This is a genomic window from Pseudomonas sp. W2-17, assembly GCF_041060445.1.
Taxonomy (GTDB): domain Bacteria; phylum Pseudomonadota; class Gammaproteobacteria; order Pseudomonadales; family Pseudomonadaceae; genus Aquipseudomonas.
In genome coordinates this window covers 56656-114326 of record NZ_JAUFNS010000015.1, presented here as the reverse complement: position 1 = coordinate 114326, position 57671 = coordinate 56656, and the positions used below count along the sequence as shown (strand labels likewise).

Below are 57671 nucleotides of genomic sequence, written 5' to 3'. Positions count from 1 at the left end.
GGCGTCCAGCACCACCACGCTGGCACCCTTGAGTGCCAAGGCCCGCGCCGCTGAAAGGCCGGTGAATCCACCGCCGATCACGGCCACGTCGACCTGCCCGGGCAAGCCGCCGGGTTGGGCACCGGTGAAGGCCGGTGCGGTGTCGAGCCAATAGGATTCACTGCCCATCTTTAACCCCTTATTGCTAAAACGGCGGCGCTGAAACGGCGTGGAGACGGCGTTTGAGTTACAGGCCCACGAGCGCCGGCAGTCCGCCGATGTCGGTGATCTGCTGGTACTCGAAGTACGCATTCGCCGGGACTTCATGGCCGCGGGCAACGAAGGCCTTGTGCTTGATTTTCATGTCGTGGGCCGGCATCAGGTCGTAACGGAAGCTCGAAGACACATGCAAGATTTCTTCCGGGCCACAGCCAAGGTTGTCGAGCATGAACTCGAACGCGGCCAGACGTGGCTTGTAGGCCTGGGCCTGTTCGGCGGTGAAGACTTTGTGGAACGGCGCGCCGAGCTTGTCGACGTTGGACATGATCTGGCTGTCGCTGGCGTTGGAGAAGATCACCAGGGGAATCTTGTCGGCGATCTTCGACAGACCGGCCGGCACGTCGGCGTGGGGGCCCCAGGTCGGCACGGCGTCGTAATACAGCTGGCCTTCATCGCGGTACTCGACGCCCCAGCGTTTGCAGGTCCGGGCCAGGGCGGTCTTGAGGATCACGTCGTACGGCTGCCAGTCGCCCATGACTTGATCGAGGCGATAGGCCGAAAAGTCTTTGACGAACTGGTCCATCTGTTCAGGCTTGACGCGGTCAGCAAACAGCTCGCGGGTCATGGTGCCCATGTGGAAGTTGGTGAGCGTGCCGTAGCAGTCGAACGTAATGAATTTGGGACGAAGAAAGCTCATTGAGTGCGGTCCTGAAGTCAGTTGAGTGTGGCAAGCGTTCGCTGCCCTGGCGGCGCGTCGGCCTCGTTGCAGCACAGCTTCATTACATCACTGTGAAATCAGCATATGCCGTCTAAAACGACCCGTGCTCAATACAAACCACCGTTTTGGTGGCTGGGCTCAGCAGAGTTTGCGGTGCGCGCCAGCCTTGGGCAGGTCCTGTGTTTGTGCGCTTTTAGGGGGCTTTTGAAGGCGTTCGGGCGGGGAAAGGCCCAAGAATGGGCGTCGGGGCGGCAGATAATGTGGCGTGGCACGCGCGGGGTTAACCGATTCTGCGGTGAGGGCAGATTCTGCTTTCGACCCCCCCCCTGGATGACGGCTGACTGACCCGGGCTCAGTCACTGCGGTCCAGCCATTCTGTGTCGGCGTGCAGGACATCGGGCGGGCGCAACGGCCTGTTCGCCAAATGATAGAATCCCGCGCCCCGCACCGCATCCGTAAGGTGCACGGGCACGGCGAATGCTCGACCCTGAATGACCCGCCCGGCGGGATGGTGCGCTATGTTTGTAAACCTTGAAGTCCGCAGCTACGACAGGGAAAACCCCAACCACCAGCACGACCACACTCAGTTGGTACTGCCGATCCGCGGGCGAATGGAAATCAACGTGGACGGTCGTGAAGGGGCTATCGATCAGTCATTGGCAGCCGTGGTGATGCCCGGCTCGGCGCACTCCCAGTTCACCCACGTTGACAGCCGGTTTCTGATCCTGGACTGCGCCGCGACTACGCTGGAGGCCCTGCACATCGCGCCGCTGGCCAAGCGTGTGTACGTGCCGGTTTCCCCCGCCACCCGGCGGCTGATCGAGTTCGCCGAGCTGATCGGCAATGAGCAACTGGCCTTGAGCGCTTCACAGCTCGGCCCGCTGCTGCTGTCCTCCCTGTTGTCGGACACCGTCGGATCGCCGTCGCCCATGGCTCAATTGATGGGCCGTCTGCGAGCCACGCCCGGGTGCGCAACTCGGTATGGCTGACTGGAAATCACTGTTCTGGCTGAGCCTGATCGGCAACCTCCTCTACTACTCGCTGGTGGGCACCGGTGTGCAATGGGTCGGCATCGCCACCACATCCCTGATTGTCGGACTGATCCCGGTCATCGTGACGCTGGCAGGCCGTCATGACGCCAACGCCGTCCCGTTGCGCAAGCTGATTCCTTCGCTGTGTTACGCGGTCGGTGGCGTCGTACTGATCAGTTGGCACGCCCTGTTCAAAGGCGACAGGCCGGATGCATTGACCAACGTTGGCGGGATTTTGTGTGCGGTGGGCGCACTGGTGACCTGGAGCTGGTACGCCGTGAGCAACGCTCGGCGACTGGTTCAAGTCATCGAGGTTTCGTCCCATGACTGGGCGCTCCTGACTGGGGTGATGACCGGCGCGCAGTCCCTGCTGTTGGCAGTGCCTGTCCTTGGGTTTCAGGCCGGTACGTACAGCGCCGCGGACTGGCTGCATGTTTTGGGGGTGGCCGGGGGCGTCGCCTTGCTGTCCTCGGTGGTGGGTGGCGCGTGCTGGAATCAGGCGAGCAGGCTGCTGCCGCTGGCGCTCAGTGGGCAAGTGCTGGTGATCGAGACATTGGCGGCGCTGGTGTTCGGCTTTATATGGGAGCACCGACTCCCTGACAACTTTGAGTGGGCGGCTATTGTGCTGCTGGTGACCGGCGTTGTCTGGTGCCTGAATTGTCACCGTGCCCCGCGCCGTGAGGCGAATGCGTCGGTGGGTGCATGAACGGTGCCCATCCGGCAAAAGTCTGTCCACCGCCCGCTGCAACTGCTTGAAAAAAGCGCTCGGTGCGGTGTTATTCAGCATTAATGTCCCGTGGCATTTGCTGCCGCCCTCGCCCCGGATTTAAGTACGAAGTTGGGTCTGGTTCCCCGGCGCGCAACGAATCTGCCGAATATTCCGAGGCCTCTTGTCAGCCCTCACATCAGGTGGGATACAGGCGTGCAGTGCCACTTGAATAACGCATAACGGAGCCTCGCCATGTCCGCCCTGCCGCACCCTTCTTATACCTATCGCCCCATGACCGTGGCCGACCTGACCGCTGCCCATGATTTGTCGGTGCAACTGAAATGGCCCCATCGCCTGGACGACTGGGCGATGCTGCATCGGGTCAGCGACGGCTTCGTGGTCATGGACGGCAGCCGCCTGATCGGTAGCGCGTTTGTCTGCCCTCAAGGTGATTTCGCGACCATCGGCCTGGTGATCGTCAGCAACGATTATCAGGGCCAGGGCATCGGCCGCCGCTTGATGGAGATGGCCCTCGCCGCGTGCGAACCGCGCACGCCGATTCTTAACGCCACCGTCGCCGGCAAGCCGTTGTATGCCAGCCAGGGTTTTGTCGAGTTCGGTCGGGTGCAGCAGCATCAGGGGCAGGCCATTGTGCCGGCGCTTGTGGCGTTGGCTGACGGTGAAACCTGCCGCGCCCTCACCGCCGACGATCACGCCGCCCTGCTCGATCTCGCCAAAGCCGCCAGCGGCCTGGATCGCCGCGAAGTGCTGCGCGACCTGCAGGTGGAGCACGCCGTGGGCATCGAGCGTGGCGGTCAGCTGCGCGGTTTCGCCCTGCTTAGGCCGTTCGGGCGCGGGCGCTGCATCGGGCCGGTGGTGGCGGAGAACATCCATCAGGCCCAGCACCTGATCGCCGTCTTGCTGGCCCAGGTGCCGGACACTTTTGTGCGCATCGACATCCCCGTGGCCTGCGGCCTCAGCGACTGGCTGGAAACGGCGGGCCTGAAGCACGTCGACACGGTGGTGCAAATGGCGCGGGGCACGCCGCCCCAGGCCAGTCAGGGCATGCAACCTTTTGCGCTGATCACCCAAGCGATCGGCTGACTTTTCAACGGAGCGTTAACCATGTCATCTCCCGGTATTTTGCTGTTGGCGCGCGCTGATGGCAGCGGCGTTGCGACGTCTTTCAACTCGGCGCCATTGGGCGCCCTTGATCCCTTTGCCGAAGCGCGACAGGTGGCGTGGCGCGGCGACGACGGGGTGTCGGCCGGGCTGGTGCGGTTCACCGGCGACACGTTGATCGAGGACTTTCCCTACAGCGAGACGCTGGTGGTGCACGCCGGCCATGTGGTGTTGAGCAGCGCGGAGCAGACCCTGGAGTTGGGCGTCGGTGACAGTGCGGTGATTGGCCGTGGCAGTCGGGTCGCGGTGCATGCCAGCAGTGGCAGTGAATGGGCGTTTTGTGCGGTGGATGTGGAGGGTGCGCCTGCGCGTCCCGGTTTGACGCTGTTGCCGGCGCATACGTGGCTGGAGCCGTCTGCGACGCTGGAGCCGCCGATTTTGATCGGGCCTGCGCCGCAGTGTCGGGCGTTGAGTCTGTTCGAGGATGAGGTGACGGCGTTGAAAGTGGGGATCTGGGATTCGACGCCGTATCAGCGCCATGGTCGTGCCCATCGGTTGCATGAGTTGATGCATGTGTTGGAGGGGAGCGTAACGCTGGCCGATGATGAGGGCGGTGAGGTGACGGTTAATCCGGGGGATACGGTTTTTGTGGTGAAGGGGGCGTTTTGTGCGTGGACGAGTATGGTTTACGTCCGCAAGGTCTATGCGGTGCAGTGAGTTCGGCGTCTCTCTTTAGATCAAGATCAGGATCAGGATCAAGGGCGTCTGCCTGGGGGCAGACTGTTTCGCCTTCGGCGAGTTACTTGGAAAAGCACCCCAAGTAACCAAGGGTGCCTGCTCCTAGTTGGGTTCCTCCTTCGTCGGAATACCCTCACTCCGACGACGCTCCGTGGGCCCGCGCCGAACGGACATCCCTGTCCTGACGGCGCTCTCGCCGCATCCATGCGGCTCGGCCCACTCCGCGTCGTCTGCGTTCGGCCTGCACCCAAGTCGCGTTCTGCGGTGTCTGGGCTATATGTGTTTGAAGATCAAAAGCTTCCGGCTGAAACAGGTCCTACGGGGTGTACGCAGTACTTTTTTGTGGGACCGGCTTTAGCCGGGAAGAGGCCAGTCTGGGCACTGGCAGGTTTGCTGATCAGACACACTACCTGTGGGAGCGAGCTTGCTCGCGAAGCTCTTGCTGTTGCTGTTGCTGTTGCTGTTGCTGTTGCTGTTGTCAGATCTTTCCCCACGCTCCGCGTGGGAATGCATCTCCTGACGCTCCGCGTCACCGGTCTCACTGGCTCCACGCGGTGCTTTTAGTGGGACCGGCTTCAGCCGGGAAGAGGCCAGTCTGGGCGCCAACAATTTAGCGCCGTAACGCCTGTCTCGCTATCAAACGCCCCCACTCACACCTTCAACGCATCCTCCAGAAACGCCACCAACGCCTGCACCCTCGGGCTGCGCAGTTTGCGTGAGGGTACGAGGAGGTTGACGGGGGCGCTGTCGAAGTTCCATTCGGCGAGGACGCGCACGAGGTTGCCGGCGGCGATGGCGTCGCTGACGTCCCATTGCGAGCGCAGCACCAGGCCCAGGCCTTGTTCGGCCCAGCGGCGGGCGACGCTGCCGTCGTTGGTCAGCAGGGCCGGTTCGACGCGCAGGGTTTTGCGGGCAGAGCCTTTGCGCAGGTGCCAGAGGGTCACGTCTTCGTCGTTTTCGCGGATGCAGATGCAGCGGTGGGCGCTGAGTTGGTCCGGCGACGTCGGCTCACCGTGTTCGTGCAGGTAGGCCGGGCTTGCGCACAGCCAGCGCTCGTTGGGCGAGAGTTGCCGCGCGGTCCAAAGGCTGTCGTTGAGGTGGCCGATGTGGATCACGGCGTCGCTGTCGTGGCGATCCGGCCAGGGGGTTTCGCGCAGATCCAGGTGCAGGCACAGCTGCGGATGCAGCCGAATGAAACGCGCCAGCAGCGGTGCCAGTCGCTGGCGTCCGAAGCCGAACGGCGCCGCCAGTCGCAGGGTGCCGACCAGTCTTTCGTCCTTTTGCCGGAAAGATTCGGGCAGCGCTTCGAGCTGTTCGAGCAACAGCGCGCTTTCCCGGGAGAAGCGTTCGCCATCGGCCGTCAGGCTCAGGCGGCGGGCGTCGCGGTTGGCCAGCGTCAGGCCCAGCAGGGTCTCCAGTTTACGCAGGCGCATGGACAGCGCCGGCGGCGAAACATTGAGCGCTCTGGCCGCCGCGCTCAGGGATTCGGCACGGCTCAGGGCGACCGCCAGGCGCAGGTCTTCGATGGAAATCATTCACTTTTACTTAATGATTGATGAGGCTGGATTGAACCACACCTTAACGACAGCTGAGTAGAGTGCAGCCTGTCCCTCGCCACCCGAGTTCCGTCATGTCTACGCCGATCGCCTCTCTCGACACCCCCGCCGCGCTGGTGGACGTCCCGCGCATGCAGCGCAACATCCAGCGCATGCAGCAACGCATGGACAGCCTCGGCGTGCGTTTGCGCCCCCACATCAAGACCAGCAAATGCCTGCAGGTGATTCACGCGCAGATCGCGGCCGGCGCCAGCGGTGTGACGGTCTCGACGCTGAAAGAAGCCGAGCACTGTTTCAATCAGGGCATCATCGACGTGTTGTACGCGGTCGCCATCGCGCCCGGCAAACTGGCCCAGGCAATGGCGCTGCGGCGCGCCGGTTGCAACCTGAGCGTGCTCACCGACAGCGTCCAGGGTGCAGAGGCCATCGTCGCCTTCGCGCGCGAGCACAATGAGCCCTTCCCCGTCTGGATTGAGGTCGACTGTGACGGTCATCGGTCCGGTCTCGCCGCTGAAGACCCCGCGCTGATCGACGTGGCACGCATCCTCATCGACGGCGGCGTGCAGCTGCGCGGCGTGATGACCCACGCCGGTTCCAGCTACGAACTCGACAACCCTGAAGCCCTGCAGGCCCTCGCCGAACAGGAGCGCGCCCTCTGCGTTCGCGCCGCTCAACGCATCCGTGACGCCGGGATGGCCTGCCCGGACGTCAGCATCGGCTCCACGCCCACCGCCCTCTCGGCCCTGAATCTGGATGGCGTGACGGAAGTGCGTGCTGGCGTTTATGTGTTCTTCGATCTGGTCATGCACAACATCGGCGTCTGCCAGGCCGACGAGTTGGCCCTGAGCGTGCTGACCACGGTGATCGGCCATCAGCAGGAAAAGGGCTGGATCATCACCGACGCCGGCTGGATGGCCATGAGTCGTGATCGCGGCACCCAGCGTCAGCGCCACGATTTCGGCTACGGCCAGGTGTGCAGCGAAACGGGAGAGTGGATTGAGGGGGCGTTGCTCACCGGCGCCAATCAGGAGCACGGGATTATCACGTTGGGCAACACCGACAGCGCCGGCCTTGCCACACGTTTCCCCATCGGCAGCCGCCTGCGCATCCTGCCCAACCACGCCTGCGCCACCGGCGCGCAGTTCCCGGATTATCACGCCCTCGACGCCGATGGCGCGGTGCACACCTGGAGTCGTCTGCATGGCTGGTGACATCGAGATCATTCACACGCCCCACGCAGCGGTGCCGGGCGGACACTATTCCCAAGCAGTGGCCTACGGCGGCGTGTTGTACGTGTCCGGGCAATTGCCAGTACGCGCCAATGGCGAGCACAGCGCCGATCAACCGTTCGAGGTGCAGGCGTCGATTGCCCTCGACAACCTCATGGCGATCCTTACGCAAGCGGGTTTAAGCCCAGTCGACTTGCTGAAAGTCACGGTCTACGTCGTGGGCATTGAACACTGGCCGGCCTTTGACCGAATCTATGGGCGCTGCTTGGGCGAGCATCGACCCGCCCGCGCCGTGGTGCCGGTCCCGGTCTTGCATCACGGTTACCTGATCGAGATCGAAGCGATAGCCCGTGACCTGCAACCCCGTGGCCTCCCAGCCCGTAACCTGCAAGAGGAGCCTTCATGAACCCGCAAAAAAGCGATGTGCTGGTGATCGGCGGCGGCGTCATGGGCGCCTCTTCGACGTTTTTTCTGCAACGGCGCGGTCGCTCGGTGACCCTGCTGGAACGCGATCAGATCGGTCAGTACGCCAGCGGCGTGAACTTCGGCAATGTGCGGCGGCAAGGGCGGTATCTGGGTCAGCTGGAACTGGCGAATCGCTCATTCGGATTGTGGAAGCGCCTGCCGGAGCTGATCGACGACGACCTGGAATTCATCCCCAGCGGGCACATGCGCGTGTGCTATCGCGAGGACGAAATCGCCGAGCTGGAGGCCTATGCCGCCGCCCCGGAAGCCGAGCAACTGGACCTGAGAATCTATCGCGGCGCCGAGTTGCACGAGCGGTTTCCCTTCCTCGGCCCAGAGGTCAAGGGCGGCTCCTACGCCCCTCACGACGGTCACGCCAACCCGCGTCTCGCAGCGCCGGCCTTTGCCCGCGCGGCCCGACGCCTCGGCGCCCGAATCGAAGAACGCACCGAAGTCGCCGACGTGCAAAAGGTCGGCGGCGTGTTCCATGTCACCACCACCGATGGGCAATTGTTCGTCGCCGAGCAACTGTTGATCACCGCCGGCGCGTGGGCGACCAGGCTGTCTCAACAGTTCGATGAACCCGTGCCCCTGGAGCCCAACGGCCCGCAGATGTCGGTGACCGAGCCGGTGCCTTACGCGTTGCCCACGGTGATCGGCGTGTTCACCAAAATCAAGGAAGAGGTGATCTACTTTCGGCAGATCCCGCGCGGGAACATCATCATCGGCGGCGGCGCCCGCTGCGCGCCGGACATGGTCAACCGTCGGGCGTTTTTCAAGCCTGAAAGCCTGATCAACCAGATGCGCCAGATGAAGCGGCTGGTACCCGGCGCGGAGAAACTCAACATCATCCGCACCTGGAGCGGCATCGAAAGCTACACGCCAGACTCGCTGCCGGTGATGGGCCGCAGCGGCATGGTTGACGGGCTGTTTTACGCTTTCGGCTTCTGCGGCCATGGCTTTCAGCTCGGCCCTGGCGTTGGCGACGTGATGGCCGAATTGATCAGCACCGGCAGCACCAGCACGTCCATCAGCCCCTTCGACATTCGTCGGTTCACCCAGCCATCGCTGGTGCCGCAACTGGCAACAAGTCTTCTCAGCACAGGAAAACTCATATGAGTGACGCTTACGTTTATCGCATGGCGACGGCAGCCGACATGCCCGCCGCCCACGCGCTCTCCGTGCAGTTGAAGTGGCCCCATCGCGAGGCCGACTGGGCGATGGTGCAGCGCACATCCGAGGGCTTTGTTGCTGAGCATGAAGGGCAATTGGTGGGCGTGGCGTTTGCCTGCCATCAGGGGGCTTATTCGTCCATCGGGCTGGTGATCGTCAGTGATCAGCACCAGAGCAAAGGCATTGGCCGCCAGTTGATGAACCTGTGCCTGGACGCCGCCGCGCCGCGCACGCCGATTCTCAATGCCACTGAATCAGGGGCGCCGCTGTACGTGAGCATGGGTTTCGTCGAATACGCGCGGATTCAGCAGCATCAGGGCGTGCCGCAGGTGCCGCCTGTGTTTGTGACTGCAGGCGCGGTCTGTCGCGAAGTGACCCAGGACGAATACCCGCAGGTGATCGAACTGGCCAATGCAGGCAGCGGACTGGATCGCACGGCGGTTCTCAATGATCTGCTGCCGACGGCGGAGTGTGTGGTGGGCGTCGAGGTGCACGGGCAACTAACGGGCTGCGCCCTGCTCCGTCGTTTTGGCCGCGGACATCTCATCGGACCGGTGGTTGCCCAGAATCTGGAGCAGGCGCAACAGATGATCACGCACTTGCTGAGCCTGATCCCCGGCACGTTTGTGCGCTTCGATATTCTGGCGGATTGCGGGCTGGTGGACTGGCTGGAGGGCCTGGGGCTGCCATGCGTTGATCGCGCGCCCCGCATGGTGCTGGGCGAACCGCCGCAGTCGCGGGATGGGATTGCCCAGTTTGCGATGGTGACCCAGGCGATTGGTTGAACGTTGCCAGGCGCGCCGCCATTTGTAGGATCGGCTTCAGCCGGGAAGGCGTCATGCGTCACACCGCAAAGTTGATGGCGCTCACACGGGCCTCTTCCCGGCTGAAGCCGGTCCCACTGAAATCAAAAGCGCGTACACACCTCACTGACGCAGCGCGCTGCCTTTAGTGGGACTGGCTTTAGCCGGGAAAGCGTCAGGCGCCACACCACAAAATTTTGGGTGCTAATGGGTGCCTCTTCCCGGCTGAAGCCGGTCCCACTGAAATCAAAAGCGCGTACACACCTCACTGACGCAGCACGCTGCCCTTAGTGGGACCGGCTTTAGCCGGGAAGGCGTCAGCGGCAACCCTGGCGGATTCAGCAGATTCTCCCTTGCAGGCGGCAACAACGGCATCTTTTGCCTGGGCCGGTTTGTTAGCGTATCGAGACGTCAGGACTCGCTGTTCGCAGCACTTATCACCGCTCCAGGGAGCTAGCTGGATGACCTCACACTCTTCAAATACCCACGGCATCGAGCTGCAAAACGCCGGGCATTTTTACATCAACGGCGAGTGGACGCCTCCCGCCGTTCCGACCCTCCTGCCCGTGGTCAATCCGGCCACTGAAGAGGTGGTGGCCGAGGTCGCGCGAGGTTCTGCCGAGGACGTTGATCGGGCCGTCGCAGCAGCGCGCGCTGCCTTCCCTGGCTGGTCAGCAACGCCGGTCGAAGAACGCGCAGCGATCCTGGGAAACATCCACGCACTGATCCTTGAGCGCACAGAGCCCCTCGCCCAAGTCCTCTCACTGGAGATGGGCGCCGCCATCAGTTTCTCCAGATCCATGCAGGTGCCACTGGCCGCCGAACACGTGCGGGTCGCCCGGGATCTGCTCTCCACCTACCGCTTCCAGACGGTCGAAGGCACCACCGCGATCGAGCGGGAAGCCATCGGCGTCTGCGGCCTGATCACGCCGTGGAACTGGCCGCTGTACCAGATCACCGCCAAAGTCGCGCCGGCCCTCGCCGCCGGTTGCACCGTGGTCCTGAAACCCAGCGAGCTGTCGCCGTTGAGCGCCCTGCTGTTCGCCCAACTGGTCCACGACGCCGGCCTGCCGCCCGGTGTATTTAATCTGGTCAACGGCAGCGGCCCGGACGTCGGCGCCGCCATCGCCGCCCACCCTGACATCGACATGATCTCCATCACCGGCTCCAACCGCGCCGGCGCCCTCGTCGCGCAAGCGGCGGCCGTGACGGTTAAACGCGTGACCCAGGAACTGGGCGGCAAGTCGCCTAACGTGATGCTGCCCGACGCCGATTTCGCCAAAGCCGTGCCGCTGGGGGTGCTGTCGGCCTTCCGCAACGTCGGCCAGTCGTGCAGCGCGCCGACCCGGATGATCGTGCCCCGCGCCCGCCTCGCTGAAGTCGAAGCGCTGGCCGCCGAAACAGCCAACGCGTTGATCATCGGTGACCCGCAATCCCCCGATACCCAGCTCGGCCCGATCGCCAACGAAGCCCAGTTCAGCCGCGTCCAGGCCATGATCCAGGCTGGCATCAGCGAAGGTGCGAAATTGCTGTGCGGCGGGCCGGGCCGTGTAACAGGGTTTGAAAAAGGTTATTACACCAAGCCAACGGTGTTCTCCGAAGTCGACTCAGCGATGCGCATCGCTCAGGAAGAAATCTTCGGCCCGGTGCTGTGCATCCTCGCCTACGACACCATCGACGAAGCCGTGGCCATCGCCAATGACACGGTCTATGGCCTCGGCGCCCACGTGCAGGCGCAGGACCTCGAACTCGGACGCGCCGTCGCCTCGCGCATCCGCGCCGGCCAAGTGCACCTCAACCATCCGGCGTGGAACCCCATGGCCCCTTTCGGCGGCTACAAGCGCTCGGGCAATGGTCGGGAGTACGGCGTGATGGGATTTGAAGAATATCTGGAGACCAAGGCAATTATCGGCTTCAACGCCTGACCCAGTCGGATCGCTCAACGCTTCTGAAAGCCCCCGAATCAGCGTCCACAAAAAAGGGCTGTCCGCACGAAACGGACAGCCCTTTTCAACATCCGCCCGACTTACGCCAGGCTTTTGCTCACCACTTCATACACGTCCGGCGACAGCGGGCCGGAGGCGAGAATGCGCTCCAGTTCCGCTTTCATCAGCGCTTGCCGCGCGCTGTCGTATTTGCGCCAGCGGGTCAACGGCGCCAGTTGGCGGGAGGCGATCTGCGGGTTGAAGCCGTTCAGTTCAATGACCAGATCGGCCAGGAAGCGATAGCCCGATCCGTCCGCCGCATGGAAGTTGATCAGGTTCTGCCCGGCAAAGGCGCCGATGAGGGCACGCACCTTGTTCGGGTTTTTCATTGTGAACGCCGGGTGCTGCATCAGCGCTTTCACTCGCTCCAGCCCGCCCGGCAAGGTGCTGCCGGCCTGCACGCTGAACCACTGATCCATGACCAGCGCGTTGTCCTTGAAGATTTCCGCGAACACTTCCAGCGCCTTGGCCTTCTCGGCCTCGAACGGCGAGTTCACCAGCACGGCCAGCGCGGTCAGGCGCTCGGTCATGTTGTCGGCGGTGTCGAACTGGTCGATGGCGGCGGCCAGGACTTCCGGCTTGCCGGTCAACATCAGGTACGACAGCGCGATGTTCTGCAGCGCGCGGCGAGCGAAGTGCTCGGACTCAGCCACATACGGCGTCTGCTTGGACAGCTCGCGGTTGGTCTGGTAACGCTGCCACAGCGCCTCGCTCAGCTTATCGGCCAGTTGCTGACGGGCAAACTCCCGCGCGGCGTGGATCGCATCGACGTCCGCCACTTCGCTGATTTCGATGAGGTACGCCTCACCCGGCAGCGGGAGCATTTCCGCGACCATGGCCTGATCCAGACTGTCGTCCGTCAGCACCGTGTGCAGCGCGGTGATCAGACGTTGATCCATGACCAGCGGCTCGCCCTTCTGGTGCTGGGCGATCAGGTCCTGCAGCACCTGAACCGACAGTTGCTGACCCGCGTCCCAGCGGTTGAAACCGTCGCTGTCGTGCTGCATCAGGAACATCAGCTGATCGCGGTTGTACGGGAAGCTCAGTTTCACCGGCGCCGAGAACCCGCGCAGCAACGAAGGCAGTGGCTGCTCGGCGATGTCGATGAAGGTGAAGGTCTGCTCGGCCTCCGTCACCGACAGCACGCGGGAGGTATTCACCGCCGGTGCCTCGCCGTTCAGGCGCAGCGGCAGTTCCTGACCCTGGGCGTCCAGCAGGCCCATGGCGACCGGAATCACGAACGGCAGCTTCTGATCGCCCGGCTGGCCCGGTGTGGTCGGCGTGCTCTGACGGAAGGTCAGGCTGTAGGTCTTCGCGGCAGCGTCGTAGGACTCGCTGACCGCCAGACGCGGCGTGCCGGCCTGGGAATACCAGCGCTTGAACTGAGTGAAGTCGACACCGTTGGCGTCTTCCATGGCCTTGACGAAGTCGTCGCAGGTCACGGCCTGGCCGTCGTGGCGCTCGAAGAACAGGTCGCTGCCCTTGCGAAATCCTTCCACGCCCAACAGCGTGTGGATCATGCCGACCACTTCCGCGCCCTTCTCGTACACGGTCAGGGTGTAGAAGTTGGAAATCTCGATGAAGCTGTCGGGGCGCACGGCGTGGGCCATGGGGCCGGCGTCTTCGGCGAACTGGTGGGTGCGCAGGTAGGCGACGTCCTGGATGCGCTTGACCGTGGCCGAGTTCATGTCCGCCGAGAAGCCGGAATCACGGAACACCGTGAAGCCTTCTTTCAGCGACAGCTGGAACCAGTCGCGGCAGGTGACGCGGTTGCCGGTCCAGTTGTGGAAGTATTCGTGGGCGACGATGGCTTCCACGCGCTGGTGGGCGGCATCGGTGGCGGTTTCGGCGCGGGCCAGCACGGCGCTGGAGTTGAAGATGTTGAGGCCCTTGTTCTCCATGGCACCCATGTTGAAATCGTTGACGGCGACGATCATGAAGATGTCCAGATCGTATTCGCGGCCGTAGACCTCTTCGTCCCAGCGCATGGACTTCTTCAGGCTGTCCATGGCGTGCTGGCATTTGTCGACGTTTTCCGGCTCGACGAAGATGCGCAGCGTGACCTTGCGCTGGCTCATGGTGGTGAAAGTGTCTTCGATGCACCACAAGTCACCGGCCACCAGCGCGAACAGATAGGCCGGCTTCTTGAACGGGTCTTCCCAGGTTGCCCAGTGACGCTGGGTGTCATCGGAGGGGCCGGCGGCGATCAGGTTGCCGTTGGACAGCAGGATCGGGAAGGCCTGCTTGTTGGCGCTGACCGTCGTGGTGAATTTGCTCATCACGTCCGGGCGGTCGAGGTAATAGGTGATCTTGCGGAAGCCCTCGGCCTCGCACTGGGTGCAGAACATGCCGCTGGATTTGTACAGGCCTTCCAGGGCGGTGTTGGTTTCCGGGTGGATCTTCACGGTGGTGTCGAGGGTGAAGGTCTCGGACGTCGGCTGCACGGTCAGGCTGTCGGCCGTCAGCCGGTAGCCGCTCTGTGCAAGGTCGCCCTCGGACAGGTCAACGTCCGCCAGCTTCACCGACAGCAGCTCAAGCTGCTGGCCGTCGAGTTCCAGCGGTGGCAAGGCCGCGCCCTGGGCAAGCGCGGCACGCTCCGGGTTGCGGCGCATCACCAACTGCGCGTGGACCAGCGAGTGGTCGTCGAACAATTCGAACGTCAGGTGGGTCTCGTCAATGAGGTACTCAGGCGCCTGATAATCCTTCAGGTAAATCATTTTCGGCTGGTCGGTGCGCATGCGGTTGTCCCTTCTTCTGCTAATACGGGCTACTGATGCACGGCGAGTTGATACGCCGTGTATTTGCGAATATTGATCACGCCGGTGTCGAAGATCAGGTACTGCCCTTTGACGCCCAGCAGAGTGCCTTCGGCGATCGGATCCTTGTCCAGATTGAAGCTGACGATCTTGGTCGGATAGGCCTCTACCGGGTATCTGATCTCGATGGGCTCGACATCGTTCATCACCTGAATGGCCTGCAGGCCAAAGCGCATCTGCAAGGCCACCAGGCCTTCGGCGCAGGACTCAAACAGTTGCTGACGAATCGCCGCCAGATCAACCGCCGGTGCGTCGCCCTTGAGCAGCGCGCGCCAGTTGGTGCGGTCCGCCACCTGGCTGCGGAACAGGTCCTCCACGAAACCGGACTGCTGCCGGGTGGCACAGCGCACGATCGGCAACGCCTGACTGGCGCCCTGATCCAGCCAGCGGGTGGGCAGCTGAGTGGCGCGAGTGATGCCGACTTTGACGCCCGACGAGTTGGCCAAGTAGACCACGTGATCGGTCATGCAGAACTGCTCGCCCCACGCCGGATCGCGGCAGGTGCCATGTTCGTGGTGACAGCGCTCGGGGCTCATGATGCACAGGTCGCACTGCGCCAGCTTGAGCATGCACGGGTAGCAATAACCCTGGCTGTAGCTGGTCTTGGTGCGCTTGCCGCAGTGGCTGCAATGAATCGCACCGAGGAATTCCAGGCGCACGGTCTTGCCGATCAGCGGGTTGACGGGGATCTGCGAGTCACCCAGCCGAAACGCGTATTCCACCCGCGAGGCCTCAAGCCGAGCGGACATTTTGTTGACGGAGCCTCTGCCGATTTCAATCAATGAATGGAGTCCGATTTGAACAGGATATTGGGCACCGGCGCCGACTTCGAGGCGCACTCTTGCGGGCCCATGTAACCGATGCGCTGTTCCTCGGGGACGTTGCGCACTTCCCAGGCAATCAGCGCCTGCAGCGACAGCTCACGTTGCTCCTGAGTCAGCTTGCGGCCGTCGGACCATTTGCCGATTTCCACCGCCAGCTTCAGGCTTTCGTAGACGTCCGGGGTGATGTTTTCGATCATTTCGACAAAAGAGGACATTGGGTTCTCCCAGAATTAAGCGGGCGATTTTAGTGCTTGCGGCGGACCAGTGCACCGCCCACAAGACCTGTAGCACAACCGATGATCAGTCCGCCGACGTGGGCGCCGTTGGCGATTTCGCCAAACCCGAGCACACCGACGACGCCGGACAGGCAGACCACCAGCCAGATCAGCATCATCCCCAGAACACCGCGTGGTAAACGATACATGGGGTTGGGGGCGAGCAATTGAAAGATCCAGCAATGGCCCAGCAAGCCATAAAGTACCCCGGACAGGCCGCCGAACAGGCTCGGGCCGCTCCAGACATACTGGACGTAATTTGAAAACGCACTGAACGCCAGGGTCAGCCCGAGCAATTGCCAGCCGCCCTGGCGCATTTCGATGCGCCGCCCCAGTTCCCAGAACCACAGCGCGTTCATCACCAGGTGCAGCAGGCCGAAGTGAATCAGCATCGGCGTGATGACCCGCCACCACTGCCCTGCCCCCAAGGACGTTCCCACCGGCAGGAAGCGGATGTACTCGCCGTTGATGCGGAAGTCATTGAAGGTCAGCCAGCTCAAGGCCTCGACGTTGTCGCCAAGCAAGGTCACGCCCGCCACGATCAGGCACAGCAGCAAGATCACGCTGGTCACCGGACTGCTGCGCACTTGCACCAGCGGACTTGGCCTGCTCACGGCCACGACTTCGCGGCCCGGTGGCAACTGCGCGGTAGGGTCGCCTTCAGGGTATTGCTGGTACAGCTGGCGGATGTCATCGGCCAGTTGCGGCGCATCGGGCACCCACAGCACTTGCTCGCCGGCCTCCTCGCTGACCCGATGGGGCACGTTGAGGCGCCGCAGCAGTTCGACAAAACCACTCAGGTCGGTTTGAAGCGGCAGGCGTAAGACAGCAACCGGACTCATTGACCTATCTCCGGTCGGGTGACGTCGACCCAGACGAACTTGTCCGGGTCGATCTGGGTTTCCTGATCCAGCCGGTACGCGACCAGCTTGCCGTAGAGCACGGCGCTGTAATCCAGGCACGCCAGATTGGGACGGATCGGCGCGGGAATACCGCTGCGCCAGTAATGGCCGACGAACAACAGAGGTTCATTGGCGCCGTACCGCAGCAGCGCATTCTTCTCGCTGGGGGACAGCGGTCGCCGCGCCACCGGCTCCGGCAGCGCATCAGGCTGAAACACCACGTCGCCGTAGGTCTGCGGGTCGTCTTCCCAGAACTTGGTGCGGAATGAGCCGCGGGTCAGGCCGTCGCCGCCGGTCAGGGTCATGCCGTGGGGCAGGCGCATGTCGGTGCCGCGCAGCAGGCGATCAAACACCGCACTGGCAAAACTGCCCGGCTCGGCCGAGGCCTGCACGAAGGCCTGATCGATGCGGCCGTCACCGTAAAAGCTGCGCAACGGCTCGATCAGGCTGGCATCCCAGCAGGCGTGCACGACACGAAAGCGCTCGGCGTCGATGAACAGCGGCAACTGATAAAACCATTTGAGAAAGTCATTCCAGTCACCGGGGTGCTGCTCGAACTGCGCCAGGGTTTCGCCCAACAGGCGGGCATGGCGCGGCGTGTGTTCGCGCACCCACTCATGGCCGCTGTCGGGCGGCGCCGGCGTGCTCCAGCCCAGGGCGTTGAATTCATGGTTGCCCATGATGCAGAACGCCTGCCCGGCCTCGACCATGTCACGGACGATATGCAACGCCTCGCGAATGCGCGGGCCGCGGTCGATGATGTCGCCGAGGAACACGGCGATGCGTTCAGGGTGGCGCCAGACGCCGGCCTGAAAGCGGTAACCAAGGGTGTCGAGCAAGTGCTCAAGGGTCTGGGCACAACCATGCACGTCACCGATCAGATCGTAGCCACGCGCGGGATCGAGCATCAGTCGCTCCCGCCGCCAAGCCGACTGCCCCAACCGAGTTTGGTCCGGCAGACTTCGTAGTAGTTGTGGTCGAGCGGGTGAATGAGGCGCAGCTTCTGCGGCTTCTTTTTCACGGTCACGGTGTCACCCGGCGCGCAGGTGAAGTGGTTCTGGCCATCGCAGGAAACCTGTGGGTAGATCGTCATGTCCTTTGAGACAACGATTTTCAGCTCACTGTTTCCATCGACGACAATCGGCCTGCCGGACAGCGTGTGCGGGTACATCGGCACTATGACGATGGCGTCGAGTTTGGGGTGCATGATCGGGCCGCCCGCCGACAGCGCGTAGGCCGTCGAGCCGGTGGGCGTCGCAACGATCAGGCCGTCGGCCTTCTGGCTGCAGACGAACTGGCCGTCGATGTAGATTTCGAACTCGATCATCCGCGTGGATTTGCCGGGGTGCAGCACGACGTCATTGAGCGCGTCGCCCTGGCCGATCGCCTCGCCGTGACGTCGCACTTCGGCCTGCAGCAGGAAACGGTTTTCCACCAGATAGTGGCCGTCAAGCACTTCGGCGACCTTGACTTCCAGCTCGTCGGGGCGGATGTCGGTCAGGAAGCCCAGGCTGCCACGGTTGATGCCCAGCACCGGCACGTTGTGCCTGGCCAGCGCACGGGCGGCGCCGAGCAGACTGCCGTCGCCGCCGACCACGATGACCATGTCGCAGACTTCACCGAGCATCTTGCGCGTGGAGGTCTGCAGACCATGCCCAGGAAGCACCTCAGCGATGGCGTCTTCGAGGATCACATGCAGGTGCCGCGATATCAGGAATTTCTTGAGTCGGCGAACGGTCTCCACCACCTGGGTACTGCCCAGGCGACCAATGATGCCGATATTTCGAAATTGCTCCATGGGGCTCCCGCAGGCTTGATGCGTGTAAAGAACGCGATTATGGGCGAAGGGGTCGGGTGCGGCAAATGGGCTCTCTGCGCGCAACCTTCGAGCAGCGCCGTTCCAAGTGTGCGAAATGTACGGGTTGCATCCGAAGGCGACGACGGAGCGGTGGCCGCGAGCGCCACTCACCCGCTATTCTGCCTGGATGAATAACCCGTTCCCGAGCCTGAGCGCCCTGCCCCGTCGGCTGCGTACGCCCACCGTGCGTGATCTGGCGTGGGTGATCCTGTCGCCTCCGCTGCTGGCGGAAACCCGGTGGCCCCAGCGTCACCCGCTCAGCGGCAGCGACTGGGAGCAGCAACCCGGAGCGCTTGAAGCTTTTTTAACGCAGCTGGACCAAGACGACAGCGCACTCAGCGACTGGCTGGCGAGAAGCTCGACGCGCCGGCTCGGGCTGTATTACGAGCGGCTTTGGCAATTCGCAATCCACCACGCGCCCGGCGTCGAGCTGCTCGCGGCGAATCTGCCGATTCAGGGCGAAGGGCGCACGCTGGGCGAGTTGGACCTGCTGCTGCGGGATAAAGACGGCGTTCACCACATCGAGCTGGCGATCAAGCTCTACCTTGGGCAGCAGGATCAGGACGGCGACGATCCGGCGCACTGGCTGGGTCCCGGCTCCGTTGACCGGCTGGATGTGAAGCTCGCCCACCTCAATCAGCATCAACTGCCCATGTCGGCGCGCCCGGAAAGCGCAGCGATCCTCGCCGAACGCGGTGTGAACACTTTCGGCGCGTCGCTCTGGCTGGGGGGTTATCTGTTTTATCCGTGGTCCCTTTATCTCGGGCAAAGGACCGACGCCCCACCACAAGGGGCGCACCCTGAGCATCTGCGCGGAAAGTGGCTGCATCAGAAGGATTGGCCGGATTATGCGCAACACAGCCCGGAGGGCCGCTGGCAATTGTTGCCACGTCCAGCCTGGCTGGCACCCACCCGCTGCGACGAGGCATGGACAGCCGGCGAGTTTCAAGACTGGCTGGACGCCCTCGAACCGCTGGCGCCGGCGCAACTGCTGGTGCGCCTGACCCGCCATGCCGACGGCCACTGGGAAGAGGCCGAGCGGCTGTTTCTGGTGACGGACCTGTGGCCGAACCTGCCGGACCCGCGCCGCGTTACAGGCTCAGTCGCAGCACCAGCGCCGCCAGAGTGATCAACAGCACCGGCACGGTCAGCACGATGCCGACGCGGAAGTAATAGCCCCAGCCGATGGTCACGCCCTTCTTCGCCAGCACATGCAGCCACAACAAGGTAGCAAGACTGCCGATCGGGGTGATTTTCGGGCCGAGGTCGCTACCGATCACGTTGGCGTAAATCATCGCTTCCTGCAGCACGCCGTGGGCGTGGCTTGCATCAATGGACAACAGGCCGATCAGCACCGTCGGCAGGTTGTTCATCACCGACGACAGCAGCGCCGTCAGCACGCCCGTGCCCATCGCCGCGCCCCACAAACCGTGTTCGGCGAAACGATCGAGCCAGGTCGCGAGGTAATCGGTCAGGCCCTGATTGCGCAGGCCGTACACCACCAAATACATGCCCAGGGAGAAAATCACGATCTGCCACGGCGCGTCCTTCAATACCTTGCTCGTCGAGATGCGGTGGCCCTTGGCAGCGATGCCCAGCAGGATCGCGGCGCACACGGCGGAGATCGCACTGATCGGAATCCCCAGCGGTTCCAGGGCAAAGCAGCCCACCAGCAGAATTCCCAACACCCACCAACCGGTCTTGAACGTCGCGCGATCCTTGATCGCGGAGGACGGCTCGGCCAGTTGCGTGGCGTCGAAGGTTTTCGGGATGTCACGGCGAAAGAACAGCATCAGCATTGCCAGCGTGGCAGCGACGCTGACCAGATTGACCGGCACCATCACCGAGGCGTAGCGGTTGAAACCGATGCCGAAATAGTCGGCAGACACGATGTTGACCAGGTTCGAGACCACCAGCGGCAGGCTCGCGGTGTCGGCAATGAACCCTGCCGCCATGACGAAAGCCAGGGTGGTCGCCGGCGAAAAGCGCAGCGCCAGCAGCATCGACATGACAATGGGGGTGAGGATCAGCGCCGCGCCGTCGTTGGCGAACAGCGCCGACACCAGCGCGCCGAGCAACACGATAAACGCGAACAGCCGCCGGCCCTTGCCGTTGCCCCAGCGCGCCACGTGCAGCGCGGCCCAGTTGAAAAACCCGGCCTCGTCGAGCAGCAGGCTGATGATGATCAGCGCAATGAACGTCCCGGTCGCGTTCCAGATGATGTGCCAGACCTGAGGGATGTCACTCAGGTGCACCACCCCGAAAAGCAGCGCGAGCACTGCGCCAAAGGTTGCACTCCAGCCGACACCAAGGCCTTTGGGTTGCCAGATCACCAAGGTAATGGTGACCAGAAAAATCGCGACGGCTATCAACATCTTTTTGAGGTTCTCGGAAGCAGGATGGCGAGGATGCCCAACAGCGGCAGGTAGGAGCACAGCGTGTAGACATAGACGATGCCGTGAAGATCCGCGAGGTGACCCAATAATGCAGCGCCGATGCCGCCGAAGCCGAACATCAGCCCAAAGAAGATGCCAGCGATCATGCCGACATTGCCCGGCACCAGTTCCTGGGCGTAGACGACGATGGCGGAAAACGCCGAGGCCAGGATGAAACCGATTATCACACTGAGCACGCTGGTCCAGAACAGGTCGGCGTACGGCAGCGCGATGGTGAACGGCGCCACGCCCAGAATCGAGAACCAGATCACCGCCTTGCGGCCGATGCGATCGCCGATCGGCCCGCCAAAGAACGTGCCCGCCGCCACCGCAGCCAGAAACATGAACAAATGCAGCTGCGAGCTGGCCACGGACAGCTGGAATTTGTCGATCAGGTAGAAGGTGAAGTAGCTGGTGAAGCTGGCCATGTAGAAGTACTTGGAGAACACCAGCATTGCCAGCACCACCAGCGCGCTGGTCACCCGACGCTTCGACAGTCCGTGGGTCGCCGCTTGCCCGGCCTTGATCTTGAACAGCGCCAGGTGCGCCTTGTACCAGCGGCTGATGGCGTACAGCAGGCCCACGGAAAACAGCGCCACCAGCCCGAACCAGGCGATGTGGCCCTGACCGAACGGGATGATGATCGCCGCCGCCAGCAGCGGCCCGATGGCCGATCCGCTGTTGCCGCCTACCTGAAAGGTCGATTGCGCCAGACCAAAGCGCCCGCCTGAGGCCAGCCGGGCGATGCGCGAGGCTTCGGGGTGGAAGGTCGACGAGCCGATGCCGATCAACCCTGCGGCGAGCAGGATCAGAGGGAAGCTGCCGACGGTCGCGAGCAGCATCACGCCGCCCAGAATGCACAACGAGCCGACCGGCAGCACCAAGGGGTTGGGATGGCGATCGGTGTAGTAACCGACCCAGGGCTGCAACAACGACGCCGTGACCTGGAACGTCAAGGTGATCAAACCGACCTGGGTGAAGCTCAGGCCGTACGAGGCCTTCAGCATCGGGTAGATCGAAGGCAGGATCGACTGGATCAGGTCATTGAGCAGGTGCGCCAACGCGACCGCACCAATGATGCGCATGACCAAGGGGCTTGACTGCGCTGATTGCGGGGCGGGAACGGGTTGGGTATCGGTCGCGGGCACGGTTGCAGGGCGGGTAACGGCCATCGGGTCCATCCATCGAACGTTGACGCGCCGTCGGACTCGTTACAGAACATGTCAGCGGCACAAGGGGTCGCCAATGTGCCATTTTTTGGGGCGCCGCTGCCATGTTTTGTTGCTGACTTGTGAGATGGGTTGCGTGGAGCACGAACGGCAATCACACCGCCGTCTGCAATCTCCCCCGTCCCGTCAACGAGCCTTCGACCTCATGCAGCGACACCCTGGACGTCTCCGGCAGGGCCAGCCCGCCCGCCAGCGCCAGCAGCGCGATCACGATCAGGTAAAACGCCGGCGCCAGGTTGCTGCCCGTCGCGCCTATCAACCAGGTTGCCATCAGCGGCGCCGTTCCGCCAAAAATTGTGTACGCCATGTTGTAGGTGATCGCCGAAGCGGTGTAGCGGGTGCGTGTCGGAAAGGTCTCCGACAACAGCGCCGCCGTCACCACGCCGCACAGGACCGCGCCAATGGCCAGCAACATCACGCCGACGATCGACGCCACAAACGAACCGGAACTGGCCATCAAAAACGACGGATACACCACCACAATCAGCAGGACACAGGTGCTGAGCACTGTCTTGCGTCGCCCGACCTTGTCGGAAAATGCCCCGGCCACCGGACAGATCGCCGCAGCGAACAACAGCGCAATCAACGACACCAATAGCGCGGTGGCACGACTCAACCCGCCCGCCACCTGCAAGTACGTCGCGAAGTACGTGGTGAACATGTAGAACGAGAGCGCCGTCAGCGACACGAACGCGCCGAGGCAGCAAATCGCCGCGCCGTGGTTGCGCAGGGTTTCCTTGAGCGGCGAATGAGCGACAGCATGCTCCTGCTTGACCGCCTGAAACGCCGGGGTTTCGTCCAGTTTCCAGCGTAGGTACAGCCCGACCAGCCCCAACGGCGCCGCGATCAGAAACGGCAGCCGCCAGCCCCAACTGCCCATGGCTTCGGTGCTCAGCGAGGCTTCCAGCGCGTAGGCAATGATCGCCGCCGCCGCGAACGCCGAAAAAGTCGATACCGGCACGAAGCTGCCGTACCACGCCCGCTGCGTGCGTGGCGCGTGCTCCATCAAGTAAGCGCACGCCCCTGCGTACTCGCCGCCGGCAGAAAAGCCCTGGGCGCAGCGGATGAGGGTGAGCAAGACAGGCGCCATCACGCCAATTGCCGCGTAGGTCGGCAACAGACCGATGATGGTCGTTGCCCCGGCCATCAACAGAATGGTGAACGCCAGCGTGCGTTTGCGGCCGATGCGGTCACCCAGCATGCCGAAGAACACCCCGCCGAGGGGCCGAAACGCGAAGGCCACAGCGAACACCGCGAAAGTTTTCAATAACGCTGCGCTGGCATCGCCGCTGGGGAAGAACTGCTGAGCGATGGTCGTGGCCAGAAAGCCGTACACCGCGAAGTCGAACCATTCGACGAAATTGCCGATGGCGGCCGCCACGATGACTTTTCTCAGAGTGGCAGGATCGACCTGCTCAAGGACGGGAGTGGTCATGCATACCTCGGCGCGCGTGGGAAAGATCCGATTATCGGCACAGCGCCCTGCCCGCCTGACTCCAGAAATGCCGCCGACGTACTCAGGACCGACCTGTCGGGTGGTGTGGGCCGCAGGATTCGTGCCAGTACGCGAATGCGTGCCTGGGCGTCAGCGATGTGCTTGTTCAGAATCGAAAGTTCGTTTGCCCTGTAATCCCCCCGTGTGGAGGAAAATCAGCCGCGTACCCTTGGCGACTCGGCCCGAGATCACTTCGTCGTGCAGCGCCAGCAATGCCTTGCCCGTGTACAACGGCTCGAGGGAGATACCGGCTTCGGCTTCGTGACGGGCGATGAAGTCGAGCAACGCGGGATCGGTCTTGGCGAAGCCGCCGCGGCTGGCGTCGAGCAGGCGGTAACCCTGAGGTTTACAGCGGGCAGGCAAAGTGGCGTCAAGTGCCTTGTAATCACGTTCGGCCAGGGTCGCTGGTTTCGACAACGACGCAGTTCCTGTGGGAGCGAGCGTGCTCGCGAAGGCCTCAAGAATGCCCTCCACATTGCCCTCAACCCCATGATCGTCGGGCACCGCCGTCGCGCCGATCACCCCATGCTGCCCTGCTTCCGCCAGCACCAGTCCCGCCAAGGTTGTGCCGGTGCCGCACGCCAGCCACCAGCCGTCGTAATCCCCCCACCCCAGATCGCCGAGTTGGCTGCGCGCCTGTTCAACGATTTCAGCGCAGCCCACCGCGCCGTCGAGCCCGCCGCCGCCTTCAGGCACCGGATAAAGATGCGGATAACGCTCGCGCCACGGCACCCAGAAATCCGCGTCATGCCGCGCGCGATACCCGGCGTAACCCAGCCAGTGCAGCTCCATGCCGAACGCCTGCAGATCCAGCACCGTCGGCGTTTCGACTCTATGCCCGCGCACCAGCCCGACCGTGGCAAAACCAAAGCGCTTGCCCGCCGCGGCCAGCGCATGCAGGTGATTGGAATGCGCGCCGCCCAGGCTGATAACACCCCGCGCTCCGGCTTGCTCGGCGCCCGCCAGATGGTGCTTGAGTTTGAACCATTTATTGCCGCTGATCAGGGGGTCGACAAGGTCCAGACGCAGGATCGCCGCCTCCACGCCGGCTGCCTGGAGCCAGTCGAAACGGAGGGGTTGCAGCGGTGCACGAGGGAGTGGTGATGAGGGAGCAAACATGAAATCGGTCGGGCAATGGACGGTGCGCGAGTCTAGCACTCGTCGCGCTGGCGTCTCGATTTGGGGGGCTGTGTAGGGGAATTCTTGATCTTCATTAGGAAGCGTCCGGTTCGTGTTTTGCCTATGGAATGACGCTTTGAAAAGCCTCATCTTCGCCCGCTTCAGCCCTCTCTCATGGACGAGTTGATCCGGTTTTCTGCAGACCGGTCAGGGGCGCTTTCTCCTGCCAGGGACGCTCATTCATGATCACCGTATTGCCGCCTTTCTTCGATCACAGTCGCCATAAGCTTGTCATTCATCGCCTGCCTGTCGCGCTCGACGTTTTAGCCTTTGAAGGTGAAGAACAGTTGAGTCAGCCGTTTCGTTACCGGGTGGAATTCACCTCCGTCGAGCGGGACATTGGGGCTGAGCGGGTGCTGGGACAGGACGCGCAGTTCAGTTTGCATGCAGCTGCACATACGTTGCCTGTTGCGATCCGTGGGTTGCCGGTGCCTTCGGTTAAACCGCTGCGCACGTTGCATGGGGTCATCACCGGCTTCAAGCGGCTGTCCGGTTCTGCTGACGAGGCGCGTTATGAAGTGACGCTGGAACCGCGCCTTGCCTTGCTGGGTCGAGGGCGGCAGTTTCGGATTTATCAGCATCAGTCGGTGCCGCAGATTGTCGAGAGCATCTTGCGCACGCGGCATGATTTTGAGGGGCAGGATTTTCTGTTCACGCTGGTGCGGGAGTACCCGACGCGCGAGCAGGTGATGCGGTACGGCGAGAGTGATCTGGCGTTTATTTCGCGGCTGTTGGCTGAGGTGGGGATTTGGTACCGCTTTAGCAATAACGAGCGATTGGGTATCGCGGTCGTTGAGTTTCATGATGATCAGCGTCATTACGTTCGTCCGCGAGTGAGTTTGCCGCTAAGGCCTCAGTCGGGGTTGGGCAGCAGCGGTGCGGATGGGGTCTGGGGTTTGCAGTCCAGTCATAGGGTGGTGGAGAAAAGCGTTCACTTTCGTGCCTACCACCATAGAGATGCCAGTGCCTGGCTGGATGGGGATGTTGATCAGACCCGCGGCGACTCGACGACCTATGGCGAGGCTTATCACTATGCCGAGCCGTACAAGGCCTTGGGCGACAAGCTGGATCAGGACGAGGATCTGCTCGGGGAAAGCGGGTTTTTCTATGCCCGGTTGCGGCATGAGCGGTATCTGAATGATCAGACGCGGCTGAGTGGGGTTAGCAGCAGCGCTTCGTTGGAATTGGCGCAGGTGCTGGCGATTTCCGGCGGAGCGCCCCTGGCGTTTGAGCCGGGAGTAGTCGTTACAGGATTGAAGCTGCGTGCGTCGCGGGATCGAAGTTTCGAGCTGAATTTCGAGGCGATTCCGTATTCAGAAAGTGTGTGTTTTCGGCCGCCTTTGCTAGTCAAGCCACAGATAGCCGGCACTGTTCCGGCCCGTGTCACCAGCTCGCTGGCCAACGATCCCTACAGCCACATCGACAGCGAAGGCCGCTACAAAGTCAGCTTTTTGTTTGACCGCGACAGCTGGAAGCTGGGTGAGGAAAGCCTTTGGCTCAGGCTGGCCCGGCCTTATGCCGGGGATACCCACGGCCTGCACTTGCCGCTGATCTGCGGCACCGAAGTGGCGATCGCGTTTGAGCAAGGCGATCCGGACCGACCGTATATCGCCCATGCGCTTCATGACAGTCGCCATCCCGATCACGTCACCCTCACTCGCAGTGACTACAAGCGCAACGTCCTGCGCACGCCGGCCAATAACAAGTTGCGCATGGAGGACGATCGCGGCAAAGAACACATCAAACTCAGCACCGAACACAGCGGCAAGAGCCAGCTAAACCTTGGGCATCTGGTCGACAACGAGAAGGATAAGCGCGGCGAAGGCTTTGAGTTGCGCACGGACGGCTGGGGAGCCATGCGTGCGGGGAATGGACTGCTTATCAGTGCGGATGAACAGACGAAGGCACAGGGTAAGCAGCTCGACATGAGCGCGGCGGTCGGTCGATTGCAGAATGCCGGTGAACAGCTGGAAAAACTCTCGGCAGATGCTGCCATCAGTCACGCCGATGCCGCTGACGTGCAGGCGCAACTCGGTCTGCTCAAACAAGATCTGGACGCACTCAAATCCTCGGTCTTGCTGCTCAGCGCCCCGGATGGTATTGCGCTGACCAGCGGCAAGCACTTGCAACTCGCCGCCCAAGACAACCTGATGCTCAACGCGGGCGGCCACGCCGACATCAGCGTGGTCAAGAAACTCTTTATGGGTATCGGCCAGGGCCTGAGCCTGTTCGTCCGCAAGGTCGGCCTGAAGCTAATCTCCAACGAAGGCCCGGTGAGCATCCAGGCACAGAACGATCGTCTGGAATTGCTCGCTCGCCAGGGTATAAACATCACCAGCACCGAAGACGAGATCCACATCACCGCCAAGAAGCGAATCGTCCTCAATGCCGGCGGCAGCTACGTCGCCATCGAGCAATGCAGTATTGAATCCGGCACCGCCGGCGACTACCTGATCAAGGCCGCGCACTTCGACTTCAGACCGAAAGCCGCGCAGGAGGTTGAACTGCCTGCTTTGCCGCCGTTGCTGGATATACCGCCGGAACTGCACGAGTTCTGGCCCAGCTTCAGCGGCGGCAACATTCACTACGAGCGGAGCATGATCAAAAATGCCGCGCCGGTTGAACAGCCCGAGCCACTTGAGGAGGAAGAAGAGGAAGAGGAAATCGCTGAAGGGATCACTCTGCGCATCGGGTTGTTCTTTGACGGGACCGGGAATAATCAGAGCAATGCGGCGGCGACGGAGCGGTGCCGACAATCGGATCTGGACAGTTTCAGCCGTGAGGAGCTGGAGAGCATTGCCGCAACGTGCAAGCAATATGGGTTTGGAGAGTTTGACGGGAGTGCGTTTAACCGCGCGCCGAACAACAGTTACGGAAATGCGCCGAGTAACGTGGCGCATTTGTATGACTTGTATCCGGATAACAGCACTACTCCGCTCAAGGTAGACCAAACGATCGCCTACATCTCCGCTTACATAGAAGGCATCGGCACACGTAGTGGCGGCAAAGATGACAGGTTGATTGGTCAAGGCCTCGGGCAGGGTGAAACTGGGGTGGTGTCGCGGGTAGATCAGGCACCTGACTCAATCAGGGAACGCCTGCGTGAATTAGTGACCAAAAACCCTAGTGTAGCGATAAGCAAAGTCGAATTTGACATCTTTGGTTTCAGCCGTGGAGCTGCTGCTGCCAGACATTGCGCAAACGAAGCCCTTAAGCCCGGACGCGGGATATTCAGCGAGATGCTCGCAAGTGGGAGGGGCGGTCTGCTGAAAAGCTTTGATCCCTCCAAGGATGTCTGCATCAACTTAATTGGCCTGTTCGATACCGTTGCAGCCATCTCAGATCCTCTACATGGTGACTTCAGTCCTGGCAACGACCTTAATCGTGGCGTTAATCTCTACCTACCACCCGACTGCGCGCGGCAGGTCATTCACCTTCAAGCACTCGACGAGTATCGAGCGGACTTTTCTCTTAACAACGTGCACCACACGCACCTCCAGATAGGCTTGCCGGGCGCTCACTCCGATGTCGGCGGGGGCTATCTCCCACGAGCACGAGAAAAGTTGTGGATGACGCAGCCCTGCAAGGCCAGCGTTCCGGCCGGTCAAAGGGTTGAATCCCACTCCGTCTGGGCCCGTGCAGAGGCGGACGCCAAGGCATTGCGCGAATCAGGCGTGGCGCGCGACGGCTACGTTGCCGTGAAAGCCTGGCCTGCAGCAACCAACCCTCGCGGCAGAGCTGCGTCGGTCACCGAGGACTACTGGGTAACCGTGCTGCTCGACCGCCCGGTGCATGGCGAACTGAGCCTGATTGCATTGCGTGTCATGCGTGAGCTGGGGATACGTCATGGCGTTCCATTCAAGGGTCTGGAGGAGCGGCCTGAACTCGCAGTGCCAGACGAGCTAATGCCTATCGCCAAGCAAATCTTGCAGCAGGTAATGATGGACCGGCTCGTACGCCTTGAACCTGCTCAACAAGCATTGCTACGAGCGCGTTACATCCACATATCCGCGCACTGGACCCCTGAAGGTCCCTTCTTACTCAGCAAACCGGCACCGCTGAATCGTAGGAAGGTGCATCTCAATCGTCCGCAAGAAGGTTATCCCGAATGAGGCACTTGGCGTATGCAGTGGTATTGCTGATCAGCCTGAGTGCCTGTGCAGCTAACTCTTCATTTCCAGCGAGGCCCAAGCTGCCGTATCCGGCGTGGTATGTAGGGTTGGCGGCGCCCCAAAATATGGAGGTGTGGGTGGAGACGGTTGATGTGCTGGATCAGCGCGGCCTTGCATTTTTTCGCGTGCACGGTGGCGTCGCAAGCTACACGGGTCAGCCGGATGGCTGGCACAAAGGAGGAGGCAAGTCCAAACCCATCAATAACGTCGACTTGCCAGATCAAATTTTTCTGCGCTGGCAATCCTTAGTTGAACCACAAGCCTACAAAGTTTTGATCAAAATACCCCAGTGGGTACGCTATGAAATGATCAAGCCACAGCGGGAGTTTTGTAGCTGGGATCAGGAAGTCGTCACTCTATATCGGAACACCATAAGCCTGGGCATGGCGCCCGGAGGCATCGTGAAGGTCTGGGTCGGAGCAGGGTGTTTAGAGCATAAGGAAGTCGGCCGCTACCAAGCTGAAGTCGAGCCGCTCGGTCCCTACCGTGGCGCAAGCAAAGGCAAGTACATCCCGCTTGAACCGGAGAACAAAGCCTACGTAGACCAGCACGGAATTCCCTATGGCAGTTGGTAACTCGGCCATGAGTGCTAACAAGGGGCATCACGGCACGCGACGGCTAGCGCATTTGCGGCTTTGTTCAAGGCTTCCATTTGCAGACTGGGTTTCCCGAATGAGGCGTCTGGTCTTTGCGGGCGGATTCCTGATTAGCCTGAGTGCCTGTGCAACGGGAGGCTCAGTACCCCCTCCCGTCAAGCTGCCATATCCAGCATGGTACATAGGCTTTGCCGCGCCCAAGCACATGGAAGTGTGGGTGGAAAGCGTCGATGTGCTGGACAAGCGTGGACTCGCGTTTTTCCGGGTACACGGTGGCGTCGCAAGTTATACCGGGAACGTCGAGGGCTGGCACCGAGGGGGCTCAGGAGGGAAACCTATAAATAACGTCGATCTGCCCGACCAGATCTTCCTGCGCTGGCAGTCACTGGTGGAGTCACAGGCTTACAAGGTCAGAATACAAATACCGCAGTGGGTACGAAACGAGATGATTCGTCCAGAACGAGCGTTTTGCTTGGTCCCAAATGATTGGAAGGACGACTACCGGAATGTGATTTCCTTAGGCATGGCCCCCGGAGGGGTCGTGAAAGTCTGGGTCGGTGGTCCATGCGTGGGTTTCAAAGAAGTCGGCCGCTACCAAGCTAAAGTCGAACCGCTCGGCCCCTATCGTGGCGCAAGCAAAGGCAAGTACATCCCGCTCGAACCGGAGAATAAAGCTTACATAGAACAGCACGGAATCCCCTACGGCAGCTGGTAACCGCCCCCAACCGCCAGAGGCCCCACAGGCCCTGGCGGCACTCGACCCAACCCCGTCAAATCCACCCGCAACATCACCCGCCTGAAACCACCCCCCTTACAACCCCGCCGCCAACCGCGACCCCTGATCAATCGCCCGTTTTGCATCCAGTTCAGTCGCCACATCCGCCCCGCCAATCAGGTGCACGCTCTGCCCCGCCGCCTGTAACCCGTCGTACAGTTCACGCAGCGGATCCTGCCCGGCGCAGATCACCACATTATCGACCGGCAGCAGCTTCTCCTCACCTTCCGCCCCGATCCGAATGTGCAGACCCGCATCGTCAATCTTCAAATATTCCACGCTGTTGAGCATCTGCACCTGTTTGTTCTTAAGCCCGGTGCGATGAATCCAGCCTGTGGTTTTGCCGAGGCCGTCGCCGACTTTCGTGGCCTTGCGCTGCAGCAGAAACACCTGACGCGCCGGTGCATGGGGATGGGGCTTGATCCCGGCCACGCCGCCCCGCGCTTGCAGCTGAGTGTCGATGCCCCACTCGTCCCAGAACGCGTCGCGATCCAGGCTGGTGTAGACGCCCTGGTGCACAAGGTATTCCGACACGTCAAAGCCGATGCCCCCCGCGCCAATCACGGCGACGGACTTGCCCACCGGCTTGCGGCCGAGGATCACGTCGAGGTAACTCAGCACCTTGGGGTTATCAACGCCGGGGATGGCGGGCGTTCGTGGCGCGATACCGGTGGCCAGAATCACTTCCTCATAGCCTTTGCCGAGCAGGTCATCAACCGTGACGCGGGTGTTCAGGCGCAGGTCGACGCCGGTGGTTTGCAGCTTGCGGCCGAAGTAGCGCAGGGTCTCGAAGAACTCTTCCTTGCCCGGAATGCGCTTGGCGATGTTGAACTGCCCGCCGATTTCGCTGGCCGAGTCGAACAGCGTCACTTCATGCCCACGCTGGGCCGCGACGGTGGCGGCGGCGAGGCCCGCAGGACCGGCGCCGATCACGGCGATTTTGCGGACCTGAGTGACCGGCAGGTAATTGAGCTCGGTTTCATGGCAGGCGCGTGGGTTGACCAGGCAGCTGGTGAGCTTGCCGCCAAAGGTGTGGTCGAGACACGCCTGGTTGCAGCCGATACAGGTGTTGATCTCGTCGCTGCGACCCGCCGCGGCCTTGTTGACGAATTCCGGGTCGGCGAGAAACGGGCGCGCCATGGAGACCATGTCGGCGTCCCCTTCGGCGAGAATCTGCTCGGCGACCTCGGGGGTATTGATGCGGTTGGTGGTGATCAGCGGGATCGACACCGAGCCGCGCATTTTCGCCGTCACTTTGGCGAAGGCCGCACGCGGCACTTTGGTGGCGATGGTCGGAATCCGCGCTTCGTGCCAGCCAATGCCGGTGTTGATCAGCGTGGCGCCTGAACGCTCGATGGCCTGGGCCAGTTGCACCACTTCTTCCCAACTGCTGCCGCCCGCAATGAGGTCGAGCATCGACAGCCGATAAATGATGATGAAATTCGGGCCGACGGCTTCACGCACGCGCCGCACGATCTCTACCGGCAGGCGCATGCGGTTTTCGTAGGTGCCGCCCCAACGGTCGGTGCGATGGTTGGTGTGCGCGACGAGAAACTGGTTAATGAAATAACCTTCGGAGCCCATGATCTCGACGCCGTCGTACTCGGCGGTCTGCGCCAGGGTCGCGCAGGTGACGAAATCCTGAATCTGCTTCTCGATGCCCTCTTCGTCCAGCGCTTTGGGTGTGAAGGGGTTGATCGGCGCCTGGATCGCACTCGGTGCGACTTGCTTCGGGCTGTAAGCGTAGCGACCGGCGTGGAGGATCTGCATGCAGATCTTGCCGCCGGCCTCGTGCACGGCTTGGGTGACGACACGATGGTTGGCCGCCTCTTCCGGCGTCGACAGCTTGGCCGCCCCCGAATACACCCCGCCTTCAGCGTTCGGGGCGATGCCGCCGGTGACCATCAGGCCGACCCCGCCCCGTGCGCGCTCGGCGAAATACACTGCCATGCGCTCGAACCCGCCCGGCTTCTCTTCGAGCCCGGTGTGCATCGAGCCCATCAGGGTACGGTTGCGCAGCGTGGTGAAACCCAGGTCCAGGGGTGCGAGCAAATGCGGGTAGTGGGGGGCGGCCATAAAAACTCCATCGGGCATCATCACGGGGCGCGAGCGCTCTGTGGCGCCCGTCGAATCAATCAAGGCCTTGGACGAGCGCCTTGTACATGGCGCAAACAGTAAACAGCCGCCCGGCCATGCTCAATGACTGCAAGTGACAAATCCATGATCAAGCGGTGCACCTCATCGTTCATCGGGCCACCCTCCAGATTCGGACTTCGGCGCCGATAGCCCCACAACGACCTTGCCGCACCGCCCCGATGGCTGAGCAATGTCCTTTTTCTCAATACCTCGGCAGGACGACCAATGAGCTGGATCAATGATGCAAAAATTTCGACCAAGTTGATCACAGCCTTCACGCTGTGCGCATTCATCACTTTGGGAGTAGGCGTGCTGGGAAGCCGTGGCGTTTCCGACCTGTCGGACAGCCTGAAACTGGTGTTCAGCAACAACCTGGTGTCCGTTGCAGACACCGGCCAGGCTAAAACCAACGCCGTTGGCCAAAACCGTGACCTGTACCGCTTATACAGTGCCGCTGCTGCCGGCATGCCGCAGGGTGTGAAGGACGAATTGCTGACCTCGATGAACGCCAACCAGTTGGAGAGCGAGAAAGCGTTCGCTGAGTACCGCAAGACCCCGCTTGCCGACGATGAGCGCGTTGCGGGGGACAAGATGGAAAAAGACTGGCCGGTCTACCAGGCGCTGGTGCAGAAATACCTGGGCCTCATGAAGACGGGCGACCTTGAGAACGGCCGCGCCTTGTTGTTTGGCGATCTGCAGGCGGCCTACCGCGTTGTGCTCGATGAGTTGACTCTCATAGTCAAATCCAATGACCGGCAGATCGGCGAAGGCGCCGAGGATGCCGCACACAGGGAGTCATCTGCCAAGACCGCGCTGTATATCGGCATTGCCATTGCCTTTCTGGCTGCGCTTCTGCTCGGCATGTTCATCAGTCGCCTGATCAGCCGTCCTCTCGCCTATGCGGTCACGAGCGCGCGGAGCATTGCCGGCGGTGATCTGACTCAAAAGATTGTGAGCACCGGCCGCGACGAAGCCGGGCAATTGTTGACGGCGCTGGGCGAGATGCAGGGCAGCCTGAAAAGCACCATTCAGCAGATTGCCGATGCGTCCAATCAACTGGCCTCTGCCGCAGAAGAGCTGACCGCCGTCAGCGATAACGGCAGCCGAGGGTTGGTCCGTCAGAACGACGAGATCCAGCAGGCCGCGACCGCTGTCACGGAAATGACTTCCGCTGTGGAAGAAGTGGCGCGCAACGCCGTGTCCACGTCCGACGCGTCGAGGACCACCAGCAAACAGGCCAGCGAGGGCCGCGACCAGGCCCGTGGCGCGGTCGAAGCCATCAACAGCGCGACCACCGAAATCGCCACCTCGACCAACATGGTCCGCGACCTCGCCGTGCAGGTCCGGGACATCGGCAAGGTGCTGGACGTGATTCGCGGCATCGCCGAGCAGACCAACCTGCTGGCCTTGAACGCCGCCATCGAAGCCGCCCGTGCCGGCGAACAGGGCCGGGGCTTTGCCGTGGTCGCCGACGAAGTCCGGGCCTTGGCCGCGCGCACCCAGGCCTCGACCGGTGAAATCGAAGGCATGATCAACAGCGTCCAGGCCAGTGCTGACCAGGCGGTCGGGGCGATGGGCAAAAGCCAGGCGCTGGTGACCGACACCCAGGCGCTGGCCCAGGCAACGGGCCGCGCACTGGAGCAGATCGCCGACGGCATCGCCCAGATCAACGACCGTAATATGGTCATTGCCACGGCCTCCGAAGAGCAGGCGAATGTGGCGCGCGAGGTGGACCGCAATCTGGTGAACATCCAGGACCTGTCGACCCAGACGGCGGCCGGTGCGCACCAGACCAACGCGTCAACTCAGGACCTTTCCCGCCTGGCGGTGTCGTTCAACACGCTGGTCAGCCGCTTCCGCCTGTAAAACGCCGTCCCGGTGATGCCTGCAAATCGCCGGCATCACGGTTGATCCCTACAGCGCAGGCGGCCGCCGACGCCGCCTCACCTCAACGCATTCGCGGGATGGCCGCTCTGGCCGTTGGCAAACCTTCTCCAAATCGCCGTTTTGCCGTAGCCTTCCGGCAACGTCATGGCGCCCAGTGCGCTTTTCTTCAGAGGCAGTTCTCCTTTTTTCATGCGCAAAGTTCTCGGCTCACTTACCGCAGCAGTGCTGGTGATGCTTCTCGTCAGCTACGGGCTGTGGACGGGCAAGCGTCATGTCGGGCACTACCTGACTGACCTGCGCATCCAGCTGGTGATCAACGACGGGCAACCCGGCGAACGCGGCAACCTGCTGGGCATTCAGCCCGAGCTGTTCCCTTCCGATTATTCGAGCGTCAAACGCCTGCACCGCAAGCTGGCGTCCTATCTGGTGCAGGCTCGCGACCATGGGCTGCTCAACGATAAAACCATCGTGGTGCTGCCCGAGCACATCGGCACCTGGTTGTTGGCGGTGGACGAAAAAGCCCAGTTCTATCAGGCCAATACCCTTGAAGAAGCCATGAACTGGCTGGCGTTCAGCAACCCGCTGCTGTTCATCGACGCCGTGTTTCATGCCCGGGGCAGCAGCCGCTTCGAGGACGCACGGTTGCGCATGAAGGCGCACAGCATGGCGCAGGACTATCAAAATCTGTTCGGCGGGCTGGCGAAGGAATTTGGCGTGACCCTGGTGGCGGGCTCGATCGTGCTGCCGAGCCCGCAGGTGGAAAACGGTGAACTGCGCATCGGCCGTGGAGCGCTCTACAACAGCAGCCTAGTGTTCGGCCCCGACGGCCTGCCCTTGGGGCAACCCCAGCGTCAGTTGTTTCCGGGCTGGAATCAGCGGGGTTACATCCGTCCCGGCAAGGACGCGCCGCTCAACGTAATCGACACCCCCGCCGGGCGACTGGCGACGCTGATCGGCAGTGACAGCTGGTACCCCGACAACTACGCGCGCCTCAATGCCAGCGGCGCCGAGCTGATTGCGGTCCCGGCCTACGTCGCCGGCACGGACGGCTGGTCGCAACCCTGGCGCAGCGACAAGCACGAAGCGCTGGCGGCCCATCTGAACCTGGGCGCCAAGCCGATCACCCAGGGCGAAGCATGGCGTCGATTGGCCCTGACACCGGCCAGCACGGCGAAGGCCGGCGTCAGCGTGTTCATGCGCGGCCAGTTCTGGGACCAGGGTAGCGCCGGCCACAGTTTCGCCAGCCGCGACGGACAGAGCATCGCCGAGCAATCCATCAGCGCCGCCCCGAAAGGCGTCCGCCCCGGGCATGGTGCGCGCCTGATCAATCTGTGGCTGTGACCGATGACCTCCCCTCGCGTGCGTCTGGGCGATCTGTCCGTGGGTTTCGTCCACAGCCTCGCTGATGCCGTTCGCGGCGAGGGCAAAGACCCGCAACCCTTGCTGGCGCAATACGGCCTGGACGCTGCGCGACTGGGTGAGGCCGGCGCCCGGCTGTCGATCCCGCGCTACATGCGCCTGGGCCATGGGGCCATCGAACTCACCGGCGTGGCTGCCTTGGGACTGCGGATGGGTCAATCCAGTCGCTTGAGCCACGCCGGGTTGGCCGGCATCACCGCTGCCCAGGCGCCAACGGTGCGGGAAGCGGCGCGGACGCTGATTCGTTTCGAAGCGCTGTACGGCTCGAATTATCGCGGCCAGTCGAGCCTGCATGAGGACAGCGCCGGTGCCTGGCTGCGTTTCTATTCCATCAGCCCCTACAACGACTACAACCGCTTCGTGGTGGATTCGATTCTCAGCGGCTGGCTGCATCAACTGTCGATCCTGAGCGGGACGAAGCTTGTCGCCGAACGTCTGGAGATCGAATTCGACGCCCCCGCCTACGCCGCGGAATACGCCACGCTCTGCGAGCAGCCCGTGAGCTTCGCAGCGGGCGTCAATCAACTGCGTCTCAACCAGCATCAGCTTGGCCTGCGCAACCCCGACCACGTGCCCAGTACCTGGCGGCATCTGCTGCAGGTGTGTGAACGGGAACTGGAACAGCTCACCCGCACCCGCAGCCTGCGCGAGCGCATTACCCAGTTGCTGGGGCCGTTATTGAATGGGGGGCGGGAGCCGGATCTGGAGGAAGTGGCCGCACGACTGAAGCTGCCGACCTGGACACTGCGCCGCAAGCTGGCGGACGAAGGCACGCAGTTTCGCGCGATCCTCAATGACACCCGGCGCGACCTCGCCATGACCTACATCCGGGACACCGAACTGGCCTTTGGCGAAATCGCTTACTTGTTGGGATTTGCGTCGGCCGAAGCCTTTCAGCGGGCCTTCAAACGCTGGACCGAACAGACGCCCGGTGCGTTTCGTCGTAGCCAGCGCCAGCCGCTCTGACTGGCAGGCGTGGGTTTTCTTACAACTCGGTGGCGTCTTCGGCAGGTTCCAGCGGGTCCATCTCGTACGCCTGGTATTCCAGCAGTTCTTCCTGATACTCGTCCATTTTTGCGCCCTCGTGGCGGGTTCTTGTGATCGATGGTGTTGTTTGTGTCGCTGAGTCATTCAGCAGCAGATTCACTGACTACGCGCCCAACCCTAAAGTGCCCTCATGAACAAAAAATGAAGGCCCGTTGAACACTAGACGCCCCCGGATAAACGGCAAGGGCCCAAGTGTTTTCCAAGCCTTCTTCGGGCTCGCCCGCCGATTTTTTTGGCCCGCCAGTTTTTTAGCGATGACGGGGTTAGCCCACTTGACGATTGCGCCGTGTTCGCAATAGTCTCGACGCCATGAACGCACCTCAGCATTTCTTCGGCCAGATAATTATTACCGCCATTCCAGTCATGGCGGGTTAGCCGACGTTTGCACCCAACCCGCCCTAGAGGCGGGTTTTTTCTCTCTGTCTCCCGGGCCAAAAACCACATCAGGAGCCAGACATGATCATTCGCCCTTCCCTCGCTTTATTCGCCGCCAACCGGATCATCGCAAGCCTTCCCACGAGGCCCACACGATGAATCAGATGCCAGCCCACCCGCTCGCTCAGGGCGACTTGCTCAATCACTACGTCAAAAAGATCCTGACCTCCCGCGTGTATGACGTTGCCGTGGAAACCCCGCTGCATGCCGCCCGCCAGCTGTCTCAACGCCTGGGCAATAACGTGCTGCTCAAGCGCGAAGACTTGCAGCCGGTGTACTCCTTCAAGATTCGCGGCGCGTACAACAAGCTGGCGCAGTTGAGTCCGGAGGAACTGGCGCGGGGCGTGGTGACGGCGTCGGCGGGCAATCATGCGCAGGGCCTGGCGCTGGCGGCGAAGACGCTGAACGTGGCGGCGACCATCGTGATGCCGAAGACCACCCCGGAGATCAAGGTCGAAGGCGTGCGCTCCCGGGGCGGAAAAGTCGTACTTCATGGCGACTCGTTTCCCGAAGCGCTGGCGTATTCGCTGAAGCTGGTCGAGGAACACGGCTACGTCTACGTCCACCCGTACGACGACCCTGACACCATTGCCGGGCAAGGCACGGTAGCGATGGAAATTCTGCGTCAGCATCAGGGCCCATTGGACGCGATCTTCGTCCCCGTGGGCGGCGGCGGGTTGATTGCCGGCATCGCCGCGTACGTGAAATACCTGCGCCCCGAAATCAAAGTGATCGGCGTCGAGCCGGACGATTCCAACTGCCTGCAACAGGCCATGGCCTACGGCGAGCGCGTGGTACTTCAGCAGGTCGGGCTGTTCGCCGATGGCGTGGCGGTGGCGCAGATCGGTCAGTACACCTTCGAGATCTGCAAGGACTACGTCGACGAAGTCATCACCGTCAGTACCGATGAAATCTGCGCGGCGATCAAGGACATCTACGACGACACCCGCTCTATCACCGAGCCTGCTGGCGCCCTGGGCGTGGCCGGGATCAAGAAGTACACCGAACAATACGAAGTCACCGGGCAGACCTTCGTCGCCATCGATTCCGGCGCCAACGTCAACTTCGACCGCCTGCGCCATGTGGCCGAGCGGGCTGAGCTGGGCGAAGGCCGGGAGGCGATCATCGCCGTGACCATCCCGGAACAGCCGGGCAGTTTCAAAGCGTTCTGCGAGGCCATCGGCAAACGGCAGATCACCGAATTCAACTACCGCTACCACACCGACCGCGAAGCGCACATTTTCGTCGGCGTGCAGACTCACCCCGACACCGACCCGCGCAAGGCTTTGATCGCGAGCCTGACGGAACAGGGTTTCCCGGTGCTGGACCTGACCGACAACGAACTGGCCAAGCTGCACCTGCGGCACATGGTCGGCGGGCATTCGGAGCGAGTCAGCGATGAGGTGGTGCTGAGGTTTGAGTTCCCGGAGCGGCCGGGTGCACTGTTCAACTTCCTGAACAAGCTCGGCGGGAAATGGAATATTTCGATGTTTCATTACCGCAACCACGGTGCGGCGGATGGTCGGGTGGTGGCGGGGTTGGTGGTGCCGGAGGACGAGCGGCATCTGGTGCCGCAGGCGCTGGCGGAGATTGGTTACCCGTATTGGGACGAGACCAAGAACCCTGCGTACAAGCTGTTTTTGGGGTGAGCTGAACACAGCTGGCAGCGCTGATCCATCCGCCGTACGCGGACCTATTGTGGGAGCGAGCTTGCTCGCGAATAGGCCAGACCAGCCACTAAATCTCCAGCGGCTGAAACGACCTCTTCGTGAGCAAGGTGGAGCTCCACCCCGGTCACTCCCACAGGTGCTGCGTCGCTGAGCGACGCCGCGGTCTCAGGCTCTCCTGCCCGTAAGCAATTGTTAACCTACCAAACAGCTCACTGCGCCGGCGTTGACTCAACCGCTGGCGCAGCGCTCGGCTCGATGGTCGTTGCCGGCGCAGGCGTTGTGGCAGGCGCGGGCTCCGCAGGCGTCGCTGTTTCGGCCTTCAACGGCTCCGGTTCGGCAGGCGCAGCCATTGGTTCGCTGCTTTGCTCGGCAGCGGGCGCAGGCTGAGTCGCAGGCGTTGCCAATGGCGCTGGCACAACGGGCGTCGTAGCAGCTGGCGCGGCAGCAGCAGGTGCAGCCGCCGGCTTCTGCTCGGTCAACGCCGCCGGTTTGCCCGGCACCGGTTCAGGCATGCCCAGGTCGGTCTTTGGCTTCTCTTCAATGTGCGCGGCCTTCTTCACTTCAGGCGGCAGGAAGTTTTCCACCAGCCCGAAGAAACGATCGTAGAACTTGGACGATGCCACGGTTTCACTGGCGACCTTGACCATCGAATCGTCGGTTGAGCCAATCGGCATCGACACCGAACCCAGCACGCCTACCCCCAGGCTCGCGGAGTTATTGACCTTCTTCAGCGCATAGCGATCCTGCAGCGCGTTGGCGAACATCGTGGTCCGGTTGTCGGCACTGCCGTCCGGGGCACACACCACGTTGAAGCTGATCTCCATGTGGGTTTCGCCGGTCTGCTGGAAGCTTTTATGGCCGCTGATCACTTTGGGATCGCTGCTGGTGATGATGTAGCCCTGGCTCAGCAGTGCCCGGCGGGCCGCTTCGCAGGTGGCGGCATCCGAGACCGGGTAGTTGCGGGAAAACGTGCCGGCATCGTCGAAATTCTCATGCTCATAGACCGTCGGTTTTTTCGACGAGCAGCCTGCGGCAGCCAGCAGGGTGATGACCCAGCATGCGGTACGAAAGCTCAGTAATTTAGGCATCAAACATCCTGGGGCAATTGGTCGACTGAAAGTGGACCGGAGAAAACGCCGGTAAGTCTGCAACAAGCCTGCCATGGGATCAACGCAGAGTTTGCAACCGTGTGGATACATCGAAAGGGTAACTGTGCACGGGGCCTGCACCCGTGGGCCTGTCAGGGAAGCGCAGGGTGCGCTGATCAGACCGCAACAGGCTCGGAAAAGTTGGCACGCCGGGCCTGGAGTCGATCAATCGATGGCTCCAGGCCCGGCATGCCCTGCGCCTCAGACCTCGCCGTGCACCAGTTTTACGCCGAGGAATTCCAGCGCCCGCCAGTAGCCGGGGTAGGTCTTGCCGACACACTCCGGATCCTGAATCCGCACGCCTGTCACCTTCAAACCGGCCAGCGCGAAACACATGGCAATGCGGTGGTCGGAGTGAGTATTGATCAAGGCGTTGCTGCTGGTGCCCGCCAGACTCGGATCAGACGCGACGAGTAAATCGTCCCCTTCTACCGAGGCCAGCCCGGGCCGGACCTGATTCAGGCCATCGTGCAGCGCCTGAACGCGATCGCATTCCTTGACCCGCAAGTTAGCCAACTCGACGAAGCGCACGGGCGTCTCGTTGAAGGCTGCCAGCACCGCCAGCGTGGGAATCGCGTCCTGCATCTGTGAGCCATTGATGACTGCAGGCATCTTCGGAAACTGCGCGATCACTTCCATCGCCTTGGCGTCTGGCTGAGTGAACGCCTCCCCCGCCACGCCGAGGTCGATCTTGCCGCCCGTCAATGCCTCGGCAGCCCACAAATAAGTCGCGGCCGACGCATCGGGCTCAATCTGGTAATCGCAGGCGGTGTAACCCGTCGGCGCAACGCGCCACAACGCATCATCCAGCACCTCGACCTCGGCGCCGAACGCACGCATGCAGGCGATGGTCAGGTCGATGTAGCCGCGTGCACCGATTTCCTTGCCGGTCAGCGCCACTTCAATCGGCGCATCGCCACAGGCCGCCACCATCAACAGGGCGGAGACGTACTGACTCGACAGGCCGCCGTCGATTTCGAAGCGTGTGGCCGTGATCGAACCCGTACCGTGCACCACGACCGGAGGGCATCCGGTGGCGCTTTTCGCGTTCAGGCCGCCTTTGCGCAATGCCTCCAGCAACGGACCGATCGGGCGCTTCTGCATGTAGTGATCGCCGTCCAGCGTGACGCTGCCATTCACCGTGCAGACCGCCGCTGTCAGAAACCGCACCGCCGTCCCGGCATTGCCGAGGAACAGCGCGTCTTGCGGCGCCTCTAGATGTCCGGTGCTGGTGACAACGAAACTGGTGTCGTCTGGCTCGTCGATGGTCACGCCCATCCGCCGCAGAGCATTGGACATGTGCCGGGTGTCGTCGCTTTTCAGCGCGCCGCGCAAGTGGCTGGTGCCCTTGGCGAGGGCAGCCAGGAGCAGCGCGCGGTTGGTGATGGACTTCGAGCCGGGCGGCGACACATGGCCCGTCAGCGGTACGCCCGGCGGGATGACAGTGATGGTTTGGTTCATGCCCATGGTCCAGCTCTCCAAATTCGAAATCAGGCACCGCTCAGCGCCGCGTTAACAGCCGGCGATCATGGCATTTATCGCCGAGCTCTGCAGCATCCAGCGCGACAGGCGACGTTTTCACCAAATCGCGGGCACAAAAAAAGCGATCCTGGGATCGCTTTCTCTGTTGCTTCAAGGAGTTCAAGGGCCTCGAAGCGATGTATGGCGCAGCGGACGGGACTCGAACCCGCGACCCCCGGCGTGACAGGCCGGTATTCTAACCGACTGAACTACCGCTGCTTGTCGCACAGACTTTCATCTGCTTAACGCTGTTGAAACCGACCCTTGGGCCTGCTTCGTAAAACACTGACCGAAAACCTTGGCTTTCAATCTCAAACCGGGAAACCCGATTCGTAAAATATGGCGCAGCGGACGGGACTCGAACCCGCGACCCCCGGCGTGACAGGCCGGTATTCTAACCGACTGAACTACCGCTGCGCATTGCGTGGACTTTCGTCCTGCTGAATCTCAGTAACATTCAACACGTACAGCTTTCAATGCAGCTTTGAAACACTCAACGATGGTGGGTGATGACGGGATCGAACCGCCGACCCTCTGCTTGTAAGGCAGATGCTCTCCCGGCTGAGCTAATCACCCTTGCTTCGCTGAGGCCGCGAAATTTACGCAGGTGACGAACCTAAGTCAATAGCCCGCTTGAAGTTTTTTTAAAAGAGCCATTTTTTGCAGGAAGCATGAAGCTGCACATCAGCAATAAAAAAGCGAGCCCCGAGGCTCGCTTTCGTGTTCAGACACCTGCTTACAACGCAGCCAGACCCCGCGCGAGATCCGCCTGCAGGTCAGCGACGTCTTCCAGCCCTACCGCAACGCGGATCAGGCTGTCACGAATGCCGGCCGCCTCACGCTCCTGCGGCGACAGCCGACCGTGGGACGTGGTGCTCGGATGGGTGATGGTGGTCTTGGTGTCGCCCAGGTTCGCGGTGATCGAGATCAGCCGCGTGGCATCGATGAAACGCCATGCGCCGTCCTTGCCACCCTTCACCTCAAAGCTCACCACCGCGCCGAACGCCTTCTGCTGACGTTTGGCCAGCGCATGCTGTGGGTGACTCTCGAGACCGGAGTAATGCACCCTCTCGATGCCCTCCTGCTGTTCGAGCCACTGCGCCAGTTCAAGGGCGCTCTGGCAATGGGCACGCATGCGGATGTTCAGGGTTTCGAGCCCCTTGAGGAACAGCCAGGCATTGAACGGGCTCAGGCTCGGGCCGGCAGTGCGCAGGAAACCGACGACTTCTTTCATCAACTCGCTGCGACCGACCACCACGCCGCCCATGGCGCGGCCCTGCCCGTCGATGAACTTGGTCGCCGAGTGGACGACCACGTCCGCCCCCATGCGCAGCGGCTGCTGCAGGGCCGGTGTGCAGAAGCAGTTGTCGACCACCAGCAGCGTGCCCTTGGCGTGGGCGATTTCCGCCAGCCCGCTGATGTCGACCAGCTCCGCCAACGGGTTGGAAGGCGATTCGACAAAAAGCATCTTGGTATTCGGTTTGATCGCCGCGTCCCAGCCGGACAATTCGGCGAGGGGGACGTAATCGACTTCGACCCCGAAGCGTTTGAAATACTTTTCAAACAGGCTGATGGTGGAGCCGAATACGCTTTTCGACACCAGCACATGGTCGCCGGCGCTGCAGAAGCTCATCACCGTCGCGAGAATGGCGGACATACCGGTGGACGTCGCCACCGCCTGCTCGCCGCCTTCCAGCGCGGCCATGCGCTCTTCGAACGAAGCCACGGTCGGGTTGGTGTAGCGCGAATAGACGTTGCCGGGGATCTCTCCGGCGAAGGTCGCGGCCGCCTCGGCTGCCGTGCGGAACACGTAGCTGGACGTGAAAAACAGTGGATCGCTGTGTTCGCGTTCCGGCGTGCGGTGCTGACCGGCACGAACCGCGAGGGTGTCGAAACCGACGCCCTCGAGATCGCTGTCCAGTCGACCGGCATCCCATTCCTGAGTCATGCCGCCTGCTCCTTGTCTGGATTAGTTGTTGTACAGATCGATGATCGCGCTCACCGCCTGAGTCTTGACCTTGGAGGCGTCATTGCGCGCCTGCTCGATCTTGTTCAGGTAGTGCTCGTCGATGTCACCGGTCACGTACTTACCGTCGAAGACCGAACAGTCGAAATTGTCGATCTTGATCTTTTTGCTGCCACTCACCGCCTCGATCAGGTCATTCAAGTCCTGATAGACCAGCCAGTCGGCACCGATGAGGTCGGCCACGTCCTGGGTGGAACGGTTGTGAGCGATCAGCTCGTGGGCACTCGGCATGTCGATGCCGTAGACGTTGGGGAAGCGCACGGCCGGGGCCGCGGAACAGAAATACACGTTCTTGGCGCCGGCTTCGCGGGCCATCTGGATGATCTGCTTGCACGTGGTGCCGCGCACGATGGAGTCGTCCACCAGCATCACGTTCTTGCCACGGAATTCCAGCTCGATCGCATTGAGCTTCTGGCGCACGGATTTTTTCCGCGCGGCCTGACCCGGCATGATGAAGGTGCGGCCGATGTAGCGGTTCTTGACGAAGCCTTCGCGGAATTTCACGCCCAAGTGGTTCGCCAGCTCCAGCGCCGCCGTACGGCTGGTGTCCGGAATCGGGATCACCACGTCGATGTCGTGATCAGGACGCTCGCGCAGGATCTTGTCCGCCAGCTTCTCGCCCATGCGCAGACGCGCCTTGTAGACCGAGATGCCGTCGATGATCGAGTCCGGGCGCGCCAGATAGACGTGTTCGAAGATGCACGGGGCGTATTTCGGGTTGGTGGCGCACTGACGGGTGTGCAGCTTGCCGTCTTCGGTGATGTAAACCGCCTCGCCCGGGGCCAGGTCACGAATCAGGGTAAAACCGAGCACGTCCAGCGAAACGCTCTCGGACGCGATCATGTACTCCACGCCTTCGTCGGTGTGACGCTGACCAAAGACGATCGGGCGGATGGCGTCTGGGTCGCGGAAGCCGACGATGCCGTAACCGGTGATCATCGCCACGACCGCGTAACCGCCACGGCAACGCTTATGCACGTCGGTGACGGCGGCGAAGATGTCTTCTTCGGTCGGCTGCAACTTGCCACGCACGGCCAGCTCGTGGGCGAACACGTTGAGCAGGACTTCAGAGTCGGAGTTGGTGTTGACGTGGCGCAGGTCGGATTCGTAAATCTCCTTGGCCAACTGCTCGACGTTGGTCAGGTTGCCGTTGTGCGCCAGGGTGATGCCGTAAGGCGAGTTGACGTAGAACGGCTGGGCTTCGGCTGACGTTGAGCTGCCTGCCGTTGGATAACGGACGTGACCAATGCCCATGTGCCCGACCAGACGCTGCATATGGCGTTGGTGAAACACGTCCCGAACCAGACCGTTGTCCTTGCGCAGAAACAACCGGCCGTCATGGCTGGTCACGATACCGGCAGCGTCCTGGCCGCGGTGCTGGAGGACGGTGAGCGCGTCATAAAGCGCCTGATTGACGTTCGACTTGCCGACGATACCGACGATGCCACACATGCGACACAACCCCTACTTAGTGGAACTGGATTTACCGAACACTTCCGGCGGCGTTGTAGGCGGCAGGAGGTGATCCTTGAACGGGATGTCAACAGGTACGCTGACTCCGCTGGCGAGCCACTTGCTGGACATCCCGAGAATCAGGTTTTTCGACCAGTCAGCGACCATGACAAATTGCGGGAGCAGCCTCGACTGCTGCCACCATTGATCCTGTTGCACCGGGCCCAGGCTCAACAGCCCGACCGCGACGACAACCAGCAAGGCTCCGCGCGCCGCGCCGAAGACCATGCCCAGAAAACGATCGGTCCCGGACAGCCCGGTGACGCGAATCAGTTCTCCAATCAGAAAGTTGACCATGGCGCCGACCAGCAGTGTGGCGACGAAAAGAATGGTGCAGCCCGCAATCACGCGCGCCGAAGGTGCTTCGATGTAGTTGACCAGATACTGGGCCAGCGATCCGCCAAACATCCAGGCGACGGCACCTGCGATGATCCACGTCAACAAGGACAGTGCTTCTTTGACGAAGCCGCGCTTGAGACTGATCAAAGCGGAGATGGCGACAATTGCAATGATCGCCCAGTCAACCGGAGTAAATGACACGTCGCAGCCTACAGACTGATAAGGCGGCGGATTTTAGCAGAGCACTCGCCTGCCGGTAAGCAGCGATTGCGGATGAAGGCCAATTAAGGCGAACTATTGGACTTTGTCCGAGGTCGGGGCGGGTTGAACCCTAAATCGAGGGCGTCAGATCCGGCCTCTTCCCGGCTGAAGCCGGTCCCACAAAGGCAACGCGTGCACTCAGTGGGACCGGCTTCAGCCGGGAAAGCGTCAGTTGTCACGCTGCAAAAGCGAGGGTGGCTGATCCGGCCCCTTCCCGGCTAAAGCCGGTCCTACATAGGCGACGCGTGCACTCAGTGGGACCGCTTTAGCCGGGAAGGCGTCAGTCGACTTACCTACGCTCCGGCTGGAAACGCACGACGATGCCTTTGATTTTCTGCTGCTTTTCCAGCGTGTCACGCAGACGATCCGCCTCGGCGCGCTCGATCACCGGGCCAACGAAGACACGGTTCACACCATCGGAGGTACGGATGTAAGCGTTGTAGCCTTGAGTGCGCAGCGTCTTCTGCAGATTGTCGGCGTTGGCACGGTTGGACAGGCTTGCCAGCTGCACCGACCACGTGACCGACAGACCATTTGCATCGACCCGGCTGGTGTCAGCCGCCGAAGCGACAGGCGCTGGCGCTTGAGCGGGAGCAGGTGTCGGCGCCGGAACAGGTTTCGCGGGCGCGGTCTGAACGGCTTTCGGCGCAGCAGCCACAGGCTTGGAAGGCGCAGGGGCAATGGGCATTGCCGGCGGCTGCTGACTGGTGCGCTGTTGAACGGGCTGAGCAGTATGGGTGGACTGAGCAGGCTGGGTCAGTTCGTCATCGGTCGGCACGGGCTCCTGCGGCAGTGGCTGTTGTTCGGGCACGCTGACCGGCTCGACCTTGATCGGCGAGGTGGCCGGCGCTTGCGGAGCGGCTGGCGCATCGACCTGCACACGGCGGGCTTCGTCTTGACGCGAAAACAGCATCGGCAGAAAAATCACCGCGATGGCAATCAGCACCAACGCTCCCACCATGCGCTGTTTGTACGCTTTATCCAGCAAAGCCATGTGTCACTTCCTCCGTGACGCGCCAGCAAGCCATTCCAGGGCCTCGGCTACGCAGTAAAAAGACCCGAACAGAACAATCTCGTCGTCGGCTGTCGCGTGGGCGCACTGGGCTTCAAGCGCCAGTGCGATACTCGGGTGAGACGTCACGCGAGCGCCAAGGTTCTGCAACGCCTGTTCGATCTCTTGCACCGGACGACTGCGCGGCGTTGGCAGCGGCGCCACGGCCCAACTGCTGAACGTTTCGCTCAACTCCGCCAGAACACCTGGCAGGTCCTTGTCACTGAGCAGACCGAACACCGCCAGCCGCTTGCCCGCTACCGGTCGCTGATTCAGGCGCTGGGCGAGAAACGTTGCCGCATGGGGGTTATGGCCGACATCCAGCAGAAGGCTCAGCGATTTGCCCTGCCAGTCGATGCGGCGGCGATCAAGGCGACCGGTGACGCGCGTGTTGACGAGCGCATCCCGTAGGCTCGCCTCGTGCCACGGCAAATCCAGCAGCAGGTAAGCCTGCAACGCCAGGGCCGCGTTCTGCATGGGCAGGTCGAGTAAAGGCAGCGAATGCAGTTCGACTTTCCGGCCGTTTGCGTCGGTGCCCGACCAATCCCAACCCGTCGCGTTGATCTGCAGCTCGAAATCGCGACCGCGCAGCGACAGCGGGCAACTCAGTGACCGCGCCCTGTCGAGCAATGGCTGCGGTGGATCGAGATCGCCGCACAGCGCGGGCTTTCCTTCACGGAATATCCCGGCTTTCTCGAAGGCCACGGTTTCGCGGGTATTGCCTAGAAATTCCGCGTGATCGACACCAATGCTGGTGACCAGCGCCATGTCGGCGTCGATCAGGTTGACCGTATCGAGCCGCCCGCCGAGACCGACTTCCAGCACGACGGCGTCCAGCCCGGCCTGCTCGAACAGCCAGAAGGCTGCCAGCGTGCCCATTTCGAAGTAAGTCAGGGAGACGTCACCACGGCCACGCTCAACCACGTCGAACGCCGCGCACAGCTCGGCGTCAGTCGCCTCAACGCCCTGCACCTGCACACGCTCGTTGTAGCGCAGCAAGTGCGGCGAGCTGTAAACGCCGACTTTCAGGCCTTGGGCTTGCAGCAAAGAAGCAACGAATGCGCAGGTCGAGCCCTTGCCGTTGGTACCGGTGACGGTGATCACTTTCGGCGCCGGCCGGGTCAGGCCCATCTGCGTAGCCACCTGCTGCGAACGTTCCAGCCCCATGTCGATGGCCGACGGGTGCAGGTGTTCCAGGTAACTGAGCCAGTCGCTCAAAGAGCGTGCGGTCATATGTTCGCCGGAGCGGGCGGTACAACGATCGGATCAAGTTTCGGCGCCACGAATTTCGGCGTCGGCAGCCCCATCATCTGCGCCAGCACATTACCCAGACGCTGACGCAGCTCCTGACGGTGGATGATCATGTCGATGGCGCCGTGGTCGAGCAGGAACTCGCTGCGCTGGAAGCCTTCCGGCAGCTTCTCGCGCACGGTCTGCTCGATCACGCGAGGGCCGGCGAAACCGATCAGGGCCTTGGGCTCGGCGACAATGATGTCGCCCAGCATCGCGAGACTGGCGGAAACACCGCCGTAGACCGGGTCGGTCAGCACGGAAATAAACGGCAGGCCTTCTTCACGAAGACGCGCCAGGACAGCCGAGGTCTTGGCCATCTGCATCAGAGAGATCAGGGCTTCCTGCATGCGCGCACCGCCGGAGGCCGCAAAGCAGATCATCGGGCAGCGGTTTTCCAGCGCATAGTTGGCGGCTTGCACGAAGCGCTCACCCACGACCGCACCCATCGAGCCGCCCATGAAGGAGAACTCGAATGCGCTGCACACCACCGGCATGCCCAGCAGGGTGCCGCTCATGGAAATCAGCGCGTCCTTTTCACCGGTCTGCTTCTGCGCGGCGACCAGGCGATCCTTGTACTTCTTGCCGTCGCGGAATTTCAGACGGTCCACCGGCTCCAGATCAACGCCGATCTCCTGGCGGCCTTCGGCGTCCAGGAAGATATTCAGACGGGCACGGGCGCCGATGCGCATGTGGTGGTTGCACTTCGGGCAGACGTCCAAGGTCTTTTCCAGCTCCGGGCGATACAGCACCGCTTCGCAGGACGGGCACTTGTGCCACAGACCTTCGGGCACCGAGCTCTTCTTGACCTCGGAACGCATGATCGAAGGGATCAGTTTGTCTACCAACCAGTTGCTCATGCTTTCTTTCTCCAGTACCGATGGCTCGAACGCGATGGCAATCGGTGCCATGCGCATGCCCTTAAACCAATGTCATGTACGGTGCCGCGAAATGTCGTACAGCGATCGGCGCGAGCGCCTGACCTGCCAAAACAACACTCAGCAACACCACTCTCAACTTCCATCACGAGACGCAAGACGTCTTCGCTCAATCAATTCGGCCACGCGCATCAGCGGATGGCAGGCTAGTGGACGGCGACCGTTGGTCCGCCGTCACATCCCGGCCAATGTTGCCGGGCAAATGCCCTATGCCCCGTGTACAGCACTCATGAATGCACGGATCTTGTCGTGATCCTTCAGGCCTTTGGACTTCTCCACCCCGCCGCTCACGTCAACCGCATAAGGATGCACTTGCGCGATAGCTTGGGAAACGTTGGCCGAGGTCAGGCCACCGGCGAGAATCACCGGTTTGCTCAAATGTTTTGGAATCAGCGCCCAATCGAAGGTTTCACCCGTCCCGCCCGGAATGCCCGCGACATAGGTGTCGAGCAGGATGCCGCAGGCATTGGCATAGGCATCGCAGCTGGCCGCGATGTCGTCGCCAGCCTGAACACGCAGGGCCTTGATGTACGGACGGTTGTATCCCTCGCACTGCTCTGGGGTCTCATCGCCGTGAAACTGAATGAGGTCGAGGGGAACGACGTCGAGCAGGGCTTTCAAGTCAGCTCGCTCGGCATTGACGAACAGGCCGACGGTGCTGACGAAGGGCGGCAGCGCGGCAACGATTGCCTGGGCCTGCTCCACCGTCACGAAGCGCGGGCTTGGGGGATAAAACACCAGCCCGATGGCATCGGCACCTGCGTCAACGGCGGCCAACGCATCTTCTATGCAGGTAATCCCGCAGATCTTGCTGCGAACGGCTGACATGTAGTGGAGACCTCAAGCCTTGCGAAAGTCCCGGATGGTAGCAAATGCAGTCACCTGCGTCAGCCGTCCAGTTCCGAGAAGCCAGTGAGAAAATGCGGGCCGATGTAGCGATCCGGTAATGGGAACTCGTCGCGGTATTCCACCTGAACCAGGTAGAGGCCGAAAGGATGAGCCGTCACCCCGCCGGTTCTTCGCACTCGGCTTTCGAGCACTTCCTTCGCCCACTCGATCGGCCGCTCCCCTGCCCCGATGGTCATCAGCACGCCGGCAATGTTGCGCACCATGTGATGCAGGAAGGCATTGGCGCGGACATCGATGACGATCATCTTGCCGTGGCGGGTGACCCGCAGATGGTGAAGCTGCTTGATCGGCGACTTGGCCTGGCATTGCCCGGCACGGAACGCACTGAAATCGTGGGTACCGACCAGATACTCGGCGGCCAGCGCCATGCGTTCGGCATCCAGCGGGCGGTGGTTCCAGGTGATTTCCTGGCCCAGGTGCGCCGGGCGAATCTGATCGTTGTAGATCACATAACGATAGCGACGGGCGATGGCTTTGAAACGTGCGTGAAAATGCGCCGGCATGACCTTGGCCCAGGTCACGCTGATGTCATGGGGAAGATTGATATTGGCGCCCATGGTCCAGGCTTTCATGCTGCGCTCGGCCCGGGTGTCGAAGTGCACCACCTGACCGCACGCATGCACACCCGCATCGGTGCGCCCGGCACACATCAGTGACACAGGCGAATCGGCCACTTTGGACAGGGCATTTTCCAGCGTTTCCTGGACGGTCAGCACGCCGGTCAACTGGCGCTGCCAGCCGCTGTAGCGCGAGCCTTTGTATTCCACGCCCAGAGCGATTCTGGAAAAACCTTCGGCGGCCAGTTCGGCTGCCGCTGTTTCTGCCTCGGTGTCTGTAGTTGCCAAGAGCTTAAAGCCTGTCGATGTGCGCAAGGGCGGCCATTATACGGATCGAAAAGAAAGACGCCATCGGCAGCGGCCAACGGTTAACCCGGAGGCGAAGGACAAGCCGAAATGCCCGACCCGGAAACGCAAACGACCGCCGAAGCGGTCGTTTATTGCAGCGATGAATACGGTCAGACGAGACGCGACAGCATGTCCCGCGCTTCGGTCTTCTGGCCGTCGTCGCCTTCGGCCACAACCTCATCGAGGATGTCGCGCGCGCCGTCGGCGTCGCCCATTTCGATGTAGGCCCGGGCGAGGTCCAGCTTGGTCGCGGCTTCGTCGGTGCCGGACAGGAAGTCGAATTCCGGTTCGTCGTCCGCCAGCAGAGCGTCGTCTTCGGTGAACCGAGGCGAAGCATCCACTGGCTTGTCCAGCGCCGTGTCGAACGGTTTGGCGATCGGCGGTTGCTCCAGGCTCTGGGAAAGACGGTCCAGCTCGGCATTGACGTCGTCGATCTCGGACGCGAACGCCTCGGACGCCTGCTCGGTTTCCATCTCGTCAGCCAGTGAGAGGTCGAAATCGGCAGGCAACTCGATGTCGTCTTCCAGCCCAGGCTTGTCGGCGCCCAACGACGCAGGCTGTTCGAACGGCGGCAGATCACGCAGATCGTCTTCCATCCCCAGCAGGTAATCGTCTTCGGCTTTCAACGCCGGCTGATCTTCTGCCAGATCCAGGTCGAAATCGTCCAGATCGGCCGGTTTGGCAGCAACGGATGTCGCCTGCTGCTCGCGCAGGATCGCGTCGAAATCCAGGTCATCGGCAGCCGACCCGGCAAACGGCGCGTCCAGGTCCAGGTCGTCGAGGGCAGCGTTGTCCTGTGCCGCAGCGCGGTTGGGCGCAGCGGCAGGCGATTCGCTGTCCAGGTCATCCAGGCTGAGGTCAAAGGCGTTGTCGAACTCTTCGTCCAGCGGCACTTCGGTGACCGTTTCTGCAGCCGGGGCAGGCTGCACGGCGACTTCAGGCTCATCATGGAGCAGGTCTTCAACGTACTTTGCGTCCATTTCCGCTGCCAAAGCCGCCGCCGCTGCCACCCCTGCGGCCGCCGCAGCCGCAGCGGCCATGGACGGATAGCGGGATTTCAGTTCTTCGACTTCAGCGTGGTTCTTTCCCGTGGCCACCAGTTGCCGCTCCTGCGCGACAAACCCGGATTTGTTGTCCTGCTCGGCATAGACTTCCATCAGCTTGAGGCGCAGATCACTGCGCTGCGGCTCGTGCTTGATGGCGTCTTCGAGAACGGCGACCGCCTGATTGGTGCGGCCGTAAGCGATGTGTATCTCAGCCTGAACGAGCGCGTCAGCCGGATGTTCGCGGACCGGCTCGGCGACGGTCGGCGCCGGCGGCGTCTTTGCATGGGGCGCCGGCGCCTCCAGGCCTTCGAAGCTGCTGGCAGGCATGTCCATGTCGGACGCGAAGTCAGACTCTTCGGACAAGGCACGCGCCATCTGACGATGCCGCTCGGCTTCTATCAGCGCATTGCGTCGGCGCGCCAGCAACAACAGAAGCAGCAGCAACAGCAACAGCGCGCCACCGCCGATCAGACCCATGAGCATCGGGCTGGCGAGGATCTTTTCGAGGGCGCTGCGGTTGTCTTCATCGACCACCGGTTCTGTCGGCACAATCAGCGCTTGATCGGGCGTGGCGCTGGTAACTGCCGCCCCGTCCACCGGCAATGCGTCTTCGGGGGCGATTTCGTTGGGTGCCTTGCCGGCGACATCAGGCGCCGCCGCGTTCGGCACAACCTGGGCCTGCATCGCCGGGTTGGCGGCATTGTTGGGATTGGTGACACTGTTGGGGCTGACGGCCGGATTGGCAGGATTGGCGGCATCGATGGGCGGCGGAACCGCTGCGCCGGACGCCTGCATTTTCGCCAGTTGGTCATTCTTCAGTTGAATCAGGCGCTGCAATTTGTCGACCTGGCTTTGCAGGTCGGTCATACGGCTCTTCAGCTCGGCATTGTCCCGACGCGTCGTATCCAGGCTTTCCTGAGTGGTTGCCAACTGGTTGCTGATATCGGCGTTGTCACTGGCTTTGCCCTTCGCACCCGCCTTATTGGCAGAGACGAGGCTGAGGTTGTCCTTGGCGTCGATCTGCGACGGTGCAGCGCCAGCACGGTCGCGGCGGGTCGCATCGACCTGACGCGCGCCGCTCGGCATGCGTCGGCCTTCGCGCCAGGCACGATTCTGCTCGGCCACTTCGGCCACCGCGCGAGGCTGCGCCAGCGCTGTTGATTCCTGCGGCGACGGCAGACGCAACACCTGACCTTTTTTCAGACGGTTGATGTTGCCGGCAATAAAGGCATCAGGGTTCAGCGCCTGAATCGCCAGCATGGTCTGCTGCACAGTCCCGCCATTCTTCACGCGCTCGGCAATTTCCCAGAGCGTGTCGTTATTGGCGGTGGTGTATTGAGTGAACTTGGGTTCCGGCGCCGGCGCTGGAGCGGGCGTTGGCGGCGCAGCGGCCGGTGTTTCGGCGGCGGGAGCCGGGGCAGGCGCGGCGCTCGGTGCCGTCGAAGGCAGTTGAGCAGCAGCCGCAGCGGCTTGCGGCGAGAATTTCGGCGGGTCCAGCAACAGGCTGTACTCGCGCAGCGCACGGCCATTGGGCCAGAGCACTTGAACGAGGAATTTCACGTAGGGATCGCGGATGGGCTTGGTGGAGGTGATGCGCAACACGCTCTTGCCACCGGGATTGACCACCGGGGTAAAGGTCAGGTCATCCAGAATCGCCACCCGGCCAACACCGGCCTGAGCAAACTCCGCAGACGTTGCCAGACTCGGCACCACCTGGGAGGCATTGAGGTCCTGCACTTCCGTCAGCTCGATTTCGGCCAACAGCGGCTGATTCAGGGTCGACTTCACGGTCAGACCGCCGAGGCCGAGCGCTTGGGCCATTCCCGATGACAGCGCCGAAGCCGCAGCGATTGCTAAAACGAGTTTACGAACCTGAACCATAGCCCATCCCTTGTTTGAAATTTCCCCGGCAATCGCGAAGATAATGCCTGCTCGGGTGTAGGGCGTATCAACACGCCGCAGCTAGAATGATTCTTCGAATTGTGGGCAAGTATCTTTTACGCAACATCTTTTATCAACAACTCAGCCACCTGCACAGCGTTCAACGCGGCGCCCTTGCGCACATTATCCAGCGTGACCCAGAAATTCAGTTCACAAGCGTCGTCGACACCCCCGCGCAAACGTCCTACATAGACAGCATCCTGTCCTACCGCGTCGCCCACCGGCGTCGGGTAATCGCCGGCCTCAGCCAGCTCGATGCCCTCGGCCGTTTCAAGCGCCGCATTGACCGCCTGAATGTCGACCGCCTCGCGGGTCTGCACCGACACGCTCAGGCTGTCGCCGAAGAACACCGGCACCTGGATGCAACTCACGCCGACCTTGATTAAAGGCAGCGAGAGCAACTCGCGCAACTCGCTGACCAAACGTTTTTCCAGTGGCACATGACCTTCGGCGTCAGGCTTGCCCACCTGGGCCAGCACGTTGAACGCCATCTGCCGGTCAAACACCTTGGGTTCGAGGGGGCGAACGTTGAGCAGCTCGGCGGTTTGCCGGGCCAGTTCGGTGACCCCTTCGCGGCCCATGCTCGACACCGCCAGGCACGCCGTCACGGTGATCCGCTCGATGCTCAGCAGTGCGCGCAACGGCGCCAGCACCAGCGCGAGGGCGGCGGCGCTGGAACTTGGGCAGGCCACCTGCTGCGGCTTGGTCAGATCAGCCAAACGGGCGCCGTTGACCTCGGGCACCACATTCGGCGCCTGCTCCACGGACAAGCCGGCGGACAGGTCGATCACCACGCAACCGGCGGCGGTGGCGCGCTCGGCATAGCTGCGCGTCACGGCAGCGCCCGCGGCGAAGAACGCAACGTTGGCCTTGCTGAAATCAAAGGCATCGACTTCACGCACGCGGACGTTCTTGCCACGGTATGGCACCGAGCTGCCGGCCGATTCGACGCTGGCGAGCAGGTGCAAATCGCCGACCGGGAAGTCGCGCTCTTCGAGAATCTGGACGATGGTTTCGCCGACAGTACCGGTGGCGCCGATCACGGCGATATCAAAGGACTGACTCATGGAAAAACCTCAGGAAAAATCGGGGGGCGGCACTGTAACTGCCCGGTGAAAGTCAGGCAATTGGCCGCGAGTGGATTAGCGGACGTGCTGGCGAACAGAAATGAAGGGATCAGGGCTCAAGGCCGATGGGGAAGAACTCGCCACCGCTCCACACCCCCAACCAACGCCGGCCGTCGATCTCACGCACCACGGCCAGGTCCACCAACTGATAGAAGACGTTGCGGTGGATAAGCGCTTCGAGGTTGTTGCGCACCAGAATATAAGGCGCCGGTTCCTGGGTCTGCGGATCGAGGTCGATACGCAGCGGGTGGTCGGCCCCCGCCTCCACCACGTCGTCGACATGGGTGGTGAACCGCAGCAACTGCGACTCGCCGCTGCCTTCTACGTCCAGCAGGACCGCCACAAAAGGCGCGTCGTCGACCTTGATGCCGACCTTCTCGACCGGGGTGATGAGGAAGTAGTCATCGCCGTCGCGGCGAATGATGGTGGAGAACAACCGAACCATCGGCTTGCGACCGATGGGCGTGCCCAGATAGAACCAGGTGCCATCGCGGGCGATGCGCATGTCGATGTCACCGCAAAAATCCGGGTTCCACAGGTGCACGGGCGGCAAGCCCTTGCCGCTCCTGGCAATCTGAGCCAACAGATCGTTGGCTTTGTCCTGCCCACTCATACGCCACTCCTCAGCGGGCTTCAACGCCCAGCAAACCCCGAGCGTAAGCCTCCATCGGGGGTCCTAGCAAATCCTCGGGCTTGGTGTCGTACAAAGTCAGCAGACCACCACGCAGATGAATGCGTGCCGAATCGATAAGGTAGCGGGTGTTGGTTTCGATCAGCATCAGCTGTATGACGCCGTTGTCGATGCCAAGACGGTCCACTGCTTCCTGGTCCGACCACTCGTCAAACGTGCCGATGCGGTCATCAGCTTTGGCAAAACGGGTGTACAGCAGATAATGCGCCCCGGCGGCCCGAGCCTCGTTCATCGCCTCATCCAGACCTTCCGGGGCGCGAGCGCGGCGGACCATCGGGAAGTATTCGATAAAACCGTTGAAGGCTTCTTCGGCCACGACATTGGGACGCGGGTAGGCGCCGCCCGGGGGAGCAAAGGCGCCTTGGGCGATATAGATGAACGAGTCAGGTTGCACGCGGAAGTTGTTCAACCGGCGGGTCGAACTGTGGTCCAGCAGCCCGGCGTCACTGAGCTCATCGTGAGCGCCTTGTGCCAGATCGCTGACGTGCATGCAGCCACTCAACGCCAGTAGAGCCAGCAGTAAAACCAGGCTACGCATGTTTATCTCCAAAGTCCGGCGACGGAAAACCGGCGAATGGCCGGTTAATGCAGCTTTTGCGCCATGTCGGACCCTGGAAAAAGTTTCGCTCGCTGAATCGGGTTATTGCGGCTGCGATTTATTCGGCAGCCGGGTCGGCCTGGGAGTCGGATTGGAGCTCGGGCTTGGGCTCGTGGCCGTGGTCGACATCCCGCTTGCGCTTGTTGCCCATGCGCACACCGATGTCCATCAGGAACTGGAAGAAACCTTCCTGATCTTCAAGGACATTGCTCCAGAACGGCGAGTGGTACAACGCCACTGCGCCATGCACCAGAGCCCAGGCGGCGCAGTAATGGAAATACGGAGGGACATCTTCAAGCTTGCCTTCGGAAATCCGGCCTTTGATCAACAGGGTCAGGTGTTCGAAGTTCGACGCGCGGATCTTGTGCAGCTCTTCGACCAGCTCTGGCACCTGATTGCCCTTGACGACCTTCTCTTCCAGGCGGTCAAACAGCCGGTAGCGCTGGGGGTCGCGCATGCGGAATTCAAAGTAGGCGCGGGACAGCGCTTCCTTGTCCTTGTCGACGTCCGCCGAATGCAACAACTCGTTCAAATCACGCTCGTAGTCGAGCATCAGGCGCAGGTAGATCTCCGCCTTGGATTTGAAATGCTTGTAGATGGTGCCTTTGCCGATACCCACGGCATCCGCAATCATCTCGACGGTGACGCTGTCTTCACCCTGTTCGAGGAACAGCTTGAGCGCGGTGTCGAGAATCTCCTGCTCACGGCGGCGAAACTCACGGACTTTACGAGGTTCTTTCTGCATAGGAGGAGGCTGTGGGTTCGGAATCGGAAGCGCCACATTATGCCTATCCCGCAGCAGAATGCACGAACGATCCGACCTGCATCCGTTTTCTGACGATTTTCGACTGCGGCAGGCAAAAAGGAAACGCTCGAGGCCGAACCAGTCTCGGTTTTTGGCGGGATGAGACAGGCAGTCGAAAATCAGGGGCGTCGGTGGAATTGCGGTATCAGCAGGCCGTCAGGTATTCCAAAACTGTTTAAAAATCGTACAGCGTGCGGCTGGACGCCTGCGGATTATAGCCAATACTTATATTCGCCAACGCAGCATCTCCCCCAAGTGCCCGCGTTGGTAAGGACACCAATGGATAGCGTGTCTTTGTTTTACTCCTAATGGTCTTAACCCGGATTCACCCCCCAGAACCCGGGTTTTTTTTGCCTGCGATTTGCTGAACGCCAGGGGCTTGGCAAGCACTGCCATGCACGGCGGATCAGCCTTTGACGCGCGCCAGCGGGAACAGCCGCTTGAAGTTCTCGCTGGTCTGCTCGGCAAACCGCTCGTAGGTCTCGCCGCGCAACATCGCCAGAAACTCGGCCACTTCACGCACGTACTGAGGCAGGTTCGGCTTGCCGCGATACGGGATCGGCGCCAGGTACGGCGAGTCGGTCTCAACCAGCAGCCGGTCGGCGGGCACTTTGCTGGCGACGTCCCGCAGCGCGTCAGCATTGCGGAAGGTGACGATGCCGGACAGCGAGATATAGAAACCCAGA

47 protein-coding genes, 3 tRNA genes and 3 pseudogenes (2 of these 53 only partly in view) are annotated in these 57671 nt (G+C 62.0%); 18 read left to right on the top strand and 35 right to left on the bottom strand.

Features of this window, described 5'->3' with window-relative positions:
* Together QWI20_RS19060 and QWI20_RS19055 are read right to left on the bottom strand one after the other, a co-directional pair.
* Positions 1–168, bottom strand: the 5' portion of a protein-coding gene (locus QWI20_RS19060) for an NAD(P)/FAD-dependent oxidoreductase (RefSeq protein ID WP_369306743.1). Its footprint begins 1107 nt before the window's first position; the window shows 168 of its 1275 coding nt (coding positions 1–168); the start codon lies at positions 166–168; the stop codon falls past the left edge of the window.
* Between the two features lie 58 nt (positions 169–226).
* Positions 227–895, bottom strand: coding sequence for a haloacid dehalogenase type II (locus tag QWI20_RS19055; protein WP_369306742.1), 669 nt, complete (start codon positions 893–895; stop codon positions 227–229).
* A 539-nt stretch (positions 896–1434) separates the two neighbouring features.
* On the opposite strand from QWI20_RS19055, the pseudogene QWI20_RS19050 reads away from it, so the two are divergent.
* From QWI20_RS19050 to QWI20_RS19035, 4 genes and pseudogenes are all read left to right on the top strand, one after another.
* Positions 1435–1884: pseudogene (locus QWI20_RS19050) on the top strand (AraC family transcriptional regulator); the annotation flags it as partial.
* A gap of 13 nt (positions 1885–1897) precedes the next feature.
* Positions 1898–2653, top strand: coding sequence for a DMT family transporter (locus QWI20_RS19045; protein WP_369306741.1), 756 nt, complete (start codon positions 1898–1900; stop codon positions 2651–2653).
* A gap of 255 nt (positions 2654–2908) precedes the next feature.
* Positions 2909–3760: a GNAT family N-acetyltransferase gene (locus QWI20_RS19040; protein WP_369306740.1), complete on the top strand. Its 852-nt coding sequence runs from the start codon at positions 2909–2911 to the stop codon at positions 3758–3760.
* 21 nt (positions 3761–3781) lie between these two features.
* Complete coding sequence (locus QWI20_RS19035) at positions 3782–4495, top strand: cupin domain-containing protein (protein WP_369306739.1); 714 nt, start codon at positions 3782–3784, stop codon at positions 4493–4495.
* Between the two features lie 671 nt (positions 4496–5166).
* Here QWI20_RS19035 and QWI20_RS19030 read toward each other — a convergent pair.
* A complete protein-coding gene (locus QWI20_RS19030; protein ID WP_369306738.1) occupies positions 5167–6051 on the bottom strand; it encodes a LysR family transcriptional regulator in 885 nt (294 codons plus the stop codon).
* Between the two features lie 95 nt (positions 6052–6146).
* Here QWI20_RS19030 and QWI20_RS19025 point away from each other — a divergent pair, with 95 nt between their 5' ends.
* The 5 genes from QWI20_RS19025 to QWI20_RS19005 all read left to right on the top strand — a co-directional run bounded on the left by QWI20_RS19025 (position 6147) and on the right by QWI20_RS19005 (position 11667).
* Positions 6147–7283 carry a DSD1 family PLP-dependent enzyme gene (locus QWI20_RS19025; RefSeq protein WP_369306737.1) on the top strand — a complete coding sequence of 379 codons (1137 nt, stop codon included), beginning with the start codon at positions 6147–6149 and terminating at the stop codon, positions 7281–7283.
* Positions 7273–7707, top strand: coding sequence for a RidA family protein (locus QWI20_RS19020; protein ID WP_369306736.1), 435 nt, complete (start codon positions 7273–7275; stop codon positions 7705–7707). The genes QWI20_RS19025 and QWI20_RS19020 overlap by 11 nt, the downstream gene beginning before the upstream one ends.
* The gene (locus QWI20_RS19015; RefSeq protein WP_369306735.1) at positions 7704–8885 is read left to right on the top strand and encodes an NAD(P)/FAD-dependent oxidoreductase; all 1182 of its coding nucleotides are present in this window, start codon (positions 7704–7706) and stop codon (positions 8883–8885) included. Before QWI20_RS19020 ends, QWI20_RS19015 begins: the two co-directional genes overlap by 4 nt.
* Positions 8882–9724 carry a GNAT family N-acetyltransferase gene (locus QWI20_RS19010; protein WP_369306734.1) on the top strand — a complete coding sequence of 281 codons (843 nt, stop codon included), beginning with the start codon at positions 8882–8884 and terminating at the stop codon, positions 9722–9724. The genes QWI20_RS19015 and QWI20_RS19010 overlap by 4 nt, the downstream gene beginning before the upstream one ends.
* A gap of 479 nt (positions 9725–10203) precedes the next feature.
* Positions 10204–11667 carry an aldehyde dehydrogenase family protein gene (locus QWI20_RS19005; RefSeq protein WP_369306733.1) on the top strand — a complete coding sequence of 488 codons (1464 nt, stop codon included), beginning with the start codon at positions 10204–10206 and terminating at the stop codon, positions 11665–11667.
* 101 nt (positions 11668–11768) lie between these two features.
* Here QWI20_RS19005 and pepN read toward each other — a convergent pair whose 3' ends face one another.
* Genes pepN through QWI20_RS18975 form a run of 6 tightly spaced genes read right to left on the bottom strand, consistent with a single transcriptional unit; the run spans position 11769 to position 18342 of the window.
* Complete coding sequence (pepN, locus tag QWI20_RS19000; RefSeq protein ID WP_369306732.1) at positions 11769–14465, bottom strand: aminopeptidase N; 2697 nt, start codon at positions 14463–14465, stop codon at positions 11769–11771.
* A 29-nt stretch (positions 14466–14494) separates the two neighbouring features.
* Positions 14495–15325, bottom strand: a complete 831-nt coding sequence (locus tag QWI20_RS18995; RefSeq protein WP_163022093.1) for a DUF2797 domain-containing protein — start codon at positions 15323–15325, stop codon at positions 14495–14497.
* On the bottom strand, positions 15322–15582 hold the full coding sequence (locus QWI20_RS18990) for a YeaC family protein (RefSeq protein WP_065986146.1): 261 nt from the start codon (positions 15580–15582) through the stop codon (positions 15322–15324). Before QWI20_RS18990 ends, QWI20_RS18995 begins: the two co-directional genes overlap by 4 nt.
* A gap of 29 nt (positions 15583–15611) precedes the next feature.
* Positions 15612–16484: a rhomboid family intramembrane serine protease gene (locus QWI20_RS18985; protein WP_369306731.1), complete on the bottom strand. Its 873-nt coding sequence runs from the start codon at positions 16482–16484 to the stop codon at positions 15612–15614.
* Positions 16481–17452 carry a metallophosphoesterase gene (locus QWI20_RS18980; RefSeq protein ID WP_369306730.1) on the bottom strand — a complete coding sequence of 324 codons (972 nt, stop codon included), beginning with the start codon at positions 17450–17452 and terminating at the stop codon, positions 16481–16483. Before QWI20_RS18980 ends, QWI20_RS18985 begins: the two co-directional genes overlap by 4 nt.
* Positions 17452–18342, bottom strand: a complete 891-nt coding sequence (locus QWI20_RS18975) for an NAD(+) kinase (protein ID WP_369306729.1) — start codon at positions 18340–18342, stop codon at positions 17452–17454. The genes QWI20_RS18980 and QWI20_RS18975 overlap by 1 nt, the downstream gene beginning before the upstream one ends.
* A gap of 187 nt (positions 18343–18529) precedes the next feature.
* On the opposite strand from QWI20_RS18975, the gene QWI20_RS18970 reads away from it, so the two are divergent.
* Positions 18530–19531, top strand: coding sequence for a DUF1853 family protein (locus tag QWI20_RS18970; protein WP_369306728.1), 1002 nt, complete (start codon positions 18530–18532; stop codon positions 19529–19531).
* Here the strand turns inward: QWI20_RS18970 and QWI20_RS18965 are convergent.
* The 4 genes from QWI20_RS18965 to QWI20_RS18950 form a co-directional block, all read right to left on the bottom strand.
* Entirely contained in the window at positions 19494–20777 is a 1284-nt protein-coding gene (locus QWI20_RS18965; RefSeq protein ID WP_369306727.1) for an arsenic transporter, read from the bottom strand. The two genes, QWI20_RS18970 and QWI20_RS18965, sit on opposite strands and share 38 nt — an antisense overlap.
* The gene (locus QWI20_RS18960) at positions 20771–21922 is read right to left on the bottom strand and encodes an MFS transporter (protein WP_369306781.1); all 1152 of its coding nucleotides are present in this window, start codon (positions 21920–21922) and stop codon (positions 20771–20773) included. Before QWI20_RS18960 ends, QWI20_RS18965 begins: the two co-directional genes overlap by 7 nt.
* Before the next feature lie 238 nt (positions 21923–22160).
* Positions 22161–23501 carry an MFS transporter gene (locus QWI20_RS18955; protein ID WP_369306726.1) on the bottom strand — a complete coding sequence of 447 codons (1341 nt, stop codon included), beginning with the start codon at positions 23499–23501 and terminating at the stop codon, positions 22161–22163.
* Between the two features lie 150 nt (positions 23502–23651).
* Positions 23652–24680: a 1-aminocyclopropane-1-carboxylate deaminase/D-cysteine desulfhydrase gene (locus QWI20_RS18950; RefSeq protein ID WP_369306725.1), complete on the bottom strand. Its 1029-nt coding sequence runs from the start codon at positions 24678–24680 to the stop codon at positions 23652–23654.
* 242 nt (positions 24681–24922) lie between these two features.
* On the opposite strand from QWI20_RS18950, the pseudogene QWI20_RS18945 reads away from it, so the two are divergent.
* The 4 genes and pseudogenes from QWI20_RS18945 to QWI20_RS18930 all read left to right on the top strand — a co-directional run.
* Positions 24923–27217, top strand: a pseudogene (locus tag QWI20_RS18945) (type VI secretion system Vgr family protein); the annotation flags it as partial.
* 120 nt (positions 27218–27337) lie between these two features.
* Positions 27338–28852: a DUF2235 domain-containing protein gene (locus QWI20_RS18940; RefSeq protein ID WP_369306780.1), complete on the top strand. Its 1515-nt coding sequence runs from the start codon at positions 27338–27340 to the stop codon at positions 28850–28852.
* Positions 28849–29487 (top strand): DUF2931 family protein, encoded by a 639-nt coding sequence (locus tag QWI20_RS18935; RefSeq protein ID WP_369306724.1) that lies wholly within the window; start codon positions 28849–28851, stop codon positions 29485–29487. Before QWI20_RS18940 ends, QWI20_RS18935 begins: the two co-directional genes overlap by 4 nt.
* Positions 29474–30223: a DUF2931 family protein gene (locus tag QWI20_RS18930; RefSeq protein ID WP_369306723.1), complete on the top strand. Its 750-nt coding sequence runs from the start codon at positions 29474–29476 to the stop codon at positions 30221–30223. Before QWI20_RS18935 ends, QWI20_RS18930 begins: the two co-directional genes overlap by 14 nt.
* A gap of 96 nt (positions 30224–30319) precedes the next feature.
* Here QWI20_RS18930 and QWI20_RS18925 read toward each other — a convergent pair whose 3' ends face one another.
* Positions 30320–32359, bottom strand: a complete 2040-nt coding sequence (locus QWI20_RS18925) for an FAD-dependent oxidoreductase (RefSeq protein WP_369306722.1) — start codon at positions 32357–32359, stop codon at positions 30320–30322.
* A gap of 285 nt (positions 32360–32644) precedes the next feature.
* Between QWI20_RS18925 and QWI20_RS18920 the strand changes: the two genes are divergently transcribed.
* On the top strand, positions 32645–34285 hold the full coding sequence (locus QWI20_RS18920; RefSeq protein ID WP_369306721.1) for a methyl-accepting chemotaxis protein: 1641 nt from the start codon (positions 32645–32647) through the stop codon (positions 34283–34285).
* Between the two features lie 77 nt (positions 34286–34362).
* Here QWI20_RS18920 and QWI20_RS18915 read toward each other — a convergent pair whose 3' ends face one another.
* Positions 34363–34497 carry a hypothetical protein gene (locus QWI20_RS18915; RefSeq protein WP_369306720.1) on the bottom strand — a complete coding sequence of 45 codons (135 nt, stop codon included), beginning with the start codon at positions 34495–34497 and terminating at the stop codon, positions 34363–34365.
* Between QWI20_RS18915 and QWI20_RS18910 the strand changes: the two genes are divergently transcribed.
* Entirely contained in the window at positions 34496–35647 is a 1152-nt protein-coding gene (locus QWI20_RS18910) for a carbon-nitrogen hydrolase family protein (protein WP_369306719.1), read from the top strand. The two genes, QWI20_RS18915 and QWI20_RS18910, sit on opposite strands and share 2 nt — an antisense overlap.
* Before the next feature lie 3 nt (positions 35648–35650).
* Positions 35651–36691 (top strand): AraC family transcriptional regulator, encoded by a 1041-nt coding sequence (locus QWI20_RS18905; RefSeq protein ID WP_369306718.1) that lies wholly within the window; start codon positions 35651–35653, stop codon positions 36689–36691.
* A gap of 19 nt (positions 36692–36710) precedes the next feature.
* Here QWI20_RS18905 and QWI20_RS18900 read toward each other — a convergent pair whose 3' ends face one another.
* Positions 36711–36872: a hypothetical protein gene (locus QWI20_RS18900; protein ID WP_369306786.1), complete on the bottom strand. Its 162-nt coding sequence runs from the start codon at positions 36870–36872 to the stop codon at positions 36711–36713.
* A gap of 439 nt (positions 36873–37311) precedes the next feature.
* Here QWI20_RS18900 and ilvA point away from each other — a divergent pair, with 439 nt between their 5' ends.
* Positions 37312–38856 (top strand): threonine ammonia-lyase, biosynthetic, encoded by a 1545-nt coding sequence (gene ilvA, locus QWI20_RS18895; RefSeq protein WP_369306779.1) that lies wholly within the window; start codon positions 37312–37314, stop codon positions 38854–38856.
* A gap of 230 nt (positions 38857–39086) precedes the next feature.
* Here the strand turns inward: ilvA and QWI20_RS18890 are convergent, their stop codons facing one another.
* The 19 genes and pseudogenes from QWI20_RS18890 to QWI20_RS18800 all read right to left on the bottom strand — a co-directional run.
* Positions 39087–39965, bottom strand: a complete 879-nt coding sequence (locus QWI20_RS18890) for a DUF2242 domain-containing protein (protein ID WP_369306717.1) — start codon at positions 39963–39965, stop codon at positions 39087–39089.
* Between the two features lie 261 nt (positions 39966–40226).
* On the bottom strand, positions 40227–41492 hold the full coding sequence (aroA, locus tag QWI20_RS18885; protein WP_369306716.1) for a 3-phosphoshikimate 1-carboxyvinyltransferase: 1266 nt from the start codon (positions 41490–41492) through the stop codon (positions 40227–40229).
* A 196-nt stretch (positions 41493–41688) separates the two neighbouring features.
* Positions 41689–41765: transfer RNA gene (locus QWI20_RS18880), tRNA-Asp, on the bottom strand.
* 121 nt (positions 41766–41886) lie between these two features.
* Positions 41887–41963 (bottom strand) — tRNA-Asp (locus QWI20_RS18875).
* Positions 41964–42046: 83 nt separating this feature from the next.
* Positions 42047–42122: transfer RNA gene (locus QWI20_RS18870), tRNA-Val, on the bottom strand.
* A 160-nt stretch (positions 42123–42282) separates the two neighbouring features.
* On the bottom strand, positions 42283–43494 hold the full coding sequence (locus QWI20_RS18865; RefSeq protein WP_369306715.1) for an O-succinylhomoserine sulfhydrylase: 1212 nt from the start codon (positions 43492–43494) through the stop codon (positions 42283–42285).
* 21 nt (positions 43495–43515) lie between these two features.
* Complete coding sequence (gene purF, locus QWI20_RS18860) at positions 43516–45024, bottom strand: amidophosphoribosyltransferase (protein ID WP_065986403.1); 1509 nt, start codon at positions 45022–45024, stop codon at positions 43516–43518.
* 12 nt (positions 45025–45036) lie between these two features.
* On the bottom strand, positions 45037–45624 hold the full coding sequence (locus QWI20_RS18855; protein ID WP_037011737.1) for a CvpA family protein: 588 nt from the start codon (positions 45622–45624) through the stop codon (positions 45037–45039).
* A 349-nt stretch (positions 45625–45973) separates the two neighbouring features.
* Positions 45974–46678 carry an SPOR domain-containing protein gene (locus QWI20_RS18850; RefSeq protein WP_369306714.1) on the bottom strand — a complete coding sequence of 235 codons (705 nt, stop codon included), beginning with the start codon at positions 46676–46678 and terminating at the stop codon, positions 45974–45976.
* Positions 46662–47968, bottom strand: a pseudogene (gene folC, locus QWI20_RS18845) (bifunctional tetrahydrofolate synthase/dihydrofolate synthase). The gene QWI20_RS18850 and the pseudogene folC overlap by 17 nt, the downstream one beginning before the upstream one ends.
* A complete protein-coding gene (gene accD, locus QWI20_RS18840; protein ID WP_369306778.1) occupies positions 47965–48885 on the bottom strand; it encodes an acetyl-CoA carboxylase, carboxyltransferase subunit beta in 921 nt (306 codons plus the stop codon). Before accD ends, folC begins: the two are co-directional and overlap by 4 nt.
* A gap of 285 nt (positions 48886–49170) precedes the next feature.
* Entirely contained in the window at positions 49171–49791 is a 621-nt protein-coding gene (locus tag QWI20_RS18835) for a phosphoribosylanthranilate isomerase (protein WP_369306713.1), read from the bottom strand.
* 59 nt (positions 49792–49850) lie between these two features.
* The gene (gene truA / locus QWI20_RS18830) at positions 49851–50675 is read right to left on the bottom strand and encodes a tRNA pseudouridine(38-40) synthase TruA (RefSeq protein ID WP_172612940.1); all 825 of its coding nucleotides are present in this window, start codon (positions 50673–50675) and stop codon (positions 49851–49853) included.
* A 212-nt stretch (positions 50676–50887) separates the two neighbouring features.
* On the bottom strand, positions 50888–53704 hold the full coding sequence (locus QWI20_RS18825; RefSeq protein ID WP_369306712.1) for a FimV/HubP family polar landmark protein: 2817 nt from the start codon (positions 53702–53704) through the stop codon (positions 50888–50890).
* Positions 53705–53820: 116 nt separating this feature from the next.
* Entirely contained in the window at positions 53821–54831 is a 1011-nt protein-coding gene (locus QWI20_RS18820; protein WP_369306711.1) for an aspartate-semialdehyde dehydrogenase, read from the bottom strand.
* Between the two features lie 109 nt (positions 54832–54940).
* Entirely contained in the window at positions 54941–55504 is a 564-nt protein-coding gene (locus QWI20_RS18815; RefSeq protein WP_369306710.1) for a DUF1285 domain-containing protein, read from the bottom strand.
* A gap of 10 nt (positions 55505–55514) precedes the next feature.
* Entirely contained in the window at positions 55515–56120 is a 606-nt protein-coding gene (locus QWI20_RS18810) for a DUF4823 domain-containing protein (RefSeq protein ID WP_369306709.1), read from the bottom strand.
* A 118-nt stretch (positions 56121–56238) separates the two neighbouring features.
* Positions 56239–56925 (bottom strand): TetR/AcrR family transcriptional regulator, encoded by a 687-nt coding sequence (locus tag QWI20_RS18805; RefSeq protein WP_369306708.1) that lies wholly within the window; start codon positions 56923–56925, stop codon positions 56239–56241.
* Positions 56926–57391: 466 nt separating this feature from the next.
* Positions 57392–57671, bottom strand: partial view of a TatD family hydrolase gene (locus QWI20_RS18800; RefSeq protein WP_369306707.1) — the 3' end only. The gene runs 506 nt beyond the window's last position; only the last 280 of its 786 coding nucleotides appear in the window; its start codon lies off the right edge, out of view; its stop codon occupies positions 57392–57394.

What these genes read in the sequence shown, in the direction of transcription:
- QWI20_RS18915 (WP_369306720.1), bottom strand. Translation starts at nt 34,497, where the DNA reads ATGAAAAAAGGAGAACTGCCTCTGAAGAAAAGCGCACTGGGCGCCATG.
- ilvA (WP_369306779.1), top strand. Translation starts at nt 37,312, where the DNA reads ATGCCAGCCCACCCGCTCGCTCAGGGCGACTTGCTCAATCACTACGTC.
- QWI20_RS18865 (WP_369306715.1), bottom strand. Translation starts at nt 43,494, where the DNA reads ATGACTCAGGAATGGGATGCCGGTCGACTGGACAGCGATCTCGAGGGC.
- QWI20_RS19025 (WP_369306737.1), top strand. Translation starts at nt 6,147, where the DNA reads ATGTCTACGCCGATCGCCTCTCTCGACACCCCCGCCGCGCTGGTGGAC.
- QWI20_RS18890 (WP_369306717.1), bottom strand. Translation starts at nt 39,965, where the DNA reads ATGCCTAAATTACTGAGCTTTCGTACCGCATGCTGGGTCATCACCCTG.
- purF (WP_065986403.1), bottom strand. Translation starts at nt 45,024, where the DNA reads ATGTGTGGCATCGTCGGTATCGTCGGCAAGTCGAACGTCAATCAGGCG.
- QWI20_RS18910 (WP_369306719.1), top strand. Translation starts at nt 34,496, where the DNA reads ATGCGCAAAGTTCTCGGCTCACTTACCGCAGCAGTGCTGGTGATGCTT.
- QWI20_RS19005 (WP_369306733.1), top strand. Translation starts at nt 10,204, where the DNA reads ATGACCTCACACTCTTCAAATACCCACGGCATCGAGCTGCAAAACGCC.
- QWI20_RS18950 (WP_369306725.1), bottom strand. Translation starts at nt 24,680, where the DNA reads ATGTTTGCTCCCTCATCACCACTCCCTCGTGCACCGCTGCAACCCCTC.
- QWI20_RS18835 (WP_369306713.1), bottom strand. Translation starts at nt 49,791, where the DNA reads ATGTCAGCCGTTCGCAGCAAGATCTGCGGGATTACCTGCATAGAAGAT.
- QWI20_RS18930 (WP_369306723.1), top strand. Translation starts at nt 29,474, where the DNA reads ATGGCAGTTGGTAACTCGGCCATGAGTGCTAACAAGGGGCATCACGGC.
- QWI20_RS18980 (WP_369306730.1), bottom strand. Translation starts at nt 17,452, where the DNA reads ATGCTCGATCCCGCGCGTGGCTACGATCTGATCGGTGACGTGCATGGT.
- QWI20_RS18935 (WP_369306724.1), top strand. Translation starts at nt 28,849, where the DNA reads ATGAGGCACTTGGCGTATGCAGTGGTATTGCTGATCAGCCTGAGTGCC.
- QWI20_RS18975 (WP_369306729.1), bottom strand. Translation starts at nt 18,342, where the DNA reads ATGGAGCAATTTCGAAATATCGGCATCATTGGTCGCCTGGGCAGTACC.
- QWI20_RS18805 (WP_369306708.1), bottom strand. Translation starts at nt 56,925, where the DNA reads ATGCAGAAAGAACCTCGTAAAGTCCGTGAGTTTCGCCGCCGTGAGCAG.
- QWI20_RS18820 (WP_369306711.1), bottom strand. Translation starts at nt 54,831, where the DNA reads ATGAGTCAGTCCTTTGATATCGCCGTGATCGGCGCCACCGGTACTGTC.
- aroA (WP_369306716.1), bottom strand. Translation starts at nt 41,492, where the DNA reads ATGGGCATGAACCAAACCATCACTGTCATCCCGCCGGGCGTACCGCTG.
- QWI20_RS18825 (WP_369306712.1), bottom strand. Translation starts at nt 53,704, where the DNA reads ATGGTTCAGGTTCGTAAACTCGTTTTAGCAATCGCTGCGGCTTCGGCG.
- QWI20_RS18925 (WP_369306722.1), bottom strand. Translation starts at nt 32,359, where the DNA reads ATGGCCGCCCCCCACTACCCGCATTTGCTCGCACCCCTGGACCTGGGT.
- QWI20_RS18970 (WP_369306728.1), top strand. Translation starts at nt 18,530, where the DNA reads ATGAATAACCCGTTCCCGAGCCTGAGCGCCCTGCCCCGTCGGCTGCGT.
- QWI20_RS18810 (WP_369306709.1), bottom strand. Translation starts at nt 56,120, where the DNA reads ATGCGTAGCCTGGTTTTACTGCTGGCTCTACTGGCGTTGAGTGGCTGC.
- QWI20_RS19040 (WP_369306740.1), top strand. Translation starts at nt 2,909, where the DNA reads ATGTCCGCCCTGCCGCACCCTTCTTATACCTATCGCCCCATGACCGTG.
- QWI20_RS18815 (WP_369306710.1), bottom strand. Translation starts at nt 55,504, where the DNA reads ATGAGTGGGCAGGACAAAGCCAACGATCTGTTGGCTCAGATTGCCAGG.
- QWI20_RS19045 (WP_369306741.1), top strand. Translation starts at nt 1,898, where the DNA reads ATGGCTGACTGGAAATCACTGTTCTGGCTGAGCCTGATCGGCAACCTC.
- QWI20_RS18965 (WP_369306727.1), bottom strand. Translation starts at nt 20,777, where the DNA reads ATGTTGATAGCCGTCGCGATTTTTCTGGTCACCATTACCTTGGTGATC.
- QWI20_RS19010 (WP_369306734.1), top strand. Translation starts at nt 8,882, where the DNA reads ATGAGTGACGCTTACGTTTATCGCATGGCGACGGCAGCCGACATGCCC.
- QWI20_RS18905 (WP_369306718.1), top strand. Translation starts at nt 35,651, where the DNA reads ATGACCTCCCCTCGCGTGCGTCTGGGCGATCTGTCCGTGGGTTTCGTC.
- QWI20_RS19015 (WP_369306735.1), top strand. Translation starts at nt 7,704, where the DNA reads ATGAACCCGCAAAAAAGCGATGTGCTGGTGATCGGCGGCGGCGTCATG.
- QWI20_RS19035 (WP_369306739.1), top strand. Translation starts at nt 3,782, where the DNA reads ATGTCATCTCCCGGTATTTTGCTGTTGGCGCGCGCTGATGGCAGCGGC.
- QWI20_RS18940 (WP_369306780.1), top strand. Translation starts at nt 27,338, where the DNA reads ATGATCAAAAATGCCGCGCCGGTTGAACAGCCCGAGCCACTTGAGGAG.
- accD (WP_369306778.1), bottom strand. Translation starts at nt 48,885, where the DNA reads ATGAGCAACTGGTTGGTAGACAAACTGATCCCTTCGATCATGCGTTCC.
- QWI20_RS19020 (WP_369306736.1), top strand. Translation starts at nt 7,273, where the DNA reads ATGGCTGGTGACATCGAGATCATTCACACGCCCCACGCAGCGGTGCCG.
- QWI20_RS18990 (WP_065986146.1), bottom strand. Translation starts at nt 15,582, where the DNA reads ATGTCCTCTTTTGTCGAAATGATCGAAAACATCACCCCGGACGTCTAC.
- pepN (WP_369306732.1), bottom strand. Translation starts at nt 14,465, where the DNA reads ATGCGCACCGACCAGCCGAAAATGATTTACCTGAAGGATTATCAGGCG.
- QWI20_RS19055 (WP_369306742.1), bottom strand. Translation starts at nt 895, where the DNA reads ATGAGCTTTCTTCGTCCCAAATTCATTACGTTCGACTGCTACGGCACG.
- QWI20_RS19030 (WP_369306738.1), bottom strand. Translation starts at nt 6,051, where the DNA reads ATGATTTCCATCGAAGACCTGCGCCTGGCGGTCGCCCTGAGCCGTGCC.
- QWI20_RS18955 (WP_369306726.1), bottom strand. Translation starts at nt 23,501, where the DNA reads ATGACCACTCCCGTCCTTGAGCAGGTCGATCCTGCCACTCTGAGAAAA.
- QWI20_RS18920 (WP_369306721.1), top strand. Translation starts at nt 32,645, where the DNA reads ATGAGCTGGATCAATGATGCAAAAATTTCGACCAAGTTGATCACAGCC.
- QWI20_RS18985 (WP_369306731.1), bottom strand. Translation starts at nt 16,484, where the DNA reads ATGAGTCCGGTTGCTGTCTTACGCCTGCCGCTTCAAACCGACCTGAGT.
- QWI20_RS18960 (WP_369306781.1), bottom strand. Translation starts at nt 21,922, where the DNA reads ATGCGCATCATTGGTGCGGTCGCGTTGGCGCACCTGCTCAATGACCTG.
- QWI20_RS18850 (WP_369306714.1), bottom strand. Translation starts at nt 46,678, where the DNA reads ATGGCTTTGCTGGATAAAGCGTACAAACAGCGCATGGTGGGAGCGTTG.